A 46880-nucleotide genomic window follows, 5' to 3' on the forward strand; every position below is an offset into this window, starting at 1 on the left:
CACCACCTCGGGGATGCCCTGGCCCATCCGGTCCTGCTGCGGCCGGTCCGCCGTGCGGCGGAAGTCGGCGGCCGTGCCGTTGCGCCCGACCCCGACGAGCACGACGTGGTTGCCGCGCGCGACCAGCCGGTCCACCAGGTCGGCGCACATCGCCTCGGTGCCGCCGTAACCCGAGGGCGGCAGCTCGAACCAGGGCGGTGCGATCATCGCGACGCGCGGCGCGGTCACCGGTCCCGCCCCCCGTCCAGCCCGGGGTGCACACCCGCCGCCTCGCGCACCAGCTCCACGTCGTCGGGCAGCCCGGTCACCCGCACGTCGGCGCCGTTGACCTCCAGGCCGACCCGCGCGCCCAGCATCGGGATGCCGTCGAGGGCGAGCGGCTCCAACGACTCGGGCAGCACGGGCGAGATCCACACCTTGCGGCGCGGCGCGTACGGCTCCACCCGCAGCAGCACGCGCAGCAGGTGCACGGGGGTCGCCGACGCCCACGCCTGCGGAGAGCACGACGTCGGGTAGGGGATCGGGTCGGGGTACTCGGCGCGGTCGAAGCCGCACAGCAGCTCGGGCAGCCGGCCGCCGAACGCGTCGGCCGCGTCCATCACGGCGGTCGCGACCCGCTGCGCGTGCTCCACGAAGCCGTAGCGCATGAGCCCGTGCACGATGATGGCGTTGTCGTGCGGCCACACCGACCCGTTGTGGTAGCTCATCGGGTTGTACGCGCCCATCCCGGACGCGAGGGTCCGCACGCCCCACCCGGTGAACATCTCCGGTGACACCAACGCCTCCGCGACCCGCTCGGCCTTGTCCTCGTCCACGACGCCGCTCCACAGGCAGTGGCCGATGTTGGAGGTCAGCGCGTCCACCGGCTGCTTGTCGCCGTCCAGGGCGATCGCGTAGTAGCCGCGGTCGGGCAACCAGAACCGCTCGTTGAACCGCTGCTTGAACCCGGCCGCGCGCTCGCGCCAGCGCCGCGCGCCGTCGAGGTCCTCGAAGTCCTCGCACATGCACGCCCGCGCCAGGAAGGCGTTGTAGACGTAACCCTGGACCTCGCACAGCGCGATCGGGCCGCGCGCGATCCGCCCGTCGGCGAAGTTCACCCCGTCCCAGGAGTCCTTCCACCCCTGGTTGACCAGCCCGCGCTCGGTCGCCCGCCGGTACTCCACGAACCCGTCGCCGTCCCGGTCGCCGTAGTCCTCGATCCACGCCAACGCGCGGTCCACGTGCGGGAGCAGCCGCTCGACCTGGTCCCGGTCGATGCCCCACCGGGACAGCTCGCCCAGCAGCATCACGAACAGCGGCGTGGCGTCGGCGGTGCCGTAGTAGACGTTGCGGCCGCCCAGTACCAGCGACGCGTCCGCGCCGAACCGCATCTCGTGCAGGATGCGCCCCGGCTCCTCCTCGCTGTTGGGCTCGACCCGCGTGCCCTGGTGGTGCGCCAGGGTGCGCGCCGTCCCCAGCGCCAGCGTGGGGTCGATCGGCAGCGCCATCAGCGAGGCCAGGATCGAGTCGCGGCCGAACAGCGTCATGAACCACGGCGCGCCGGCGGCGACCGCGGTGTCCGAGGGGCGGTCGGGGTCGAAGATCCGCAGCGCGCCCAGGTCCTGCCTGCTGCGCTGGAGCGTCATGGCCAGCGACGGCCTGCCCGTGTACCTCAGCACGGGCACGGCCTCCCGCCACCGCCGGGCCCGCATCACGGGCACCGACTCGTCGATCGGGCGTCCCAGCGGGAACATCGTCTCGGTCGTGCGACCGTCCACGACGGGCCGCACGGTCACGCACGTCGACCACTCGCCCTTGGGCGGCACGACCGCGCGGAACGTGAGCGTGTCCGGCGAGTAGTCGGCGCCGTCGGCCCGCACCCGCACGCCCCGGCTCTGGCCGTCCAGCCGGCGGCTCAGGCGCAGCTCCTCCGGCTCCACGTCGCACTCGTGCCGGCCCCGCTCGCGGACCCGGCCCTCCTTGACCTCGAACAGGTCCGCGAAGTCGGCGTGGACGTGGACGGTGACGACGTGCGTGGCGGTCTCCCGGCCGAAGTTGCGCAGCGTGATGTCCTCGCGCATGCCCGCGCCGACGTACCGCTCGCGGCGCACGAGCAACGTGCTCTCGGCGTCGTGCGCGCGGGACCGGCCGCGGCCGACGAACGTCATCCGGAACGGGTCGCGGGTGAGCGTGGTGATGTGCTCGACCGGCCCGCCGTCCAGGCGAAGCTGCCAGCCGGACACGATCCGGGTGTCCTGGAAGAACACGCCCTGCGCGGCGGCGGCGTCCACGTTGCCGTCGCTGCCGCACACGCAGAACGAAGTGCCGTGCACGAGCGTCACCGTGTCGGGTGACAGCGTGACGGGCTCGCCGTCGTAAGCCCAACCACCCTCGGTCATCGTCGGCCTCCTCCGCCGGGCGTTCCGTCCCGCCGACCAGGTCCACCACGGGTGCCACCCGTCAAGGAGGGCAAACACCGCCCATCCCACCGGGGGACCTCGCCCGCCGGGCGTCGCATGCACCACCGCGCGCGGGGTAGCCCACCGCCATGCGCGCGCTCACGCTCGACCCCAGGACCGCGAACTCGTTGCGGGTCACCGAGGTGCCCGAGCCCGAACCCGGACCCGGTGACCTGCTGGTCGAAGGGCTGGCGGTGGGCGTCTGCGGCACGGACAAGGAGATCGCCCGCGCCGAGTACGGCGAGCCGCCGCCGGGGCGGCACCGGCTGGTGCTGGGCCACGAATCGCTCGGCCGGGTGATGACGGCGCCGGCCGGCAGCGGGTTCGCGGCCGGCGACCTCGTGGTGGGCGTCGTGCGGCGCCCCGACCCGGAGCCCTGCGGGGCGTGCGCGCACGGCGAGTTCGACAACTGCCGCAACGGCCGCTACACCGAGCGCGGCATCAAGCAGCTCGACGGGTACGCGGCCGAGCGGTGGTGCGTCGAGGCCGACTACGCCGTGGCGCTGGACCAGGGGCTGACCGACGTCGGCGTGCTCATGGAGCCGACGTCCGTGGTCGCGAAGGCGTGGGAGCAGGTCCGTCGCGTGGGGGAGAGGGCTTGGTACGAGCCGGAACGCGCCCTGGTGACCGGCGCGGGTCCCATCGGGCTGCTGGCGGCGATGATCGGCGTCCAACAGGGACTGGACGTGCACGTGCTCGACGTGGTCGAGGACGGCCCGAAGCCGGAGCTGACGCGGCGGTTGAGCGCGACCTACCACCACGGGGACGTGGACGAGGTGTCGTCCGGGCTGCGACCGGACGTGGTGATCGAGGCGACCGGCGTGGGCAGCCTGGTCGTCTCCGCCCTCCGCAACACCGCGTCGTTCGGGGTGGTGTGCCTGGCCGGCCTCTCGTCGGGCGGCCGCACGGTCGAGGTGGACGTCGCGGGCACGAACCGGGCGATGGTGCTGGAGAACGACGTGGTCGTCGGCTCGGTCAACGCGAACCTGCGCCACTACCGCCAGGCCGCCGACGCGCTGGCGAAGGCCGACCCGGACGGGCTGGCCGGTCTGATCAGCCGCCGCGTGCCGCTGGAGCGCTTCGCCGAGGCGTTCACCGCGCGGCCCGACGACGTCAAGGTCGTCATCACGCTGTGAGCGGCGGGCCGGTGAACCCACCGATGCGGACGTGATCACGAGCCGTCATGCTGGTCGGCATGGCTGTCGATCCGCGCGGTGCCGACCTGAAGCGACTGCTGGCCGAGGACCCGGGCGGTCCCGTGGTCATGCTCAACCTGCTCCGGTTCGCCGAGGGCGGGCGGGCGTCGTACGAGGAGTACGCGCGGCACCTGCGCGAGACGTTCCTGCCGCGTTACGGCGGGGAAATCCTCTACGCGGGCACCGGCTCCACCGTGCTGGCCGCCGAGGACGGGCAGAGCTGGGACGCGGTGGTGGTCGTCCGCTACCCGGACCGCGCCGCGTTCAGCCGCATGGTCGCGGACCCGGAGTACCAGGAGGTCACGCACCTGCGCACGCGGGCGTTGAGCGAGGCGGTGCTCCAGGCGACCATCCCGTGGGGCTGAGCGCTCAGGCGCCGCTCGCGCTGGGCAGCAGGGGCGGGCAGCCGGCGGTCGCCCACGCGGGGTCGTGCTCGAAGTGCCACTCCTCGTTGAGGTAGCGGCGGCACCAGCCCAGCGCGGGGCCGTTCCGCTCCACCCAGGCCGCCGACTCCAGCGGTTGCACGTCCACCGCGATGCCCTTGACGTGCATCGACTTCTCCGGTGGCAGCACGTACCGGGCGGCCAGCTCCGGCGTGCCGAACCGTCGCACGGCGTCCTCGAACTCCCGCCGCTGCTGGCCGGTGCTGCGCTTGCCGTCGTTCAGGCACAGCCCGACGCCCTGCGCGCCCGCCGCGGCCCGCAGCCGGTGCCAAGCCTCCAGCACGTCCGGGCGCAAGCCGTCGGGCTGCTCGTCGGCGTAACGCCCGTCCAGCGCGCAGGCCGGGCCGGTCTCCGGACCCGGGACCTCCTCCACGATCGCCAGCGGCCGTCCCGGGAGAGGCTGGTGGACCAGGGTCACCCGGTCCATCGCGCCCATCGCGCCCAGGGAGGCCACGGCCACCAGCACGACCAGCAGCACGCCGATCGCCGTGCGCCTGACACCGTTCGACATCACGTCAGCACATCCACGACGTACGCGGCGGCCTCGGCGAGCAGCGCTTGGTCGTACCGGGCGTCGGCAGTGGTCTTGCTGGACATGATCGAGACCACCAGCGGTGCGGCGTTCGGCGGCCAGACCACGGCGATGTCGTTGACCGTGCCGTAGCCGCCGGTACCGGTCTTGTCGGCCACGGTCCACCCCTGCGGCACGCCGGCCCGGACGCGCAGGGGGGCCGCCGCGGTCGCGTTGCGCTCGAGCAGGTCGCGCAGAAAGGCGCGCTTGTCCGCGTCCAGGGCGTCATCGAGCACGATCCTGCGGTAGTCCTCCCCGATGGCGCGTGGTGAGGTCGTGTCGCGTGGGTCGTCGGGCACGGCCGTGGTGAGGTTCGGCTCGAACCGGTCGGACCGGGTGACCGTGTCGCCGAGCGCCCGCGCGTACGCGGTCAGCCCGGCCGGGCCGCCGAGGTCGCGCAGCAGCAGGTTGCCCGCCGTGCCGTCGCTGTGGCGCACCGCGGCGTCGCACACCTCGCGGAGCGTCATGCCGGTGGCCACGTGCTGCCTGGTGACGGCGGAACTGGCCATCAGGTCGTCCTCCGTGTACCGCACGACGGTGTCGAGGTGGGACAACGGGTTGCGGTGCAGGACCGCGGCCGCCGCCAACCCCTTGAACGTCGAGCAGAACGCGAACCGCTCGTCCGCCCGGTGCTCGACGGTGGCCCCGGTGCCGGTGGCCAGGGCGTACACGCCCAGCCGGGCGTCGAACCGCCGCTCCAACCCGATCAGGTGATCGTGCGGCACCGGGGACGGAGCGGTGGTGGGCGGCGCGGACGTGCCGGTCGGGGCGGGGGAGGACCGCGGCGGCGCCGTCTCCCCGGCGCAGCCGGCCAGCGGGAGCAGCGCGACCGCGCCCAGGAACGCGCGGCGGCTGACGGTGTGGTGCGGCGGTGTCACGACCCCGAGCTTCACAGGCGGCCGTGATGCTGTCCAAGACGCGAACGCGGGCACTGATGCCGATCTGGCATAGTCCCCGGTCGTGGACGTGGTGGAGGCGTGCAAGGCGTTCGTGGCCGTCAGCGGGCACGGCAGCTTCACCGTCGGCGCGGCGGCGGCGCGGATACCGCAGTCGGTGGCCAGCAGGCGCGTGGCGGCGCTGGAGCGGCACTTCGGGGCCAGGCTGTTCACCCGGACCTCGCGGACCGTGGCGCTGACGCCGTTCGGCCGGGAGATGCTGCCGTCGGCGCGGCGGCTGGTCGACCTCGCCGAGGCGATGGAGCACGACGCCCGACGGGCGAAGCTGCGCCCGTTCCGGCTCGCCGTGCCGGAGGTCTGCGCGCCCCGCCGGTTGGCCCGGCTCGTGGCCGACGCCCGCCGTCACGACCTGGAGCTCGACCCGTGCCCGGCCGGACCGGCCGACCGGGTGGAGCTGGTGCGCACCCTGGACGTGCGGGCCGCGCTGGTCGCCGTGCCGCCGGACGACGGCGTCTGGCGGGTGCCGCTCGGCCTCGCCGGGCAGGCCGACCCGGGCGCCGCCTCGGCGGTCCACGTGGAGACCCTGCGCGTCGGCCGGGCCGAGCGGACCGCCCGCCGCCGTCGCATCCGCCTCCAGCCGGAGGACGACGTGCCGCACGTGCGCGACCGCCTCACCCGGCTGCGCGACGCCGTCGGCCTGCAACCCGCCCAGGTGGTGGTGGCGCCGTCGCTGGTCGCCGCCGCGGCCGACGTGCTCGGCTCGTCCGACCTGCTGCTGTGCTCGCCGGGCCAGGCCGACGACCTGGGCCTGCACTGGCGGCCGATCGGCGAGCTGGACCTGGCCCGCGGCTACGACGTCACGGCCGGCCTGCGCGAGGACGCCGAGCGCGTCCGCGACCTCCCGGCCGCCGCGATCGCGCGCTGCCTCGACGGCGGGGACGGCGGGCCGTGACGACGGAGGTCCTTCGCGCCGCGCGCGAGGCGTTGGACGACGCGGGCCTGCGCGGGTCGTTCCTGGTGCGCGACCTGGACACCGGCGAGGAGATCGGCCTCGACGCCGAGGTCGAGTACCCGGTGGCGTCGCTGGTGAAGGTGCCGCTCGCGGTCGCCACGCTGGAACGCGTCGACCGCGGCGAGCTCGACGCCGCCACGCCGGTCGTGGTGCCGCCCGGCCGGGTCGGCGCGCCGGGGCCGATCGGGCTGCCCAAGTTCCGCCACCCGGCCACGATCGCCGTGGACGACCTGCTCTACCTGAGCGTCGCGATCAGCGACAGCACCGCCGCCGACGCCCTGTTCGCCCTCACCCCGCCCGCCGCCGTCGCCGCCGAGCTGCGCCGGCTCGGCTGCGACGGCATCGCCGTGCGCCACCTCATGCGCGACCTCGTGGACACGCCCGCCGAGCGGTTCACCCCGGCCGAGGGGCACCTCGCGCACTCCCTGGCCATCGCGGCGGCGACCGAAGGTCGTGGGCACCCGGTGACCCAGCTCGACATCAGCCGGGCGAACGCCGGTTCCGCCCGCGCGTTCGTGGACCTGCTGCACGGCCTGTGGCGGCCGACGACGATCCGGCCCGCGGTCGCCGAACGGGTCCGCGAGCTGATGGGCGACAACGTGGTGCGGCACCGGCTCGCCCCCGACTTCAGCTCGGACGCGTCGCGCTGGTCCTCCAAGACCGGCACGCTGCTCAACCTGCGGCACGAGGTCGGGGTGGTCGAGCACGCCGACGGCCAGGCGTTCGCGGTCGCCGCGCTCACCGAGTCGCGGGTGCCCGCCGTGGTGCAGCCGGGCGCGGAGGCGTTGATGGCGCACGTCGCCCGCACGCTGCGCGACCACCTGCGGTCGCGGTGAGCCGGGCGGCGGGCGTCAGCGGAAGTCCTTCGTGGACGGCACGAGCGCGGCTGCGGCGGGCGCGGCGAAGCAGACCACCGCGCACACCGCGAGGACGGCGTCGGCGCCGAACGCGGCGACCGCGGGCGCGATCAACGCCAAGCCGACCGGCGCCAGGCCGTAGGACAGCAGAAAGTCCACAGAGGACACCCGGGCCAGCATCGCGGGCTCCACCTCGCGTTGCGCCGCGGTGAACCACGGCACGTTGAACAGCTCGATCCCCGCGCCCGCCACCGCGTAGGCGGCCACGACGACCACCGCGGGCACCGGCAGCAGCAAGGCCACCGGCACGAAGCCGTAGCAGGCCAGGCCCGCCAACGCGGTCCAGCCCCGCGCCCCGGAACGCCGTCGTGCGGCGAACACCGCACCACCCAGCGCGCCCACCGCGTAGGCGGTCGTGGCGGCGGCGAGCACGGCCGCCGTGCCGTAGCGGTCACTGCTCACCAGCGGCAGCACCACACCGGTCGCGGAGTACCCCGTGGCGATCACCGCGGTCAACGCGCCCAACCCCGCCACGAACCACGGGTGCCGCCGGGCCTCGCGCAGACCGGCCGCGAACTCCGCCGAGAACCGCCGCCCGGCAACGGGGACGACGGCCGCGCCCGGAGGCGGCACCAGGGCGGCGACCCACCACAGCACCGCCGTCGCGACGACCAACGCCCGGGTGTCCACGACCAGCGCCAGCAACGCCGTCAGACCCGGCGCGACCAGCGTGGTCACCCGCACCGCCACGGTCATGGCCGCGTTCGCCCGCAACCGCCGCTCCTCGGCCACGACCTCCGCCGTGAGCGCCTGGAAACCCGGACGGCACGCGCCCTGACCGGCGCCGACCACGGTCGCCGCCGCGGCCACCAGCACGACCGAGCGCCCCAACCCGAGCGCGAGCAGCGGCGTGGCGAGCCCGGCCACCGCACCCGACCACGCCACCACCCGCCGGCGCGGGTGCCGGTCGGCCAGCACGCCGGCGATCGGGACGGCGACCAGGAACCCGACCGTCCGGGCGGCCAGCACGACACCCAGCCCGCCGGCGGTCAGCGACCGCTCCAGCACCGCGAACCCGAGCACGAACGGCAACGCCCACGTGGCCAACCCGGATGCCGTCGCGCCGGTCCACAGTCGCAGGAACGCCGCGTCGCGCCGCAGCGGAGCGCCCGGCCGGACGTCAGCGCGCACGAGCGCTCAGCCGGCCTCGGTGGCGTCGGACCGGCCGGTGGCGCGCACGAGGTCCTCCCGCGCCCGCGCGACCCGCGACCGGATCGTGCCGATCGGGCAGCCCGCGACCTCCGCCGCCTCCGCGTAGGACAGACCCAGCACCTGGGTGAGGACCAGGGCCTCCCGGCGGTCGGGGTCCAACGCGTCCAGCAGCATGGTCAGCTCCACCGCGCCCTCGAACCCCGAGTCGGCCGGCCGCCGGTCCGCCGCGCGCTCCCAGTCCGCCCCGGGCGACAGCCGGGGCCGCGACCGAGCCATCCGCACCTGGTCGACGACCACGCGGCGGGCGATCGACAGCAACCAGGTGCGCGCCGACGACCGCCCGGCGAACCGGCGCAGGCTCGCGAGGGCGCGCGCGTAGGTCTCCTGGGCCAGGTCGTCGGCCACGTCGACGTCGGCGAGGTGGGCGATGAACCGCCACACGTCCCGCTGGGTGGCCCGCACGAACCGCTCCAGCGCGTCCCGGTCGCCGGACCGGGCCCGCAACGCCCAGCGCGTCACCTCGTCGTCGGGGTCGGTCACGTTGGGGAAGGTCACGATTCCGGATCGTAACCACACCGGCGGTGGGAACTCGTGCGCCGAATGGAGCGACTACTGGGACGTGGACTGCCCAACCTGCCGCGAAGCGCTGTCCGCGCGCCTCGACGGTGAAGACGAGCCCGTGCCCGCCGCCGACGTGGACGCGCACCTGGCGCAGTGCGCGGACTGCTCGACGTGGCTCGTCCGGGCGCAGGCGCTGACCAGGACGATCCGGGTCCGCCCCGCGCAACCCTCGCCGGACCTGGTGGCGGCCGTGCTGGCGGACGCGCCGCCGCGCCACGTCGCCCTGGTGCCACGCCTGGCGCTGGCCGCGGTGGCGATCACCCAGCTGTGGCTGGCGCTGGCCCAGCTCCTCGCCGGGGCGACCTCCCCGCCCGCGCACGACGAGACCCTGGCCGGGCACCTGTTCAACGAGGGCGCGGCGTGGAACCTGGCGCTGGGCATCGGTCTGCTGGTCGCCGCCGTGCACGCCCACCGGGCCGCCGGGCTGCTGCCCACGCTCGGCGGGTTCGTCGCGGTGCTCGCCGCGTTCTCCGCGCACGACCTGGTCACCGGCACGGCGACGGCGACCCGCGTGCTGTCGCACCTGCCACTGGTCGCCGGCCTCGTCCTGCTGTGCCTGGTCCACCGCGCGCACCGTGACCAACCCACGCCGGGCACACCGGCGCAGCACGACCACGACGAGCACGACGGCACGGGCGAGCCCGACGACCGCCGTCCGCCGCGGCCGGAGAAGCGCGGCCGGGGCGGGCTGCGGCCGACGGCCCACCGCCGTGCCGCCTGACCCCGCGGTCACGTCGTCACCGGCGTGATACCACCGGCGGCGGCGAGCGCGCGGTGCAGCGCGAGCTCGGCGGTCGGGCCTTCGGCGAGCACGATGCCCGTGCACGACCGCTGGTCGGCCAGGTGCTGGACGAGGTCGCCGGGGCTCGCGGTCGGGTACCACTCGGGCGAGCCGGGCAGCCCGCCCAGCCGGTCCAGCCCGGACCACCCGCGCAGGACACCGGCCCGCTGGGGGTAGGACAGCACGAACGCCACTCCGACACCGGGTTTCAGCGGCTCGGTCAGCAGCGCCGGTTCCCGGTCCAACGCCGTGGACACCATCGCGTCGTAGACGTTGGTGCCCAGGGACCGGCACAGCGCTTCACCGACGAGCGCGCCGCCGATGCGGGCGTTGACCTCGACCACCTCCGGGCCGTCGGCGGTCAGCACGAACTCGGTGTGCGCGAACCCCCGGTCGTGCCCGGCGACGGCCAGCACCCGCCCGATCCACCGGCCCAGCTCGGCGAGGTCGGCGGCGGGGAACGCGACCGGGAAGGCGGCTGCCTCCTCGCGGCGCACGGGTTCGGGGGAGAGCTGCCGGCTGAGCACGCCCAGCAGCCGGGTGCGGCCGGCCCACGTGACCGTTTCGGCGCTGTAGAGCGGCCCGGCGAAGTACGGTTCGGCGATCAGGTCGCCCTTGAGCGGCGTGCGTTCGGCTTCCCGCAGCGCGGCGTCCAGTTCGGCGCGGGTGCGGACCAGCCACACCGCGCGCGACGACGTGCCCGCGGAGTCCTTGACCACCAACGGGAACGCGTCGGCCGACCCCGGGTCGACCGGCCCGCCGCGGCTCAGCCCGTGCTCGTGCAGCAACGCCCGGACCGCGCCCTTGTTCCGCAGCACGCGCACCGCGTCCACCGACGGGCCGGGAAGGCCGAGGCGCCGAGCCAGTTCCGCGCCCGGGACGGCCCACGTGTCCGTGGAGCTGATCAGCCCGGCCACGTCCGGCATCGCGCGCAGGGCGGCCTCGCACGCCCGGACGTCGGCGGTGTCGAGGTCGACCACCCGCACGCGGTCCGGGCCGAGGGTGGACAGCTCGTGGGTGTAGATCGACCGGTCGCCGGTGAGCAGGCACAGGTCGTGGCCCGCGTCCTCGGCGGCGTCGGCGAGCCGGCCGAGGCCGAACGTGAGGGCTTCCAGCAGCACGATGGTCACGGCACGGGGTCCTTCCGGCGTTCCGGCGCGGGGACGACCGCCCGGCGCGCCCAGTCCATCGCGGCCCACGGCGGCGTCAGGTCGTCCAGCGAGGTGATCTCCACCGGCGTCAGCAGCGCCGGGTCCAGGGCTTCGCGGTGGCGGGCGAACACGCGCGCGGCGTAGCGGTGGCCGGTGTCCGCGCCGATGACGAGGTGCGTGCGGCCGGGGTCGCGGCCCGCTTCCCAGCGCGCGGCCAGGTGCGCCGCGCCGGTGGACAGGCCCGCGAACACCGCGTGGTCGCGCATCAGGCCGACGGTGGCGGCCATGGCGTGCTGGAAGTCCAGCCAGTGCACGCGGTCGTACAGCTCGTGGTGGACGTTGTCGAACGGGATGGCGCTGCCGATGCCCGCGATGATGGCGTCCGGGTCGGTGAACCGCTCGCTGCCGAACGTGACGCTGCCGAACGGCTGCACGCCGACCAGTCGCACTCCGGGGTCGTGCGCGCGCAACGACCGCGTCAGCCCGCCGCTGGACGCCCCGGTCCCGACGCTGCCGACCACCGTCAGCTCCTCCTCCGGCAACGCCCGGCGCACCAGGTCGGCCAGCTCGGCGTACCCGAGGTGGTGGACGGGGTCGTGGTACTGGCGCATCCAGTGCAGGCCGGGGTCGCGGGCCAGCAGCTCGCGCACCCGGGCGACCCGGCGGTTCTGGTCCAGCCGCAGGTCGTCCGACGGCGGCATCCGGTCGACGGTGACTCCCAGGATCTCCAACTGGGCGCGGATCGTGTCGTCCACGGTGGTCGAGGCGACGATGTGGCAGCGCAGCCCGTGCCGGTGGCAGGCCATCGCCAGCGCGAGCGCGTAGATGCCGCTGGAGCTGTCGACCAGCGTCTGTCCTTTGTGGATAACTCCGGTGTCGAGCAGGTGCCGGACCGCGCCCAGCGCCGCGTACACCTTCAGCGTCTCGAACCGGATCAGCACGATGCCGGGCGCGAGCCGGACGAGCGCGGGCGTCTTGAGGGCGTCGGTGATGTGGTCGTGCACCGGCGTCGGGGTCATCGTTGGGTCCCCTCGGGGGTCGACGGGGCGTTCAGGCGCGCCAGACCGTGCCGCGCCGCTCGTACTCCAGGACCGTCTCCACGCGTTGGGCGAGCTTCGCCCCGAGGAACCGCTCCACCAGCCACAGCGCCACGTCCAGCCCGGACGTGATGCCGCCGCCCGTGACCAGGTCGCCGTCGTCCACCACGCGCGCGTTGACGACGTTCGCGCCCTGCGCCGCCAGGTCCGCTTTCGCGCCGGCGTGCGTGGTCGCGTTGCGGCCCTTGGTGATGCCCGCGGCGGAGAGCACCATCGTGCCGGTGCAGATGCCGACCCGCAGGGACCGCGCGGCGGCCAGTCGGCGCAGGAAGTCGCGGTCGGCCACGAGCCGGTTGACGCCCGGCCCCGTCTTGTCGGTGTAACCGCCGCCGGGCACGATGAGCACGTCCGCTTCGCCCGGCGTCCACGCCTCGGCCACGTCGACCTTCGTGCCGTAGGTGCACGTGACCGTGCCGGGACGTGCGGCGGCGGCCAGTGACGTCGTCACCGCGCCGCCGCTCATCCGCCCGGCCAGGCCCAGCACCTCCACCGGTGCGACGAAGTCCTGCTCCTCGACCCCGTCGAACACCAGCACCCGCACCCGAAGCGGCGTCGCCGCGCTCGCGGTGGCGACCGGCATCGCGCCGGCCGCTCCCACGGACAGCGCCGACGCGCGCAAGAACGTGCGACGTTCCACTGCGACCTCCCCGGGATTGCCTTCACCCCAGTGGTCGGTCGGGACCCCCGTTCGGTTCCGGGCGTTCCGCCGCCGTCGCGGCGCGGACGAGGGCGGCGGTCGCCCGGGACCGGGACTGCTGCGGCCAGGCGATCACCAGCGTGGAGGGAGGTGCGTCCGGGACGTCGAGGTAGGCGAGGCCCGGTCGCGGGTAGCGGGCCGCGACGGACGCGGGCAGCAGGGTGACCAGCTCGCCCAGTTCCACCAGCTTGAGCAGTTGGGACAGGTCGCGGACCTCGTGCCGCTCGGCGAGCCCGTCGAGGTAGCGGTGCAGCTGGTCGTGCCGCGTCGGGCCGTCGACGGGCAGCCCCAGCTCGGCGAGGTCGACGCGGTCGCGGGTGGCCAGCGGGTGGCCGATCGGGACGGCGGCGACGCGGCGCTCGACCACCACGGTCTCGGCGTCCAGGCCGGTGCGGTCGAACGGCTCGTGGATCAGGGCCGCGTCGGCGTCGCCCCGGCGCAGGAGCAGGGGTTGCTCGCCCCAGCCGCACAGGCGGACCGCGACCGGCAGGGACGAGGCGGGGTCGGCCGCGTACCCGGCGAGGATGGTCTCCAGCAGCCCCGCGTCGCTGTCGGCCTTGACCGCCAGGACGAGCTTCGGCTCCGCGGCGCGGCGCGCCCGCCGCCCGGCCGCCTCCAGGGCGTCCAACGCGATCCGCGCCTGGTCGAGGAGCACGGTCCCGGCGGGGGTCAGCGCGACGGCGTGCGTGGTCCGCTCGAACAGCGTGACGCCCAGTTCCGCTTCGAGCTTGCGGATCGCGCGGGACAGGGGAGGGGACGAGATGCCCAGCCGCTCGGCGGCGCGGGCGAAGTTGAGCTCCTCGGCGACGGCGACGAAGTAGCGCAGCGGTCGCGACTCCACGCGCCCCACCTCCGTTCGGTATGTCCCTCAGGGTAACAACCCGGTGGTCGCCGATCCTTCCGGTTCGGCGGGGTCGCGGACAGGGTTGACCCGTGATCATCGTGAGCGGTGCCAACGGGAAGCTCGGTCGGGCGGTCGTGGAACGGCTGCTCGACCGGATCGGGCCGGAGCGGATCGGGGTGTGCGTCCGCGACCCCGGGTGCGCGGAGGGGCTGCGGGAGCGGGGTGTGCGGGTCAGGCAGGGCGACTTCGCTGACGCGGCCGGCCTGGTGCACGCGTTCGAGGGCGCGTCACGGGTGCTGGTCGTGTCGGTGGACTCGCACGGCGCGGGTGCGGTGCGCCTGCACGGGACGGCCATCGCCGCGGCCGTGGAGGTCGGCGTCGAGCGCGTCGTCTACACCAGCCACATGGGCGCGAACCCGTTGTCGCACTTCGCGCCGATGGTGGACCACGCCGCTACCGAGGTGGTGTTGCGGGAGTCGGGCGTCGCCTTCACGTCGTTGCGCAACGGCTTCTACGCGTCGTCGGCGCTGATGTTCCTGGAGGGGGTGCTGGAGACGGGGGAGTTGGCCGCGCCGGAGGACGGACCGGTGTCCTGGACGTCCCACGACGACCTGGCCGAGGCGGCGGTCGTCGCGTTGACCGAGGAGGTCCTCGACGGGCCGACGCCCGCCCTCACCGGCGCGGAGGCGGTCGACCTGGCGGGGATCGCGGCGATGGCCTCTCAGGTGACGGGCCGGGCGATCCGCCGCGTCGTCGTGTCGGACGAGGAGTACCGGGACCGGCTCGTCGCCCGCGGCCTGCCCGGACCCGTCGCCGACCTGCTGGTCGGGATGTTCGCGGCGAGCCGCCGGGGCGAGTTCTCGCGGGTCGACCCCACCCTGGCCGGCCTGGTCGGACGACCGACCGTGCCGCTGCGCGACATCGTGGCGTCCCGGCTGACCACGTCCGCCTGAGGTCTGCGCTCGCAGCCGGCACGCCCTTTCAGGGTCGGACCGGAATCGGGTCGGCCAGGCCGAGGCGGGTGAGGGGACATCCGGGCGGACGCGATCAGCCGCGCAGCCGACCGCCCGCGAGCCCACGGCCGCCTTTCGCCGCGGCGGCGCGTGTCGGGCGTCGGGGGCGGTGTGCGAAGTGGACGGTCGGGTCAGACGAGGCCGCCGTTGGCGAAGAGCACCTGGCCGTTGACCCAGCGGGCCGGGCCGGCGAGGAACGCGACGGCCTCGGCGATGTCCTCCGGCTGACCGAGGCGTTCCAGCGGGGCGGCCTTGGCGAACGCGGCGATCGCGGTGTCGTCCTTGCCTTGGAGGAACAACGGGGTGGCGGTCGGACCGGGCGCGACCGCGTTGACGGTGATGTCCTTGCCGCGCAGCTCTCGGGCCAGGATCAGCGTGATGGCCTCGACTGCGGCCTTGCCGGCGACGTAAGCGCCGTAGGCGGGTAGCTGGGTGCGGGTGACCGACGTGGAGAAGTTGACGATCGCACCACCGCGGCGGAGGCGGCGCGCGGCCTGCTGGGAGACGACGAACGTGCCGCGGACGTTGGTGCGGTGCATGCGATCCAGGTCGTCGAGGTCCAGCTCGGCGATGGGCGAGAGGATCATGATCCCGGCGGTGTTCACGACGACGTCGATGCCGCCGAACGCCCCTTCCACCGCGTCGAAGGCGGCGCTCATGTCCCGCTCCTCGGCGACATCACCGCCCACGGCCAGCGCCTGCCCACCGCGTGCGGTGATGGCGGTGACGACCGCGTCGGCCTTGTCCTTGTTGCCGGCGTAGTGCACACCGACCGCGAACCCGTCGTCGACCAGGCGCTCGGCCACGGCCCGCCCGATCCCCCCGCTGCCGCCGGTGACAAGGGCGACGCGGGTGGTGGTGGTGTCGGTCATGAGAATTCCTTTCGGATGCGTGAATACGCGAGGCCCCGCAGCTGGGTCGGTACGGCGCACGGAGTGCCGGGGCGCGTCGGTGCCGGTATGGCGAGCGCGAACACGGGAGGGCCGTGGCTGAAGCCAGAGCGCGCCGCAGTCGAGGTGGCGGGTGCAGCGGTGTGGCTGCGCGATGCAGGGAGCGGCGGTCAGACGCGCCCTTGGCTCTGTGGGCCCGCGGTATGCGCTATGCGCCGGAATTCCGGTGCGGGCGGGGAGGCGTTGGTGGGGTTGGTCAGGGTTGGGGGGAGGTGGCCAGGTGGGTCAGCCATTCGGTCAGGAGGGCGAATTCGGCCGGGCTGAACGACTCCGGGCGGTGGGAGCGGAGCAGGGCGCTCAAGGTGGTGGCGGCCTGGGCCACGGTTGGCGCGGGGGAGGTGGGGGTGGTGTCGGGATCGGGGGTGAGGATGCCGGGCAGGACGATGTCCCGGATGCGGACCGAGAGGGTCGGGTCGCGGTCGGGTTCGGGGCGGTTGAGCAGGGACAGGGCGACGCCGGTGTTGGCGGCCATCACGATGTCGGCGGCGTGGTCCGGTTCGACCGCCAGGCGGCCGGATCGGGCGACTCGTTCCAGCACGCCCCGCAGCAGCTCGCGCGCCTCGCGGACGGCCTGCGGTGGCGAGGACAGCCTCGGTGTGTACATCAGGCGGTAGACGTTCGGGTGGTCCAGGGCGAAACGCGTGTGCCCGTCCCAGCCGCGCCGCAGGTCGGCCACCGGGTCGTCGGTCGGCGTCGCGGCGCGCTTGGCCGCCAGGTACTGCGCGAACCCGTGGTCGACGACGGCGGCCAGCAGGCTGTCCTTGTCGCCGAAGAGGCGGTAGATCACCGGCTGCTGCACGCCGGCCCGCTCCCCGACGGCCCGCGTGGAGATGTCGCCGGTCGGCGAGGTCTCCAGCAGCTCGATGGCCGCCGCCAGGATCGCTGATCTGTGGTCCATGTTAGCAACGATAACACAACGGCAGATCGGTGCCAGCAGATTGTTGTTATCAGCGATACGAGTCGGTCAGGAGCGGTGCGGTGGCCGGTGGTCGAGCCAGGTCCGCAGCGCCCACCAGTGGCGCAGGGTGGCCAGCACGCTCGACGGGTCGACCGCCGCGCTGTCGTCCCACGGCGTGCCGGTGATCTCGGCCAGCCGGTCGAGCCGGTACCGGACCGTGTTGGGGTGCACGTGCAGCGCGGCGGCGGCGTGACCCAGGCGTTGACCGTGGTCGAGGTAGACCAGGGCGGTGCCGACCAGTTCGCGGTGGAAGTCGTCGGCGTGGTCCAAGCCCACCAGCGTGCCGCGCAGCAGGTCGGCGAGCACCGGTTGCGCGGCCAGGGCCACCTCGCCCGCCAGGTCGGTGAGGTCGTGCACGCCGCGCAGCCCCGCCCGCCCGGCGATCCGCAGGCCCGCCACGCACAACGGGTGCACGTCGCGCATGGTCGCCGGCCCGGTCGCGGGCGCCACCACCAGCAGCACGTCCGGCGCGAGGTCGGCGGCCGTCGGTCGGCGGGCGGACAGCCCGGTCAGCCGCCCCTCGACCAACCCGTACACGCCGCCGCACGCCAGCAGGCGTTGCTCCAACGCCCGCGCCTCGCCCGGCTGCGTCACGTCGGACACCAGGCAGTGGTAGCGCCCGTCGGACGACAGCCCCGCGCGCCGCAGCTCGGCCCGTTCCGGCGGCCCGCCGTCACCGTGCAGGAGCAACCGCCGCAGCAGGTGGGTGTTGGCGTCGCGGTTGGTGCGCGACAGCTCCAGCTCCGCCGTGTGGTAGCCGTTGATCACGTGCCGCTCCAGCGCCCCGGTGTAGCGGTCGAGGTCGACCATCCCCTCCAGCAGCACCTCGTCGGGCACGCCAGCGTCACGGCTGCGCGCGATGGCGATCTTCATCGCCCTGGTGCGGCCCGCCTGGACACCGCGCAGCAGGCCGTCGATCGAGATGCCCTGCGCCGCGCGGTCCGCGCCCAGCGCCTCGGCGGCCTCGAAGTCCTGCGCCTCCGGCTCGTCGGACCGCTCGAAGAAGTCGAGCCCGGTCGCCAGCAGGACCTCGACGTGGCGGCGGTTCTCCGCCTCCGGCAGCCGGGCCACCTCCGGCGACTGGTCGCGCGCGGCCCGGACCAGCTCCTCCACGACGCCGCGATCGGTCGCCATCCCCCGGAGCACCTGCCCGAGCAGGCGACCGCGGTCGCGCGCTGCCGGCACCGGCCCACCTCCCGCCGCGACGTTGTGGCAGTGGCATAACGAGCGGGCGGCTCGTTGGGCACCGGCCCCTACCGCGGGCGCGCCGCGAGCCGGTATCCATTACCTACTGAACGGTAACACCTCCGGCCGGACCCGCGGGGCCACGGGTTCGGCGACTCCCGTGGACTACTCGAACCCTGCACGGATGTGACAACCCCGCATCCGGTTTGGAGCTCTCGTGGACAAGAAATCCGGGGCGACAGCACGCGACCGCGTCCCCCGCCGCGCGCGTTTGCTCGGTGCGCTGGCCACCTGCGTGCTGGCCACCACCGCCGTGCCCGCCACCGCCGCGCCCGCCACCCCGCCGGAGAGCGCGGCGCTGCGCCAGGTGATGTTCGTCGGGAACAACTGGGACGGCACGGCCGACGTGATCGCCCCGAGCGGCGACTTCGCGAAGATCGGCCGGGTGAACATCATCCCCGACCGCCAGGAGCGGTTGTGGGAGATCTACCTCAACCCGATCAGGCTCGCGTTCTTCCTCGGCATCCGGTCCGGCCCCGGCGAGGGCCACGACCAGTTCGTGGACGACATGTACACCACGCCCGACGGCCGCGCGGTGGTCGCCTCACGGCCCAGCTTCGCCGACGTGGTGTCGATCGACCTGGCCACGGGCCGGGTGAACTGGCGGTTCCCGGTGTCGGGCTTCCGCTCCGACCACATGGCCGTCTCGCCCGACGGGCGGCGGGTCGCGGTGTCCGCCTCGACGTCCAACACCGTGCACGTGCTCGACATCGAGACCGGCCGCCAGGTCGGCTCGTTCGCGACCGGCGACAAGCCGCACGAGAACGTGTTCACCGACGACGGTCGCCACCTGTGGAACATGTCCATCGGCGAGGTCAACACCGCGCTGGACGACCCGGCGCTCGACTTCACCAAGGGCGACCGGCGGATCACGGTCGTGGACGCGACGACGTTCCGGCAGGTGAAGGTGATCGACATGCGCCCGCGGCTGGACGCGTTCGGCCGCTCCGACCTGTCCGACTCGGTGCGGCCCGTGGCCTTCACGCCCGACGAGTCGAAGCTGTACTTCCAGGTGTCGTTCTTCAACGGCTTCCTGGAGTACGACGTGGCCGCCGACCGCGTCACGCGGCTGAAGGAGCTGCCGAAGAACCCGAACACCAGCGAGGACCGCACCACCTGGGTCAACGACTCCCGCCACCACGGCATGTCGATGAGCCCGGCAGGCGACAAGCTGTGCATCGCCGGGACCATGGACGACTACGCCGTGGTCGTGGACCGGGCGACCCTGCGAGAAGGCGCCCTCGTGCCCGCGTCCAAGCCCTACTGGGCCACGGTGAGCGGTGACGGCCGCAGCTGCGTGATCTCCGAGAGCGGGGCCGACCAGGTGACCGCGATCGACTTCGCCACCGGGCGCAAGCTGGTCTCGGTGCCGGTCGGCGACCACCCGCAACGGGTGCGCGTCGGGCACGTCCCGGCCGGCTGGACGGGCCCGCAGGCCCGCTGAACCACGCCGGGGAGCGGTGGTCGGCACCACGTCGACCACCGCTTTCGCACGTTCAGGCCGCCGCTGTAGGTTATAACCTATAAGCGAGGAGGTCTCAGGTGGCTGAGCCGGTCGAGCCGTTCCGGACGAAGAGCGAGTTCGCGTACACGACGTTGCGCGAGAAGATCCTGTCGGGCGAGTTCGCGCCCGGCCAGGTGCTGAACCAGGCCGCGCTGGCGCACACCATCGGCATCAGCACGACACCGCTGCGCGAAGGGCTGCGCCGGCTCAAGTCCGAGGGCCTGGTCGAACTCGACGCCCACCGCGACGCCCGGGTCACCGAGCTGACCGCCGACGAAGCCCGCGACCTGCTGGAACTGCGCGCCTCGCTGGACCCGCTGGCGGTCGCGCTGGCCGCCCGGCGGCGCACCGAGGCCGACCTCCGCGAGATCCGCGCGGCCCTGCGCGGGCTGCGACCCCTGCGCCGCGACCCCGGCGTCGAGGACCTGGTCTCGCACCGCCGGTTCCACGCCGCGCTCTACCGCGCGTCGCACAACGACCTGCTCGTCGCCACCCTGGACGGCCTGTGGGACAAGGCCGACCGGTACCGCCGGTTCGCCCTGGCCACCGGTCGCCCGGACGAGGAGCGGGAGCGGACCGCCGCCGAGCACCGGGAGCTCGTGGACCACGTCGTGGCCGGCGACGCCGACGCGGCGGCCGAGGTCATGCGCCGGCACGTCTCGGCGAGCCTCGGCGCGAGGGCCGCGTCGCACCTGGGTGCCGATCCGCATGCGGGGTAAGGCGGTGGCGGTGCTGCTGGTGCACACCGTCCTGGTCCAACTGGTCACGTTCGTGCTGCGGCCCACCTCCACCTACCGCGCGCTGGAGCTCGGCGTGCCGACGGGGTGGCTCGGCGTGCTGTCGGCCGGGTTCGCGATGGCGCCGCTGGTGCTGGCGATCCCGTCCGGGCAGGCCGTCGACCGGGTCGGCGAACGCCGCGTGATGCTGGCCGGCGCGCTGCTGATGTGCGCGGGCGCGGCGACGTTCGCGTTCGCGGCCGGCGGGGTGGCGGGGCTGCTGGCGGGCAGCGTGCTGCTCGGCACCGGGCACCTGTGCTCCGTGGTCGCGCAGCAGGCCCTGGTCGCCAACACGACCGAGACCTCGCGGTACGACACGGCTTTCGGCTACTACACGTTCGCGGCGTCGTTGGGGCAGGCGGTCGGGCCGGGGTTGATCCTGCTGTTCGGCGGTGACCGGACGATCCCGCGCACGGACACCGTGTTCCTGGTGGCGCTCGTGATCACGGTCGTGCTGATCGGCGTCACGGTGGCGGTGCGCGCGCCGGCCGACCGCCGTGCGGCCGAAGTGGACGGTGCCGCGGAGGGCGTGCGCGACCTGCTGCGCCGTCCCGGCCTGGTGCGGACGCTGGCGGTGAGCTGCGTGGTCATCGCGGCGGTCGACATCACGCTGGTCTACCTGCCCGCGCTGGGCGCCGAGCGCGGCATCCCGTCCGGTGTCGTCGGTGGGCTGCTCGCGGTGCGCGCGGCGGCGTCGATGACGTCACGGCTGTTCCTCGGCCGGCTGGCCGCGTGGCTGGGCCGGCGTCGACTGCTGCTGGGCAGCGTGGCGACGGCCGCGGTGGGGCTCGCGGCGGCGGCCGTCCCGATGCCGGTGTGGCTGCTCGGCGTGGTCGTGCTGGTGGTGGGCCTCGGCCTGGGTGTCGGGCAGCCGCTGACGATGTCGTGGCTGGCCGAGGCGACGCCGCCGGGACTGCGCGGGCGGGCGATGTCGTTGCGCCTCACCGGGAACCGCCTCGGCCAGGTCCTCGTGCCCAGTGCGGCGGGGTTGCTCGCGGCGGGCACGGGCGCCGCCGGTGTGCTGGTGCTGACCGCCGCGGGGTTGACCGCCGCCGGTGTCGCGGCCGGGCGTCGTCCGCCGGGCTGACCGTCACGGGTCGGCGAGACCCGCCTCGTAGCCCGCGATCACCAGCTGAGCCCGGTCGCGGGCCGCCAGCTTCGCCATGAGGTGCCCGATGTGCGTCTTCACCGTGTGGCGGCTCAGGTGCAGGGCCTGTTCGATCTCGGCGTTGGACAGCCCGCGGGTGATCAGCGCGAGCACCTCCCGTTCCCGCGGGGTGACCCGGTCGAGCGAAAGCCGGGGGCGGCGCGGAGTGGGCGCGCGGACGAACTCCGCGATGAGCCTGCGGGTCACGGTCGGCGCGAGCAGCGCCTCACCGGCCGCGACCGTCCTGATGGCGTCAAGCAAGCGGTCCGGCGGCACGTCCTTGAGCAGGAACCCGCTCGCACCGGCGCGCAACGCCTCGTGCACGACGCCGTCGAGGTCGAACGTGGTGAGGATGAGCACCTTCGGGGCGTCCGGCAGCGCGGTGATGCGGCGGGTGGCGGCGACGCCGTCCAGGTCGGGCATCCGGACGTCCACCACCGCCACGTCCGGCCGGTGCCGCTCGGCCAGCTCGCACGCCCGTCGCCCGGTGCGCGCCTCGGCGACGACCTCCACCCCGGGATCGGCGTCCACCAGCAGCCGGACGGTCTCCAGGAACATCGGCTCGTCGTCCGCGAGCAGCACGCGGATCGGCTCAGCCGTCATGGCGGCCCCCGGTGTCGAACGGGAGCGTGGCGCGGACCGCGAACCCGCCCCCGGGCTCCGGGCCCGCGTGCAGCGCGCCGCCGTGCAGCGCGACCCGCTCGCGCATGCCGAGCAACCCCTGCCCCTCGCCGCCGGGCGTCGTCGCGGTCGTGCCCGCGTCCACGACGGAGACGACGAGCCGGCCGGGTTCGACGGCCGCGGTCACGTGGCAGCGCGGTGGGTGGCTGTGCCGCCGCACGTTCGTCAGCGCCTCCTGCACGATGCGGTGGGCCGAGACCCGCACGGCGGCCGGCGTCCTCGCCAGGTCGGCCTGCTCGACGGTGACCGCGACACCGGCCGAGCGCGCGTCCTCCACCAGCCGGTCGATGCCGCCGGCCGGTGCGGCGGAGGGTTCCCGCACCCCGCCGAGCACCGTCCGGACGTCCGCCAGGGCCGACCGGCTCACCTGCTCGATGCCCCGCAGGGCCGCCTCCCGCTCCTCCGGGCGCGTGGCCGCCACGTGGTTGGCGACCGCCGCCCTCATCGCGATCAGGCTGAGGTTGTGCCCGACCACGTCGTGGATGTCGCGGGCGATGCGCAGCCGCTCCTCGGCCACCGCCCGCGCGGTGCGCGACTCGGCCAGCTCGGCGTCGTGCCGCCGGCGGGTGCGCACGGTCGCGGCGACCGCCCACGTCCCGACGACGACCACGGCGCTGAACAGCAGCGTCGACGCGGGTGCCGTGGCGAACGACTCCCCGTCGCCGGACACCGGGACGACCGGCAGGCCCGGCACGGTCGCCACCGCGGTCCCGGCCGCCACCACGCACGCCACCGACGCCACCGCGGCGTCCGGCCGGGGTGAGACCACCACGACCGGGTAGAGCGCCAGCGCGACGGCCGCCAGCACCGACTCGTTGCCCGTGCCGACCACGATGGCCGCCGCGCCCACCGGCAGCACGGCCCACAGCGCGGCGGCCGGTCGGAGCCGGCGGACGGCGAGCGGAGCGCCCAGCGCCAGGCCCGAGACGACGGCGAGCACGTCGACCCCCGGTGCGCGCAGGACCGTCCACATCGCCACCACGACCGCGATGGCGGCGTCCACCACCAGCCGCCCTCTCGGACCGAGCCTCGCCTGAGCCATGCCGGCACGGTATCCGGCCGCCGCCCGGCGGAACTCGGACCACGGTCCGATGGCACGGCGCCGGATCGTTCCGAGACTGCGGGTGTGCTCACCTCGATCCTGGCCGCCTTGATCCTCTCCGTCACGTCCCTCGGCCCGACCACCGCCGCGCCACCCGCCGTCGACGCCGCCGCCGTCGACGCGCTCGTGCGGCAGTACCGGGAGCAGACCTCGCTGCCGGGCGTGGCGGTGGCCGTCACGCACGGCACCGAGGTCGTGCACGCCGCCGGCTACGGCCACACCCCCGACGGTGACGCCGTGACCGCGCACACCGTGATGGCCGCGGCGTCGGTGAGCAAGTCGTTCACGGCGTTGGCGGTGGTGCGGCTGGCGGAGGACGGGCGGATCCGGCTGGACGACCCGGTGCGGGCGCACCTGCCCGAGTTCACCATGGCCGACCCGCGCGCCGCCGACATCACCGTGCGGCAGCTGCTCGACCAGACCTCGGGCATGTCGGACACCACCCACCGGTCGTTCAGCGGCCCGCCCGTCCACACCCTGGCGGAGGCCGTGGCGGCGATGCGCGACTCGCGGCCGGCCGCCGATCCCGGCACGCGCTGGGAGTACCACAACCCGAACTTCCAGGTCGCCGCGCGGCTGGTCGAGGTCGTCGCCGGCGTGCCGTTCGCCGAGCACCTGCGCCGGCACGTTTTCGCGCCGCTCGGCATGCGCGACAGCGGCACCGCCGACACCGAGCGCGACCTGCCGCCGAGCGCCCGAGGCCACGTCAAGGTGCTCGGCCTGCCCGTGGCGCTGCCCGAACCGCCCGCGTTCGGCAACGGCTCCGGCGGCGTGCTCACCTCCGCCCACGACCTGGCGGCGTGGCTGATCGCGCAGAACGACGAAGGCCGTGGACCGGACGGGACGGCGGTCGCCACGCCGCGGAGCATCGCCGAGACGCACACCCCGTCCGCCGTGTCGGGGTCGTACGGCCTCGGCTGGTTCGTCGGCGTCACGCCGGCCGGCGCGCGGGTGGTCGACCACGGTGGCGACCTGTTCACCTCGACGGCCTACCAGGCGCTGCTGCCGGACTCGGGCCACGGCATCGCGGTCATGGCCAACACGGGCATGCGGCACGGTGACGCCCAGGCGCTCGGTGAACGCCTCATCGCCCTGGTCGAGGGCAGGCTGGTGCCGCCGGCCGGCGATCCGTCCGCCGTGATCGACGCGGTGCTGCTCGTCCTGGCCCTGGCCGTCGCGGCGTTGGCGGTCCGGGGAGTGCTGCGGTCCCGGCGGTGGGCCGACCGGCGGCGGTCGCCCGCGCGCCTGGTCCCGCTGGTGCTGCCGCTGCTGCTCCTGGCCACCGTCCACCGGGTCGTCGGCTTCCTCTACCGGGGCCGTGACGTGGCGTGGCTCCAGGTGCCGTACCTGTACCCGACCTTCACGGTGCTGCTGGCGGTGGCGGCGGTGGGCGGCGTCGCGGTCCTGGTGGCGAGGCTGGTCGCGACCTCCGCGCGCCGGGCGGACGCCGGGTGACGGGCGTGGACCCGGGCGCGCCCGCGGCGGGGGAGCGCCCGGGTCCACGCCCGGCACCCGTCCCGGTCACCCACCTCCGTCGTCCGGACCGGTGCCCGGTTCGTCCTCCGGAGCGGACCCCGGTTCGTCCTCCGGGTCGTCGGGGGCCCGTCCCACCCAGGCGATCGTGTCCGGCTCGGGCCACCACCCGGTCGGCACCGGCAGCGCCGGCCCCGAATGCTCAGCGCCCGGTTCGCATCCCACTCATCACCTCCCGACGTCGAGCACGTGCGCCCGACGCTAGGGACGCGCCGCGCTCCGCGCAGCGGTCGGCTCCGGCCAACGGCCGCAGCAGGCCACCGCCGATCGGCTGACCTATTGCGGACGGTGGCCGGACCCGCCACTGCCGCCGGCGGCCCGCGACCGCCAGGATTCGGTCATCGCCGGTCGGGGGACCAGCGACAACCAGGAGGAGAACATGTCCAAGCGCATCGTGGCCGCCGTGCTCGCCGCGGTCTTCACCGCGGCGACGTTCGGCGTCGCGGCCTTCGGCGTCGCCGCCGCGAGCACCGCCGTGACGGCCACCGGCGACCCGACCGACCCGCCGACCCCGTGTCCGATCCCCGACATGGAGTGCGACGACGACGACTACGGCTGGACGCACCCCGGCACGTGACCGGTCAGTTCAACCACCCCAACCGGGTGGCCGCGTACACCGCGGCCACCCGGTTGTCGGCTTGCAGGGCCTCCAGCAGCCCGGAGACGTAGCGGCGCACGGTCCGCTCGCTGATCTTCATGTGCCGGGCGATTGCCCCGTCGGTCATGCCCGTGGCCAGCAGGTCCAGCACCTTGGCCTGGGTCGGCGTGAGCCCGTTGCGCGAGCCGGTCTCCTGCGCGCCGACCGGCACCGCCTGGCTCCACACCAGCTCGAACAGCATCCGCAGCGCGGCGATGATCGTCGGCGTGCGGATCAGCAGCGCGCCCTCCATGCCGGTCGGGTCCAGCGGCACCAGCGCGGAGTGCCGGTCGGCGATCACCATCTTCATCGGCAGCTCCGGCACCGCCCGCATCTGCCAGCCGGCCTTGAGGTTGCCCTCGACCATGTCGCGCGAGCTCTCGAACTCCAGCACCGCGCGCTCGTACACGTTGCGCAGCAGCACGCCGCGCTCGGCCACGACGGCGGGCAGCGTCATCACCGTCTGGGCGCTCGGGGCCTTGCGGAAGTGCCTGGTGGAGAACGTCACGAACTCCTCCCGCGCGGACAGGCACAGCTCGAACGAGATCTGGCCGATGCGCTGCGGGTCGGTGACCACCTCGATGTCGGGCGTGTCACCGGAGGAGTTCGCCATCCGGTAGGCGGCCTGGAGCGCGTCGAGCTGGTGCCGTGCCGCCACGATCGCCCGCTGCTGGTCGAGCACCTGCTGCTGCGCGACCAGGATCGCGTGGTCGACCGCGCGCACCGGCTCGACCGGCGCGATGGTCGGGTCGCCGCGGTAGTCGCGGCGGACGAATCCCTTCTCGAACAGCTCGGCCATGTCAGAGCTCCCGGCCCGCGGATCGTCCACCGCTATCGGCCCGCCGCGCACCAATGAGTCGTACAGCGCCCCCGCGCCCATGGACAGCAGCCCTTCGAGCATGTCCCACCCCCGGGTTCTCCCCAAAACCGGAGCCCCAGCGTACGGGCGTGTCCAGTGGCGGCCAATGGCCGATCTGCCACCTACGTGCCGCACCGTCGCGACCCCCACGCTCGGGGTCGGACCAGCCACGGCGGAAAGGCACGAGGATGAGACTCGACCAGCGAGCGGCCCGGTTGCTGCTCTCGACGGCGCTCGCCGCGGCGGTGCTCGGCGGCGGCGTCGCCACCGCCGCGCCGTCCGCCGGCGCCACCGGCGGCGAGGGGCAGCGCGCCGCGGTCGCCGGTTACCGGGCCGGGCCCGGCACGCCGACCACCGCGGTCACGTCGACCGACGCGTCCGGCGCGACCGTCGCCGCCGAGGTCGCCACACCGGCCGTGACCAGGTCGGAGATCATCGCCCGGGCCCGCACGTGGGTGACCGCCGCGGTGCCCTACAGCCAGAGCGACTACTACGGCGGCTACCGCACCGACTGCTCCGGCTTCGTGTCGATGGCGTGGCAGCTCGGCGAGTCGCTGACCACCCGCAGCCTGGACCAGGTGGCGCACCGCATCGACAAGGACGACCTCAAAGCGGGCGACATCCTGCTCAGCTACGACAACCACGTGGCGATCTTCGAGAAGTGGGCCGACGCCGCGCGCAGCGAGTACTACGTCTACGAGCAGACACCGCCGCGGGCGGTCTACCGGAAGATCCCGTACCCCTACTACAGCGGCACCTACCTGCCCTACCGCTACGACAACGTGATCGAGGACGACGGCCAGACGACCGCGTTGCCCGGCCTGTCGACCATCTCCCGGGCCAACGGCGACCTCGACGTCTTCGCCGCCACCTCGGACGGCCACCTCAAGCACCGCAACATGAACGACGGCGTGTGGGGCTGCTGGGCGACGTTGCCGTACAACGCGAAGATCAAGGGCGACCCGGCGGCGATCTACTCGAGCGGTCGGATCGACGTGTTCGCGCAGGGCGTCGACAACCGGTTGAAGAAGATCACCTGGACGTCGACCTACGGGTGGTACCAGTGGGCGGACATGGGCGAGTACGTCGTCACGTCCTCGCCCGCGGTGACGAGTCGGCACGCGACGGGGATCGACGTGTTCGCCAAGAACGGCGAGAACAAGATCGTCTACCGGCACTACGACACCGTGCAGGGCTGGACCACGACCTGGTCGAACATCGGCCTGAACGCCTCGACCACCACCGCGTCCGGCGCGCCGGCGGCCGTGGCCAACGCCGACGGCACCCGCATGAACGTCTTCGCCCGCGCCACCGACGGCAGCCTGCTGTCGTTGATGTGGACCCGGGACGCCGGCTGGTACAGCTGGGCCGACCGCGGCGGCAACTTCACCGGCCGCCCCGCCGCCTCCACCCGCGGCGGCGACAGCGTCGACATCTTCCTGCGCGACCACGACAACAGCTTCGTCCACCGCTACAGCCCCAACGGCGCGGACTGGACGACCTACCCCGCCAGCGACTTCGGCGGCTACATCCTCACCAGCCCGACCGCCGTGTCCATGAGCGGCCAGCGGATCGACGTGTTCACCCGCAACAGCGGTGCCGACCTCATCCGCAAGACCTGGACCAGCACGAACAGCTGGTACGAGTGGGCCGGTCACGGCCCGGTGGGCGCGCCCGCCTGCTGATCGACGGGCGGCCGGTCCTGCACCGGCCGCCCCTCCCCGCGCCCACCCCCCCCGTGCCCGCAAACCTGGAGCGACCTCCGTGAGATCCGCACTGAACCGCACCCTGTCCGCCCTCCTCGCCGCCACGGCCCTGAGCGCCGGGCTGACCGTGCTCGGCGCGTCCGCCCCCGAAGCGGTCGCCGACGACATCCGGGCCTGCGACCCCGGCGGCACGACCTCGCAGGACGTCACGATCGGGCAGCAGCTCAACGCGCAGCTCGACTCGGACATGAAGGGCAACATGGACGCCTACGAGACGTCCTGCGCGCGGGTCGTCGTGCAGGCGGTCAAGGCGCGCGGCCTGGCGTCCCGGGCCGCCGTGATCGCCATCGCGACCGTGATCGTCGAATCGCACCTGCGCAACGTCAACTACGGCGACCGCGACAGCCTCGGCCTCTACCAGCAGCGGGACGGCTGGGGCTCGGCCGCGCAGCGCCTGCACCCGCCGACCGCGACGAACAGCTTCCTGGACGTGATGCAGCAGTTCTACCCGAACGGCTCGTGGGCGGCCGAACCGATCGGCGAGGTCGCGGCGGACGTGCAGCGGCCGGCCCCGGAGTACCGGTACCGGTACGGCGTGCAGGCCGCCGACGCGCAGCTGATCGTCAACGCGCTGTGGAACGCGGCGCCGGGCACCTCGACCACGTTGCCCGGCCTGTCGACCATCTCGCGGGTCAACGGCGGGCTGGACGTGTTCGCCACGACGTCGGACGGTCACCTCAAGCACCGCAACATGTCCGCGGGCGTGTGGGGCTGCTGGGCGACGTTGCCGTACAACGCGAAGATCAAGGGCGACCCGGCCGCGATCTACACCTCCGACCGGATCGACGTGTTCGCGCAGGGCATCGACAACCGGTTGAAGAAGATCACCTGGACGTCCGCGTACGGGTGGTACCAGTGGGCGGACATGGGGGAGTACGTGGTCACCTCCTCGCCCGCGGTGACGAGTCGGCACGCGACGGGGATCGACGTGTTCGCCAAGAACGGCGAGAACAAGATCGTCTACCGGCACTACGACACCGTGCAGGGCTGGACCACGAACTGGTCGAACATCGGGCTGAACGCGGCCACGGTCACGGCGACGAGCGCGCCGGCGGCGGTCGCCAACGCGGACGGCTCGCGGATGAACGTCTTCGCCCGCGCCGCCGACGGCAGCCTGCTGTCGTTGATGTGGACGCGTGACGCCGGCTGGTACAGCTGGGCCGACCGGGGTGGCAACTTCACCGGCCGCCCGGCGGCGTCGACCCGGGGCGGCGACAGCGTCGACATCTTCCTGCGCGACCACGACGACAGCTTCATCCACCGCTACAGCCCCAACGGCGCGGACTGGACGACGTACCCGGCCAGCGACTTCGGCGGCCACGTCTTCACCAGCCCCGCGGCGGTGGCGATGAGCGGGCAGCGGATCGACGTGTTCACCCGCAACAGCAACGCCGACCTCATCCGCAAGACCTGGACCGGCACGAACGGCTGGTACGACTGGGCCGGTCACGGCGCGGTCGGCGCGCCCGCCTGCTGACCGGCGCGTGCCCGACCGGGTCCCGCCCGCCCACCGCGGCGGGCGGGACCACGCGCGGTGGCAGCCGGGGCCCCGGCGAGCGAAGATCTTCGCGTGACGGAGAGCCTGTGGGACGCGACCGCGGCCGACCTGCGCGCCAGGACGGCGAGCGCGAGCCCCACGCCCGGGGGCGGGTCCGTGGCGGCGGTGACGGCGGCGTTCGGCTGCGCGCTGGTGCTCATGGCCCTGGAGATCACCGCCCGGCGCGACCCGTCGGTCGGCGACGCCGTCGCGGCGGGCAGGGCCTTGCTCGACCGCCTCGGCGGAGCCGCGGACCGCGACGTCGAGCTGTTCGAGGACTACCTGCGGGCACGGCGGCTGCCGCGGTCCACCGACGAGGAACGCGTTCGACGCCAGGCGGCGGTGAGGGCGGCGTCGGTGGCGGCCACGGAAGGCCCCCTGAGCGCGGCGAGCGACGCGGTGGAGGCCCTGGAGTGGGCGTCCTCCGTGCTGCCCGCGGTCGCCGGCACGGTGGTCAGCGACGTCCGGGCGGGCGCCGACCTGCTGCTCGGCTCGGTGCTGGCCACGCTGCGCGGCGCGGCGGCCAACGTGGCGCAGCTCGGCGACGACGCGGCGGCGCTCACCGCGCGACTGGACGCCGTGCGCCGCGCCGCCGTGGCCGCGCACGCCCGCATCGACAGCACCCCGATCGCGAGCACCCCGATCGCGAGCACCCAGATCGCGACCAACCCGGAGGAACCCCGATGACCGCCCGCACGATCGACCCGGCCGACCTCGCCGAGTCCATCCGCGCCGAGATCCGCGCCGACCTGGCGACGATCCCGGAACGCCTCACCGTGGTCGGCTTCCTGGTCGACGGCGACCGGCCCGCGCGGACGTACGCGGAGTACACCCGGCGGGCGTGCGCCGAGGTCGGCATCGACTTCGACCTGCGCACGCCCCGCGCCGACGACGTCGAGACGGCCGTCCGCGACACCGGCGCGGACGACCGCGTGCACGGCGTGTTCGTCTACTACCCGGTCCGCGACCCCGAGCGGGACCGCTGGCTGCGCGAGCTGGTCGACCCGCGCAAGGACGTCGAGGGCCTGCACTCGTTCTGGAGCCGGTGCCTCTACGAGAACCGGCGGTTCATCGACGACGAGGGCGTGCGCCGCGCGGTGCTGCCGTGCACGCCGCTGGCCGTGATGAAGCTGCTGGGCGCGGCGGGCGCGTTCCGCGGTGCCGGCGACACGCCGCTGGCGTCGGTGAAGGCGTGCGTCTTCAACCGCAGCGAGATCGTCGGCCGGCCGCTGGCCGCCATGCTCGCCAACGACGGCGCCGAGGTCACGTCGTTCGACGTCTCGGGTTCCCTGGTGTACCGGCACGCGCCCGGCATCCAGGGCCACCACGTGGACGCGGTGGACGTCGACCGCGCGACCGCGCTGGCCGAGGCGGACGTCGTGGTCACCGGCGTGCCGTCCCGCGACTTCCCGCTGGTGCGGGCGGCGGAGATCAAGCCGGGCGCGGTGTGCCTGAACTTCTCCACGATGAAGAACTTCGCCGACGACGTGCTGGACCGCGCCTCGGTCTTCGTGCCGCGGGTGGGCTCGATGACCGTGACCATGGCGATGCGCAACGCGGTCCGCCTCTACCGCAACGCCCACTCGTCGTGATCGGTGGGCGCGGGCGTCCAGATCACGGGTCGGTTGGTGCTGTCGGTGCCGGTGGTGTGGCCGACGACGACCCCGTGGTTGTTGATCGCGACCGGTGAGCTGGAGTGGCCCGTCGGCGGGTCGAGGTAGGTCAGCCGGCCGGCGCGCCACAGGAACGCGCGGGGTGAGCCCAGGTCGTTGGCCGCGGTCCACCCGACGACGTCGCCGCGCTCGTTGATCGCCACCGCCTCGGACGGCGCGGGCGCGCCCAGGTCGACCGGCTTGCCGCCCGCGGGCCACAGCACCGCGCGGCGCGAGCCGTCCTCAGCCGCGGTCCACCCGACCGCGTCGCCGCGTTCGTTCAGCGCCTGCTCGCCGTGCGCGACCCGGCCGTTCTCGGACAGCACGGTCGCCTCGACGCCCTCCCAGCGCACCGCGACCGTGGCGCGGTTGCCCACGACCACGCCGGACCCGTTGATCGCCTCCGGGACGTACGGGCCGTAGCCCGACGAGCCGCCCAGCCGCGTGCACGTGCCGTCGACGCACCGCACGGCGGCGAAGTCCTGGGTGGCCGAGTTCGCGTACATGCCGGCCACCGCGCCCGCGTCGTTGATCGCGTACACCCACAGGTCGGGCCCGGACAGCGACAGCTCGGTGTGCCGGCCCGCTTGCCAGACGGCCGCGCGGTTGTGCTGCGTGCGCATCAGGGACGTCGAGTAGTTCACCGGTACCGCGCCGTTGTCGTTGATCGCCGGCGCGTGCGCCCACGCGGCGTAGGCCGCCATGACGGTGGTCCGCACGCCGCCGGACCAGATCCACGGCTTGTGCTGGTACGGCGCGGTGGCCGCGCGGGTCTCCAAGCCGAGCACCTGGCCGCGCTGGTTGATCCCCACCGCCAGACCCGGACCGAGGTCGGTCGCGCCGCCGCTCGGCGACCACAGGACGGCGCGGGCCGGCAACCCGCTGCCCTGGGCGCTGCCGACCACCTGGCCGAGGTCGTTGACGCCGGTGACGTAGTGGTCGGGCTGACCGGCCAGGCGGCCCAGCTCCACGACGACCATCGAGGGCTCGGCGACCGCGGCCGGCGCGGCGACCAACGGCAGGGCGGTCGCGAGCGCCAGGGCGGCCAGCGACGCGCGTAACTCGGGCATGATCGCTCCGTTGCGAGGATGTCCTGCTGGATCGATCAAACGGTAGCCCCACGTCGCCCGCGGCGGTGTCGGCCGGACAGCGCAACCCCTCGCGAAACCCTTGCGCGGCAGTGATGCGGACGACCCGGCCCGACCCCTCGGGGCGGGCGAGCCGTTCCCACCGCTCGATGACGCTGTTCGGGTCGAAGTCGTGCGGCGAGGGCGCGGACACCGGATTTCGTGCCCGAGCGCTCACCACTCGACTTTCCAGGGTGAATTCCCGGCACCGGCGGCGCCCGGCCGGTGAAACGGTCGTGTTTTCGTCGAATGACCACGGCCGACGAAAACAGTTCCGGCGAGCGCTCGTTTCGCGGTTCGGCGCGCGGGTAAACCGGTGCCATGAGCGAACGAGAAGACGTGGTCGAGCTGCTTGTCCGCCAGCACGGCGAACTCCGCGCGCTGTTCACCGAGGTCGAGACCGCCAAGGGCAGCGAGCGGGTGGACGCGTTCCACCGGTTGGTGCGGTTGCTCGCGGTGCACGAGACCGCGGAGGAGGAGATCGTGCACCCGGCCGCGCGGCGCGGCGAGGGCGGTGACGCGATCGTGGACGCGCGGGTCGCCGAGGAGCGCCGGGCCAAGGAACTCCTGGTGACGATGGACAAGATCGGTGTGGAGGCGGAGGGGTTCGACACGCTGCTGGCGCAGTTGCGCGACGACGTGCTGGCCCACGCCGAGCACGAGGAGCGCGACGAGTTCCCCCGGCTGCGCGAGCACTACGACGCCGACCGGCTCCGGGCGATGGCGAAGGCCGTGCGCGCCGCGGAGGCCGTCGCGCCCACCCGTCCGCACCCCGGCATCGAGTCGCCCGGCGCGGCCATGCTGCTCGGCCCGCCGATCGCGCTGTTCGACCGGGCCCGCGACCTGGTCCGGGACGTGCTGCGGCGGTGACGGTCAGCCGAACGCGGCGCTGACCCACGCGGTCAGCTCGGCGCGGGCGGCGGCCACCGACCCGGCCGCCGCGCCGTTGGCCACCAGGGCGAAGTGCACGCCCGAGTCCCTTGTGGACAGCAGCAGCCGGTGCACACCGGACACGCCCGGCTCCGGCGCGACGGCCACCGGCTCGGCGCCGGTGTAGGCCGGAAGTCCCGTCGTGGCGCCGAGATCGCTCACCACCGTGGTCGACGCGGGCGGGAACGACGACGGCAGGTGGAGTTCCGTCGGCGCGGCCACCCCGTTGCCGCGCCACACGAGCACCCCGAACTGGCCCGTGCCGACCAGCGCGCGCACCGCGGGCATCGTGTCGGGGACCCGGTTCCACGACAGCACCGCGCCGCCGTCGCGGGCCCGGTCCTCGTAGGTGAACGCCGCCGTGCGGCCCGCCACGGCACGCGGGAACAGCCGGTCGACCACCCGGCTCTCCACCGTCAGCACGGGGTTGCCGCCGTCGTCGACGCGCACGGCGGAGAAGTGCTCGTCGTTCATCGCGTCACCCTCGGTGCGGACCTTGTCCGGGTTGTCGTTCATCAGCTCGTGGTGCCGCCCGTAGTTGACGTCCCAGTGCCACTGGCTGCCCGACAGCACCGGCCCGGACGCCGCCGCGCCAGCCCACCACCGCGCGCCGGGCAGCCGCGAGTCCAGCGCCTGGTACATCGCCTTGAGCACGCTCGGGTTCTTGTCCGAGGTGAAGCCCGCGACCGGGTGCCCGAACTCCGACACGATCGCGGCCGTGCCGAGCGCGTCCGCGCGGTCCCGGATGCGGGCGAAGTCCGCCGCGTACTCGCCGTCCCCGGCCTTGCCGGGCTTGAGCAGCCCCGACTGCGCCTTGCCGTCGTAGAAGTGCGAGTTGAACACGTAGCGCTCGCCGAGCGCGGGCACCGCCGGGAACCCGCCCGGCTCGGCGAAGAACTCCACGTTCTGGTTCCAGAACACCAGCGGCTCCACGAACGCGGGTCTGTCGGCCCAGCCCGCCTCGTCCATCTGCCGGCGGAACTGCCGGTAGAACGGCACGAGCAGGTCGCGCTCCCAGGCGACGCCGTCCTGGCCGGCGTCGTACCTGCCCGCGTACGGCTCGTTGAGCGGGTTCACGCCGAGCACGAGCCGGAACGCCTCCGCCGACAGCGACGACTTCAGGTGCCGCATGGCCTCGCCGGCCTGCCACAGGAACTCGTCGCGGACGCGGATCGGCCCGGCGGAGGTGGTGAGCTCGCGGTTGTGCCAGAAGTCGTGCACCGCGGCGGTGACGGCGGTGTTGTTCTTCATGTTCTGGCCCCAGTGCACGCAGAGCCCGCACGACTCCTTCGGGTAGCCGCCCGCGCGCACGACCCACTCCGGCGCGCCGTCGCCGGTGTACCAGCTGTCCCGGTTGAACAGGTACCGCGAGTACAGGTCCTGGTGGAAGTCGACGTAGACCCGGATGCCCTGGTCGGTGAAGGCGGTGACCTGCTCGCCCACCCGGTCCAGGTAGCCGTGGTCGATGCGCCGGGGCTCCGGCTCGACCCACGCCCACGTGACGAGGAAGCGCACCGCGTTCGCCCCGGTCAGCCGCCGCATCGCCGCCGCGGACGACCGCGCGTCGGCCGTGCTCGCGAAGGGCAGGCCCCGGTGCTCGGCGAGCTTGGCCGTGCCGGAGACGTTGAACCCGCGCAGCACCACCTCGCGGCCGTGCTGGTCGCGGAACGCGCCGTCGGCGACGGTGATCGGGGAGCCGTCGAACCACAGCGCGCTCGGCACGGCGAGCGCCGACGCGGTCGACAGGGTCAGCACCAGCACCAGCAGGAGCGCGATCCGCTTCACCGCGACCGCCCTTCACTCGACTGAAGATGAAGGCGTTTCACGTTGAGCGTAGCGGATCGGCCGGGTCGCACAAGGCCGTCGAGCCGGGGTTACGCTCGGCCGGTGATCCCGCACGACGACCCGCAGGCCCGTGAGCAGGAGACACCGGTCCGGCCGCAGTCGCTGATGCTCAGCTTCCTCGGCATCCACGTGCTCAACCGGGGCGTCGCGGTGTTCTCCGGCAGCGTCATCGACGTGTTCGCCAGGGTCGGCGTGTCCGAGGAGGCGGTGCGCTCGACGTTGACCCGCATGGTCAAGCGGGACCTGCTGGCGCGGCACCGCAGCGGCAGGCGGATGTACTTCGGCCTCACCGCGCGGTCGGCGGCCGTGCTGGAGGACGGCGAGCACCGGGTCTGGCGCAGCGGCGCGCTCAACGACGACTGGGACGGCACCTGGACGATGGTGGGGTTCTCCCTACCGGAGTCGTGGCGCAGCCAGCGCCACGACCTGCGCTCACGCCTGGTGTGGGGCGGGTTCGGCCCGCTCCAGAACGGCCTGTGGGTCGCGCCCGGCGTGGTGGACGTGCCGGCCCTGGTCGAGGACCTGGACCTGAGCGACTACCTGAAGGTGTTCACCGCGCACACGGCCAAGCCGACCGAGGCCGAGCAGATCGCCCACACCGCGTTCGACGTGCCCGCCGTCGCCGAGCGCTACCGGTCGTTCCTGCGCCGCTGGGACCACGACCACCCGCGGTCCGACGCGCCGGACGACCTGGCCAGGCAACTGCTGCTGCACACCGAGTGGCTGCACCTCGTCCGCCAGGACCCGCGCCTGCCCGCCGAGCACCTGCCCGACGACTGGCCCGCCATCCGCGCCCAGCACGTCTTCCACACCCTCGCCGCGGCCTACGACGCCCCGGCCCGCTCGCTCGCCGACGCCGTCCTGGACACGATCCCGGTCGACGGGCCCGCGCTCGGCTAGACCGAGACCAGGAACGCCCGCGTCACGTCCGGCGGGTACGGCGCCCCCTCGAACGCCTCGCCCGCACCGCGTCACCCAGCTCGACCAGGCGCGCGAGGCCGTCGCGGTGCCGTGCCACGAACCCGGCGACGACCAGGCAGGCGGTGGCGCCCACGACCAGCCCGACGGTGAGGTCGAGCTCGCCGTACCGCCGGGCGTGCACTCGGTCGGCGACGTCGATCCAGCGTCCATCGGTCATCCCGAAAGCCCTGGACGGGTGCTCGTTGACGATTCGGAAACACCTGCTCTACCTTCGTGACAAGGATTTCGAACCCTTTCGAGAGCGTGCCGCCAACCGCCGCCTCCGTTTGTCGGCAGCCGTCGCCCCAACGCGTTCGCACGCGCGTTCACCAGCGTGAACGCATTCACCACCATGAACGTCGGGGTCGGCGGAAATCGGGCGCAGAACGTCCGGTCCAGCAGCAGGAGGCTCTTGTGAGCAAGCACGGCAGATTAGCGTCGCTCGCCGCGGTGGCGAGCGCTTTCGTGGTCGCGGTGGCGGTGTTGCTGGTGCCCCCGGCATCGGCCGCGACGCTGTTCGGCGACGACTTCGAGGACGGCGACTCGACCGGGTGGAGCTCCAGCGGCGGCAGCTGGTCGGTGGTCGCCGACGGGTCGCGGGCGTGGCGCCAGTCGGGCACCAGCTCGGACGCCAGGGCGCTGGCGGGCACGGCCTGGGGCGGCCAGTCGGTGCAGGCCCGGGTCAAGCCGACCGGGTTCAACGGCTCGAACCGGCACGTCGCCGTGACGGCGCGTGCGCAGAACACGGGCAACTACTACTACCTGGCCCTGACCAACGCGGGCACCGCCGTGCTCGGCAAGCGGGTCGGGGGCGGGCACACCGCGCTGGCCACCGCGGCCGCCGCCGTCACCGTCGGCACCTGGCACACCGTGCGGCTGGAGGCGTTCGGCAGCACGCTGCGCGGCTTCGTGGACGGCACGCAGGTCGTGACGGCGACCGACGCGACGTTCGGCAGCGGCCGGGTCGGCGTGGCCACCTACTACGCCTCGGCGTCGTTCGACGACGTGCTGGTCACCGACGTGGCCGGACCCGGCGGGCCGACGAGCACCACCACCACCACCACCACGACCACCACCACGCAGCAACCCGGCTCGTGCGCCACGTCCGGGCGTCCCGAGGGGTTCGCCTCCGTCACCGCCTGGGGCCAGAGCGGCACGACCGGCGGTGCGGGCGGCCCGACCATCGAGGTCGACACGGCCGCGGAGTTCCTGGCCGCCATCGCCCAGGCCGGGCCGCTGACCATCTGCGTGCGCGGCATGATCGCGCTGCCCGGCCCGATGCACGACGTCACGTCCGACAAGACGATCGTCGGCATCGGCTCGGCCTCGGGCTTCACCGGCGGCGGGCTGAACATCGGCCTGCCGGTCTCCGACGTCACCTCGCCACCCGCCGACGCGGTGCACAACGTCATCGTGCGCAACCTGGTGTTCCGCGGCTGGGCCGACGACGCGATCAACGTGCAGATGTTCTCCCACCACGTGTGGATCGACCACAACGACCTGTCCGACGGCTACGACGGCGCGATCGACATCAAGCGCGGCTCCAGCTACGTCACCGTCTCGTGGAACCACACCCACAACCACACCAAGAACATGCTGCTGGGCCACGACGACGGCAACGGCGCGCAGGACGTCGGCCGGCTGAAGGTGACCTACCACCACAACTGGTTCGACCGCACGCCGCAGCGCAACCCGCGGGTCCGGTTCGGCGAGCCGGTGCACGTGTTCAACAACTACTACCTCTACAACACCGACGTCGGCGTGGCGTGCCAGGCGGACTCGGGCTGCGTCGTGGAGGGCAACTACTTCGAGGACGTCGAGGAGCCGGTCAGCAACAGCTACGCCGGCGCGGGCGGGCGGTGCGTGGCGCGGAACAACGTGCTCGCCGGTGAGTCGGGCCCGCCCGACTGCAGCGGCAGCGTGCAGGAGCCGCGCGACTACTACGCCTACACGCTGGACGACCCGAACACGGTGAAGGCGACCGTGATGGCGGGCGCGGGCGTCGGCAAGATCGGCTGACCGGCACGGCGTGGTCGGCTCACGTCGGCCACGCCGTCCCTTTTGGCAGAACGCTTACTCCGCGCTGTCCTTCTCCTGGGCTGTCGCTTCCACGTGTCACACGAAAGTGGAGATCGACATCCGCACCACCCGCAGGAGATGACGATGAGCAACGTCGGACGTGTTCGTACCGGAGCTGTCGCCGCAGCGGCCCTGGCCGTCGTGCTGACCGGGTGCGGCACCGCCGCGGGGGACGGGCAACCGGCCGCCGCGCAACCGACCGCCGCGCAGGTGCAGGCGTTGTTCGCCGACTGGAACCGGGCACTGGCCACGGGCGACCCGGAGCACGTCGCCGACCTGTACGCGCCCGAAGCCGTGCTCCTGCCGACGTTGTCGGACAACGTCCGCTCCGACCGCGCCGAGATCGTCGACGACTTCGAGCACTTCCTGGCGAAGAAACCGTCCGGTGAGGTCCTGGAGTCGCACGTGGCCGTCCTCGGCCCGGACACCGCGATCGACGCCGGCGTCTACCGCTTCACGCTCGCCGCCGACGGCACGGCGGTCGAGGCCCGCTACACGTTCGCCTACGAGCGGGTCGACGGCAGGTGGCTGATCGTCAACCACCACTCGTCGGCCATGCCCGAGGCGCACTGAGTCAGGCGGCGCGCAGGACGATCCGGACGCACAGCCCGCCGTGCTCGTCCTCGTGCAGGCTCGCCGTGCCACCGTCGTCGGCCACCAGCTGCTTGACGATCGCGAGCCCGAGCCCCGAGCCGGAACGGCCCGTCAACGCCGGACCGCGCCAGAACCGGTCGAACGCCCGCTGCCGGTCGGCCGCGGCCAGCCCGGGACCCCGGTCCGCCACCTCGATCACCGCCTTGCCGGCCTCCCGCCCGCTCCGCACGGTGATCGTGCCGTGGTCCGGTGACACACCGAGGGCGTTGGACAGCACGTTGTCCAGCACCTGCTCCAGGTGCCCGGGCCCGGCCAGCGCGCGCAGGCGCTCCTCGGCGTCGTGCCGCAACCGGATCCTCGCCGAGGCGCCGGGCGCGGTGTTCACCCGCGAGCAGATCGTGGAGGCGGTGTGGGACTCCAACTGGTTCGGCCCGAGGTCCCGCGAGTCGAACGCTCAGGTCCCGTGAGTCGTCCACTCAGGACCCCCGAATTCAACGTTCAGGACCCCGCCCGGTCGGCCGAGGCGGACGCGAACGTAGAACTCAGGGGTCCTGAACGTTCGACTCACGGGCGCTGAGCGTTCGACACGCGCGTGCTGGAGGTTCGACTCGCGGGGTCAGGAAAGGGAGGCGACGGCGGCCAGGATCTGGTCGGCGACCTCGGTCGGGCGGGAGAGGGCGATGGCGTGGGAGGCGTCGACCTCGACGGTGGTGGAGCCCAGGCGGCCGGCGGCGGCGCGCTGCGAGTCCGGGTGGATGGCGTTGTCGGCGGTCGCCACCACGAACCACGACGGCAGGGACTTCCACGCGGGCTCGACGGACAGCGGCTCGGCCAGGGCGCGGGCCGCGATCGGGCGCTGGCTGACCGCGGCGGTGGCGGTGACGTCCTCCGGCAGGTCCGCGGCGAACACGCTCGCGAACGCGTCACGGCGGATCGTGAGCTCGGTGTCGGTGTCGTCGCCGTCCGGGAACTGCTGCGGCACCAGGGACGTGTTCAGCTCCACCGGCGGGAAGCTCTCCACCGAGCTCAGTGCGCTCTGCCCCTTGTCGACGCCGAAGGACGCCACGTACACGAGCGCCTTGGCGTTCGGCGCCTTGGCCGCCGCGTGCGTGATCACCGGCCCGCCGTACGAGTGCCCGACGAGCACGACAGGGCCGTCGACCTGGCCGGCCACGCTCGCCACGTAGTCGCCGTCGTGGGCGAGCCCGCGCAACGGATTGCTCACCGCGAGCGCCTCCACGCCCCGCGCCCGCAGCAGCTCGATCACCTCGGCCCAGCTCGAACCGTCGGCGAACGCGCCGTGCACCAGGACGACGGTGGGGGTCTTGTGGTCGGTCATGGGGGTTCTCCTCGGTTCGTCGTGTCGTTCGATGTCACAAAGCTAGTGCCCAATTAAGTTGTGCACAAGTTAAGTCGAACGTGACGATCTTCACGGTGGCTCGTTGCAACCACTGCGCCCCCGCGCCCCGACGAACCGGAGGACCCGATGCGCCTCGTGATCGCCCTCGTAGTGGCGGCTTTCGCCGTGACCCCTCCCGCCGCCGCGAGCGCCGATCACCCCGCGCCGGTGAACGTGTGCCTCGCGAGCGTGCCGGAGACCGACCCGCTGGAGCCGGGACCGGTGGACATCTGCGTCAGCGTGTTCAAGCCCGCCGACGCGTCACGGGACAACCGGGTGCCCGTGCTGCTGCACAGCCACGGCTGGGGCGGCAGCCGCACGTCCGCGCCCGGCTCGTTCCGGCGGTACCTGGACGCGGGCTTCGGCGTGGTCAGCATCGACCAGCGCGGGTTCGGCGAGAGCGGCGGCAAGGCGCACGTGGAGGACCCGGCTTTCGAGGGCGAGGACGTCATCCGGGTGATCGACCACGTCGCCACGCTGGACTGGGTCCGGCAGAACGGCCCGAACGACCCCGTCCTCGGCGCGGTCGGCGGCTCCTACGGCGGCGGCTACCAGTTCGCCGGGGCGTTCACCGAGGTCATGAAGACCGGCCGGACCCGGTTCGACGCGCTCGCGCCGCAGATCACGTGGCACTCGCTCAACGACAGCCTCGCCCCGCGCGAGGTCGTCCGCACCACCTGGGTCACCGCCCTCTACGCCGCCGCCCTCGACGCGCACACCTCCACGCTGCACGCCGGTTACGCCGAGGGCCTGCTCACCGGTGACTGGCCCACGACGATGGAGGAGTTCTTCCGCGACAACGGTCCCGGCCACCACGTCGCCGCCGGACGCCGGCTGGACATCCCCGTGCTGCTGCACCAGGGCATCAGCGACAACCTGTTCCCGCTGGACCAGGCCATCGACAACTTCGACCGCGCCCTGACCCTGCGCGCCCGCGCGAACAGCCTGCTCATCGGCTACAACGGCGGCCACGCCCTGCCCAGCACGCTGCCCCTCGGGTACGCCGTCGCGGGTGACGCGTGCTCGACCGCCTTCGGCGGTTACGACGAGCTCGAACTGCGGTTCCTGGCCGAGAACCTGCAAGGCGCGCCCCGCACCGTCACCGGCCACGGCCGCTACCACCTCATGACCGCCGACGGCCGCTGCGTCACCACCGACTCCGTCGCGCCCACCACCACCGCCGCACTGCCCGACATCCTGACCACCGCCGGCGTCGGACTGCCCCAAGCGGTCAAGATCGCCGACGGCCCCCTCACCATCGCCGGCTCGCCCCGGCTCAACGCCCTCGTCAGCACCCTCGGCCTGGACAGCCGCGCGTTCTTCGCCCTCAGCGTCGGCACCTCGCCCCTGGACGCCAAGGTCATCCAGAACAACGTCCTGCCGCACCGCGAGAAGAGCCTCAACCTGGGCACCCGCCGCTCCGTCGAGCTGCCCGCCGTCGCCGCCACCGTCCCCGCCGGCCAGTCGCTCTACCTCACGGTCACCCCGCTCTCGGACATGTTCCTCCTGCACGGCAGCCGCACGCCCGGCGCGATGCTGCTGCGCGACGTCACCGTGGACCTGCCCGTCCGCGGCTAGGTCCGAGGCAGGGGATTCCCGGTGATCCCGGGTCGTGCCGCCGGCCAACAGTCGGCGGCACGGCCCGGCATCGGTGCTGGTCGTCGCGCGTTGTGCAGGGCTGTTAGCGCTAACAGGCTATAGCTGAACCGTCAACCCGCCCGGCCAAAACGGTTCTTGAGCTACCTCCAACAGGGCTGTTAGCGTTAACACACTTCCCCCTTCCCTGAGGAGTGGTCGTGCTGTTCGCTCAACGTCGAGGAACCGCATGGCGGGCGTTGTCGCTCGTCGCCGTCGTCGTCACCGGGCTGGTGGTGAGCCCGTTCGGCCAGGACCGGGCCTCGGCCGCGCCCGGTCCCTCGTTCACCAACCCGGCCGTCGGCACGCCCAACAGCGCCGACCCCACCCTGGTGCAGTACAACGGGAACTACTACTACGTCGCCACCACGTGGTCGTCCGACGTGGTGATGCGCCGGTCGGCCACGATCGCCGGCCTCAAGACCGCCCCCGAGCAGCTCGTGCTGCGCACCGGCGGCACGCAGATGTGGGCGCCCCACCTGGAGATGGTGGGCAACCGCTGGTACCTGTACTACTCGGTGGAGATGTCCGGCGCGCCCCGCCGCACGCACGTCGCCGAGAGCGCCGGGACCGACCCGATGGGCCCCTACACCTACCGGGGTGTGCTCAACCTGATGCCGAACAACGGGTGGGCGATCGACGCGAGCCTGCTCAAGCTCGACAACGCGCTCTACATGACTTTCTCCGCGTTCCACGCCGACGGGCTCCAGTCGCTCTACATCGCGCCGATGGCGAGCCCGGTGCAGACCAGCGCGGTCGGCTCCCGGATCTCCGCGCCCACCCTGGCCTGGGAACGCCAGGACGGCGCGGTCAACGAGGGGTCGTTCGCCTTGCAGCGCAACGGCCGCACGTTCCTCACCTACTCCGCGAGCCACTGCAACGGGCCGAACTACAAGCTGGGCATGCTGGAGTACCGCGGCGGCGACCCGCTGGCGCAGAGCTCCTGGTCGAAGTTCGCCAACCCGATCTTCCAGCGCAACGACGCCAACGGCGTGTACGGCCCGGGGCACCACTCGTTCTTCACCTCGCCCGACGGCACGGAGACGTGGATCGCCTACCACGCGAACTCCTCCGCGACCCAGGGCTGCGGCACCACCCGCACGACCCGCGTGCAGAAGATCTCGTGGAACGCCGACGGCACGCCGAACCTGGGCGTCCCGGTGTCGACCTCGACCGTGCTGCCGGGCCCGTCCGGCGAGACGGGCGGCCCGGCCCGCGTCAAGCTGCGCAACCGGCACAGCGCCCTCTGCCTGGACGACTACAACTTCGTCACCACGCCCGGTGCGGAGGTTCGCCAGTGGACGTGCAACGACCTGGCGGTGCAGGACTGGTACCTGCAACCGGTCGGCGACGGCTACTACCGGATCAGCAACGGCCACAGCGGCCTGTGCCTGGACAACAAGGACTGGGCCACCGCGGCCGGTTCGGTGGTCCAGCAGTGGACGTGCAACGGGCTGGCCGTGCAGCAGTGGCGGCTCACCTCGGTGGGCGGCGGCTACTCCACGCTGGTCAACCGGCACAGCGGGCTGTGCCTCGACAACTACAACTTCGGCACCGCGCCGGGAGCCGAGGTGAGGCAGTGGACGTGCAGCGGCAACAACGCCCAGCAGTGGAGCACCGCCTGAGCCGGTTTTGACGTCGGGGTCGCGGGCGATCACGATGACGGGGTGACAGGACGTTCTCCCGGCGTGCCCGCTCGGAAGCGCGGGCGGGAGGCCGCCCCCAGCATCCGGGACGTGGCGGCGGCGGCGGGCGTCTCGCACCAGACCGTGTCCCGGGTGCTCAACGAGTCGCCCAACGTCAACCCCGACACCCGGCGGCAGGTGCTCGACGTGATCGAGCGGCTGGGGTACCGGCCCAACCGGGCCGCGCGGGCGCTCGGCCTGGGCCGGGCGGCCGCGGTCACGGTCGTCATCGCCGACACCACCCTGTACGGGTACGCCGCCACGTTGCGGGGCATCGAGGAGGCCGCGCGCCTGAAGGGGCTCGCGGTCGGGGTGCGGGTGGTCGAGTCGGACCGCCCGGCCGACGTCCGGCACGCGGTCGAGTACGTGAGCGACCCCAACGCCGGCGGCGTCGTCGTCATCGCCTTCGACGCCGCCGGCGCGGGGGTGCTGCGGGCGCTGCCCGCGGACGTGCCCGCCGTGGCCGCGACCGAGGCCGGAGGTCTGGCCGGCGCCGGGCGGGCGGTGGTCTACCTGGACGAGCGGCAGGCCGCCGCCGACGCGACCGCCCACCTGCTGTCCCTGGGCCACCGCACGGTGCACCACGTCGCCATCCCGTCGGAGACGGGCACGAGCGCACGTCAGGCGGGGTGGCGCGACGCGCTGCGGGCGGCGGGCGCGCCGGTGCCGCAGGTCGTGCCCGTCGAGTGGGACGTGCGGACGGCCTACCTGGCGGGGCGGCGGCTGGCGGCCGACCCGGACGTCACCGCGATCCTGTGCGGCAACGACGACACCGCCATGGCGGTCCGCCGGGCGCTGCACGAAGCCGGTCGGGACGTGCCGGGCGACGTCAGCATCGTCGGGTTCGACGACGTCCCCGGCGCGGCGTACTGGACGCCCGCGCTCACCACGGTCCGGATGGACTTCGTGGGCCTGGGTCGGGCGTGCCTCGCGGCGCTCGTGGCCGAGGTGACGGGCGTGCCGCAGCCCTTCGTCGGCCTCGAAGCGCCGTCCCTGGTGGTCCGGGAGTCGACCGCGCCGCCGCGCGGACGCTGAGCGGGAAATGTCGATAACAACAAGGTAACGCGGACTTCTCACCCGATCGTGTTACCGGTCACACTCGTTGCCATGTGACCGGTCACATGGCCGTGATCAGCACCAACGCACACCGCAGCCGCCGCCCTCACAGCCAGCACGACTCGCGACTCGGAGGTACTGACGGTGATCGGATCGACAAGGGCGAGGCTCGCCTGGTGCGCGGCGGTGGTCGCGGTCGCGGCCGGCGTCACGTCCCCGGCGGCGGGCGCGGCGCCCGCGCAGCTCGTGGTGGACCTGGCCGCGAACACCGGCGCGCTGCGCTACGGCGCGACCGGGTTCCTCTACGGGCTCGGTGACGAGGGCATCCCGAACGAGACAATGCTGGCCGCGCTGCGCCCGCAGGTCACCGCCCAGAAGGCGCCCGACGGCCTGCAACACCCCAACGGCGACGCCCTGAGGATCGCGCCGATGTTCAAGCGCGCCGGCGGCCGTGACGTCCAGATCTACATGCAGGACGTCTACAAGAACTGGCCGTACGACAACCTGGGGCTCACCGACTACCTGTCCAAGGTGGACGTGATGGTGCGCAAGGTGGTGGCCGACCCGAACCGCTCGTCGTTCGTGTACGTCCCGTTCAACGAGCCGGACTGGATCTGGTACCCCAACGACCTGCGCGGCCGGTTCCTCGCCGACTGGAAGACGGTCGTGCAGCGCATCCGCTCGATCGACCCCGGCGCGCGGATCGCCGGTCCGGGCTTCTCGAACTACCGGTCGGCCGACCTGCGCGCGTTCCTCACCTCCGCCCGGGACAACGGCGTGCTCCCGGACGTGATGGCGTGGCACGAGCTGGGCGACGACTTCTTCACCTCGTGGCAGCAGCACTTCGACGACTACCGGGCCATCGAGCGGAGCCTGGGCGTCGCGGCCCGGCCCATCACCATCAACGAGTACGGGCGCAGCTCGGGCGACCTCGGCGTGCCCGGCAACCTGGTGCAGTTCGTGGCGAAGTTCGAGGCGAGCAAGGTCGACGGCTGCCTGGCCTACTGGACCACCGCGGGCGGGCTCAACGACCTCGTCACCCGCAACAACCAGGCGACCGGCGGCTGGTGGCTCTACAAGTGGTACGGCGAGCTGACCGGGCACACGGTGGCCGTGACGCCGCCGTCCCCGGGCGGTTCCCTGCAAGGCGTCGCGGCCCTGGACGCGGCGAAGAAGCAGGCACGGGTGGTGTTCGGCGGCAACAACCCGTCCTCCGGCACGTACGACACCGATGTCGTGGTGCGGGGCCTGGGTTCGGCGTCCTACCTGGGCAGCCGGGTGCACGCGTCCGTGTGGGGCGTGGACGACTCGGGCCTCACCCCGTCGGCCGGCCCGTACCTGGTGCGGGAAGGCGACCACACCGTCACCAACGGGCAGCTCACCATCCCGGTGACCGGGCTCAAGGGCTCGTCGGCCTACCACGTGGTGATCACGCCGGACAAAGACCTGGCGCCGGTGTCCCCGTCCCGCTACGAAGCCGAGTACGCGCGCCTCGACGGCACCGCCCGGGTCACCTACGGGTCCAACACCGGCTACTCCGGCACCTACTTCACCGAGGGGTACGGCGCGAGCACCACGGCGAGCACGAAGTTCGCGGTCACCGCGCCGAACGACGGCTACTACGCCCTCGGCCTGCGCTACGCCGCGGGCCCGTACGCCGGCGCGCCCGCCACCCGCTCGATCCGGTTGCGGCTCAACGGCGCCGACCTGACCGACGTGGCCTTGCCGGGCACGGCCGACTGGAACACGTGGAGCACCGCCACGACCAAGGTGTTCCTGACCGCCGGCGTCAACCGGGTGGACGTGGACGCCCACGCCGCCGACGACCGTGACGCGATCAACGTCGACTACCTCGACGTGACGCCGACGACCGGCACGGTGACGACCTACGAGGCCGAGACCGGGACGACTTTGGGCGGCACGGCCGCGGTGGTCTCCGACGGCGCGGCCTCGGGCGGCCGGTACGTCGGCTGGATCGGCGCCGGGACCGCGAACACCCTGCGGTTCGACAACGTCACCGCGCCCACCGCCGGCCGGTACCGCATGGTCGTCGGCTACGCCAACGCCGAACGCGACGGCGACCACGCCTACAACAACAACATCGTCGACCGGTACGCCGACATCAGCGTCAACGGCGGCCCGGCCAAGCGCTCGTACTTCCGCAACACGCTGGCGTGGTCGACCTACCGGACCACCGTGGTCGACGTCGACCTGCGGGCCGGCGCCAACGCGATCACCTTCACCAACGCGGCCGGGTACGCGCCGAACGTCGACTTCGTCCGGATCGCCGCGTCGATCGGCTAGTGTCCTGCGCCAGGAATCCGGTCAAGATATGAGGCGAGGCGGTCGAGGATCTCGTCCGCGTCCTTGGTCCAGACGAAGGGCCTGGGGTCC

The 46880-nt window shown here is 73.4% G+C and carries 43 protein-coding genes and 1 pseudogene (1 of these 44 cut by a window edge); 23 read left to right on the forward strand and 21 right to left on the reverse strand.

What is annotated here, in order from left to right:
* Positions 1 to 228, reverse strand: partial view of a glycosyltransferase family 4 protein gene (locus ACIQMJ_RS36630; protein WP_499765603.1) — the 5' end (the start) only. Its footprint begins 876 nt before the window's first position; only the first 228 of its 1104 coding nucleotides appear in the window; its start codon is at positions 226 to 228; its stop codon lies beyond the left edge, outside the window.
* Complete coding sequence (locus tag ACIQMJ_RS36635; protein WP_499765604.1) at positions 225 to 2378, reverse strand: amylo-alpha-1,6-glucosidase; 2154 nt, start codon at positions 2376 to 2378, stop codon at positions 225 to 227. Before ACIQMJ_RS36635 ends, ACIQMJ_RS36630 begins: the two co-directional genes overlap by 4 nt.
* A gap of 149 nt (positions 2379 to 2527) precedes the next feature.
* Between ACIQMJ_RS36635 and ACIQMJ_RS36640 the strand changes: the two genes are divergently transcribed.
* Positions 2528 to 3574, forward strand: coding sequence for a glucose 1-dehydrogenase (locus ACIQMJ_RS36640; RefSeq protein WP_499765605.1), 1047 nt, complete (start codon positions 2528 to 2530; stop codon positions 3572 to 3574).
* Positions 3575 to 3633: 59 nt separating this feature from the next.
* The gene (locus ACIQMJ_RS36645) at positions 3634 to 3999 is read left to right on the forward strand and encodes a DUF1330 domain-containing protein (RefSeq protein WP_499765606.1); all 366 of its coding nucleotides are present in this window, start codon (positions 3634 to 3636) and stop codon (positions 3997 to 3999) included.
* A 4-nt stretch (positions 4000 to 4003) separates the two neighbouring features.
* Here ACIQMJ_RS36645 and ACIQMJ_RS36650 read toward each other — a convergent pair whose 3' ends face one another.
* On the reverse strand, positions 4004 to 4588 hold the full coding sequence (locus ACIQMJ_RS36650; protein ID WP_499765607.1) for a D-alanyl-D-alanine carboxypeptidase family protein: 585 nt from the start codon (positions 4586 to 4588) through the stop codon (positions 4004 to 4006).
* Positions 4588 to 5526, reverse strand: a complete 939-nt coding sequence (gene bla / locus ACIQMJ_RS36655; RefSeq protein WP_499765608.1) for a class A beta-lactamase — start codon at positions 5524 to 5526, stop codon at positions 4588 to 4590. The genes ACIQMJ_RS36650 and bla overlap by 1 nt, the downstream gene beginning before the upstream one ends.
* 82 nt (positions 5527 to 5608) lie before the next feature.
* On the opposite strand from bla, the gene ACIQMJ_RS36660 reads away from it, so the two are divergent.
* Positions 5609 to 6496: a LysR family transcriptional regulator gene (locus ACIQMJ_RS36660; protein WP_499765609.1), complete on the forward strand. Its 888-nt coding sequence runs from the start codon at positions 5609 to 5611 to the stop codon at positions 6494 to 6496.
* On the forward strand, positions 6493 to 7392 hold the full coding sequence (locus tag ACIQMJ_RS36665; RefSeq protein ID WP_499765610.1) for a serine hydrolase: 900 nt from the start codon (positions 6493 to 6495) through the stop codon (positions 7390 to 7392). Before ACIQMJ_RS36660 ends, ACIQMJ_RS36665 begins: the two co-directional genes overlap by 4 nt.
* Before the next feature lie 15 nt (positions 7393 to 7407).
* Here the strand turns inward: ACIQMJ_RS36665 and ACIQMJ_RS36670 are convergent, their stop codons facing one another.
* Positions 7408 to 8604 carry an MFS transporter gene (locus ACIQMJ_RS36670; protein ID WP_499765611.1) on the reverse strand — a complete coding sequence of 399 codons (1197 nt, stop codon included), beginning with the start codon at positions 8602 to 8604 and terminating at the stop codon, positions 7408 to 7410.
* A gap of 6 nt (positions 8605 to 8610) precedes the next feature.
* The gene (locus tag ACIQMJ_RS36675) at positions 8611 to 9180 is read right to left on the reverse strand and encodes a sigma-70 family RNA polymerase sigma factor (RefSeq protein WP_499765612.1); all 570 of its coding nucleotides are present in this window, start codon (positions 9178 to 9180) and stop codon (positions 8611 to 8613) included.
* Positions 9181 to 9244: 64 nt separating this feature from the next.
* Between ACIQMJ_RS36675 and ACIQMJ_RS36680 the strand changes: the two genes are divergently transcribed.
* Entirely contained in the window at positions 9245 to 9967 is a 723-nt protein-coding gene (locus tag ACIQMJ_RS36680) for a zf-HC2 domain-containing protein (RefSeq protein WP_499765613.1), read from the forward strand.
* 8 nt (positions 9968 to 9975) lie between these two features.
* On the opposite strand, the gene ACIQMJ_RS36685 is transcribed toward ACIQMJ_RS36680, so the two are convergent.
* Genes ACIQMJ_RS36685 through ACIQMJ_RS36700 form a run of 4 tightly spaced genes read right to left on the reverse strand, consistent with a single transcriptional unit; the run spans position 9976 to position 13813 of the window.
* The gene (locus ACIQMJ_RS36685; RefSeq protein ID WP_499765614.1) at positions 9976 to 11157 is read right to left on the reverse strand and encodes an ATP-grasp domain-containing protein; all 1182 of its coding nucleotides are present in this window, start codon (positions 11155 to 11157) and stop codon (positions 9976 to 9978) included.
* Positions 11154 to 12197: a pyridoxal-phosphate dependent enzyme gene (locus tag ACIQMJ_RS36690; protein WP_499765615.1), complete on the reverse strand. Its 1044-nt coding sequence runs from the start codon at positions 12195 to 12197 to the stop codon at positions 11154 to 11156. Before ACIQMJ_RS36690 ends, ACIQMJ_RS36685 begins: the two co-directional genes overlap by 4 nt.
* Before the next feature lie 31 nt (positions 12198 to 12228).
* Positions 12229 to 12912: a DJ-1/PfpI family protein gene (locus ACIQMJ_RS36695; RefSeq protein ID WP_499765616.1), complete on the reverse strand. Its 684-nt coding sequence runs from the start codon at positions 12910 to 12912 to the stop codon at positions 12229 to 12231.
* Between the two features lie 22 nt (positions 12913 to 12934).
* The gene (locus ACIQMJ_RS36700; RefSeq protein WP_499765617.1) at positions 12935 to 13813 is read right to left on the reverse strand and encodes a LysR family transcriptional regulator; all 879 of its coding nucleotides are present in this window, start codon (positions 13811 to 13813) and stop codon (positions 12935 to 12937) included.
* 92 nt (positions 13814 to 13905) lie between these two features.
* On the opposite strand from ACIQMJ_RS36700, the gene ACIQMJ_RS36705 reads away from it, so the two are divergent.
* On the forward strand, positions 13906 to 14769 hold the full coding sequence (locus tag ACIQMJ_RS36705) for an SDR family oxidoreductase (RefSeq protein WP_499765618.1): 864 nt from the start codon (positions 13906 to 13908) through the stop codon (positions 14767 to 14769).
* A 191-nt stretch (positions 14770 to 14960) separates the two neighbouring features.
* Here the strand turns inward: ACIQMJ_RS36705 and ACIQMJ_RS36710 are convergent, their stop codons facing one another.
* From ACIQMJ_RS36710 to ACIQMJ_RS36720, 3 genes are all read right to left on the reverse strand, one after another.
* Positions 14961 to 15701 (reverse strand): SDR family oxidoreductase, encoded by a 741-nt coding sequence (locus tag ACIQMJ_RS36710; protein ID WP_499765619.1) that lies wholly within the window; start codon positions 15699 to 15701, stop codon positions 14961 to 14963.
* 274 nt (positions 15702 to 15975) lie between these two features.
* Positions 15976 to 16677 (reverse strand): TetR/AcrR family transcriptional regulator, encoded by a 702-nt coding sequence (locus ACIQMJ_RS36715; RefSeq protein ID WP_499765620.1) that lies wholly within the window; start codon positions 16675 to 16677, stop codon positions 15976 to 15978.
* 66 nt (positions 16678 to 16743) lie between these two features.
* Positions 16744 to 17922 (reverse strand): RsbRD N-terminal domain-containing protein, encoded by a 1179-nt coding sequence (locus ACIQMJ_RS36720; RefSeq protein WP_499765621.1) that lies wholly within the window; start codon positions 17920 to 17922, stop codon positions 16744 to 16746.
* A 271-nt stretch (positions 17923 to 18193) separates the two neighbouring features.
* Between ACIQMJ_RS36720 and ACIQMJ_RS36725 the strand changes: the two genes are divergently transcribed.
* The 3 genes from ACIQMJ_RS36725 (at position 18194) to ACIQMJ_RS36735 (ending at position 21349) form a co-directional block, all read left to right on the forward strand.
* Positions 18194 to 19426: a YncE family protein gene (locus ACIQMJ_RS36725; protein WP_499765646.1), complete on the forward strand. Its 1233-nt coding sequence runs from the start codon at positions 18194 to 18196 to the stop codon at positions 19424 to 19426.
* Positions 19427 to 19524: 98 nt separating this feature from the next.
* Positions 19525 to 20205, forward strand: a complete 681-nt coding sequence (locus ACIQMJ_RS36730; protein ID WP_499765622.1) for a GntR family transcriptional regulator — start codon at positions 19525 to 19527, stop codon at positions 20203 to 20205.
* Positions 20195 to 21349, forward strand: coding sequence for an MFS transporter (locus tag ACIQMJ_RS36735; protein ID WP_499765623.1), 1155 nt, complete (start codon positions 20195 to 20197; stop codon positions 21347 to 21349). Before ACIQMJ_RS36730 ends, ACIQMJ_RS36735 begins: the two co-directional genes overlap by 11 nt.
* A gap of 3 nt (positions 21350 to 21352) precedes the next feature.
* On the opposite strand, the gene ACIQMJ_RS36740 is transcribed toward ACIQMJ_RS36735, so the two are convergent.
* Together ACIQMJ_RS36740 and ACIQMJ_RS36745 are read right to left on the reverse strand one after the other, a co-directional pair.
* Positions 21353 to 22012 (reverse strand): response regulator, encoded by a 660-nt coding sequence (locus ACIQMJ_RS36740; protein WP_499765624.1) that lies wholly within the window; start codon positions 22010 to 22012, stop codon positions 21353 to 21355.
* Complete coding sequence (locus tag ACIQMJ_RS36745; protein ID WP_499765625.1) at positions 22002 to 23132, reverse strand: sensor histidine kinase; 1131 nt, start codon at positions 23130 to 23132, stop codon at positions 22002 to 22004. The genes ACIQMJ_RS36740 and ACIQMJ_RS36745 overlap by 11 nt, the downstream gene beginning before the upstream one ends.
* Positions 23133 to 23216: 84 nt before the next feature.
* On the opposite strand from ACIQMJ_RS36745, the gene ACIQMJ_RS36750 reads away from it, so the two are divergent.
* Positions 23217 to 24647, forward strand: coding sequence for a serine hydrolase domain-containing protein (locus ACIQMJ_RS36750; protein WP_499765626.1), 1431 nt, complete (start codon positions 23217 to 23219; stop codon positions 24645 to 24647).
* Positions 24648 to 25104: 457 nt separating this feature from the next.
* Positions 25105 to 25302, forward strand: a complete 198-nt coding sequence (locus ACIQMJ_RS36755; RefSeq protein WP_499765627.1) for a hypothetical protein — start codon at positions 25105 to 25107, stop codon at positions 25300 to 25302.
* 4 nt (positions 25303 to 25306) lie between these two features.
* Here the strand turns inward: ACIQMJ_RS36755 and ACIQMJ_RS36760 are convergent, their stop codons facing one another.
* The gene (locus tag ACIQMJ_RS36760; protein ID WP_499765628.1) at positions 25307 to 26263 is read right to left on the reverse strand and encodes a LuxR C-terminal-related transcriptional regulator; all 957 of its coding nucleotides are present in this window, start codon (positions 26261 to 26263) and stop codon (positions 25307 to 25309) included.
* A 146-nt stretch (positions 26264 to 26409) separates the two neighbouring features.
* Here ACIQMJ_RS36760 and ACIQMJ_RS36765 point away from each other — a divergent pair, with 146 nt between their 5' ends.
* The 4 genes from ACIQMJ_RS36765 to ACIQMJ_RS36780 all read left to right on the forward strand — a co-directional run bounded on the left by ACIQMJ_RS36765 (position 26410) and on the right by ACIQMJ_RS36780 (position 31116).
* Positions 26410 to 27906 carry a DUF8189 domain-containing protein gene (locus tag ACIQMJ_RS36765; protein ID WP_499765629.1) on the forward strand — a complete coding sequence of 499 codons (1497 nt, stop codon included), beginning with the start codon at positions 26410 to 26412 and terminating at the stop codon, positions 27904 to 27906.
* A gap of 79 nt (positions 27907 to 27985) precedes the next feature.
* The gene (locus ACIQMJ_RS36770; protein WP_499765630.1) at positions 27986 to 29464 is read left to right on the forward strand and encodes a DUF8189 domain-containing protein; all 1479 of its coding nucleotides are present in this window, start codon (positions 27986 to 27988) and stop codon (positions 29462 to 29464) included.
* 93 nt (positions 29465 to 29557) lie between these two features.
* Positions 29558 to 30211, forward strand: a complete 654-nt coding sequence (locus ACIQMJ_RS36775) for a cyclodeaminase/cyclohydrolase family protein (RefSeq protein ID WP_499765631.1) — start codon at positions 29558 to 29560, stop codon at positions 30209 to 30211.
* Positions 30208 to 31116, forward strand: a complete 909-nt coding sequence (locus ACIQMJ_RS36780; RefSeq protein WP_499765632.1) for a bifunctional methylenetetrahydrofolate dehydrogenase/methenyltetrahydrofolate cyclohydrolase — start codon at positions 30208 to 30210, stop codon at positions 31114 to 31116. The genes ACIQMJ_RS36775 and ACIQMJ_RS36780 overlap by 4 nt, the downstream gene beginning before the upstream one ends.
* Here the strand turns inward: ACIQMJ_RS36780 and ACIQMJ_RS36785 are convergent.
* Positions 31092 to 32246 carry a hypothetical protein gene (locus ACIQMJ_RS36785; RefSeq protein WP_499765633.1) on the reverse strand — a complete coding sequence of 385 codons (1155 nt, stop codon included), beginning with the start codon at positions 32244 to 32246 and terminating at the stop codon, positions 31092 to 31094. The two genes, ACIQMJ_RS36780 and ACIQMJ_RS36785, sit on opposite strands and share 25 nt — an antisense overlap.
* Positions 32247 to 32624: 378 nt before the next feature.
* On the opposite strand from ACIQMJ_RS36785, the gene ACIQMJ_RS36790 reads away from it, so the two are divergent.
* Complete coding sequence (locus ACIQMJ_RS36790; RefSeq protein ID WP_499765634.1) at positions 32625 to 33173, forward strand: hemerythrin domain-containing protein; 549 nt, start codon at positions 32625 to 32627, stop codon at positions 33171 to 33173.
* Between the two features lie 3 nt (positions 33174 to 33176).
* On the opposite strand, the gene ACIQMJ_RS36795 is transcribed toward ACIQMJ_RS36790, so the two are convergent.
* Positions 33177 to 35018: a cellulase family glycosylhydrolase gene (locus ACIQMJ_RS36795; protein WP_499765635.1), complete on the reverse strand. Its 1842-nt coding sequence runs from the start codon at positions 35016 to 35018 to the stop codon at positions 33177 to 33179.
* A 102-nt stretch (positions 35019 to 35120) separates the two neighbouring features.
* On the opposite strand from ACIQMJ_RS36795, the gene ACIQMJ_RS36800 reads away from it, so the two are divergent.
* On the forward strand, positions 35121 to 35978 hold the full coding sequence (locus tag ACIQMJ_RS36800) for a PaaX family transcriptional regulator (protein ID WP_499765636.1): 858 nt from the start codon (positions 35121 to 35123) through the stop codon (positions 35976 to 35978).
* A 127-nt stretch (positions 35979 to 36105) separates the two neighbouring features.
* On the opposite strand, the pseudogene ACIQMJ_RS36805 reads toward ACIQMJ_RS36800, so the two are convergent.
* Positions 36106 to 36216, reverse strand: a pseudogene (locus ACIQMJ_RS36805) (MBL fold metallo-hydrolase); the annotation flags it as partial.
* Between the two features lie 236 nt (positions 36217 to 36452).
* Between ACIQMJ_RS36805 and ACIQMJ_RS36810 the strand changes: the two are divergent.
* A complete protein-coding gene (locus ACIQMJ_RS36810; RefSeq protein ID WP_499765637.1) occupies positions 36453 to 38057 on the forward strand; it encodes a pectate lyase family protein in 1605 nt (534 codons plus the stop codon).
* Between the two features lie 144 nt (positions 38058 to 38201).
* The gene (locus ACIQMJ_RS36815) at positions 38202 to 38690 is read left to right on the forward strand and encodes an SgcJ/EcaC family oxidoreductase (RefSeq protein ID WP_499765638.1); all 489 of its coding nucleotides are present in this window, start codon (positions 38202 to 38204) and stop codon (positions 38688 to 38690) included.
* Position 38691: 1 nt separating this feature from the next.
* Here the strand turns inward: ACIQMJ_RS36815 and ACIQMJ_RS36820 are convergent, their stop codons facing one another.
* Complete coding sequence (locus ACIQMJ_RS36820) at positions 38692 to 39096, reverse strand: sensor histidine kinase (RefSeq protein ID WP_499765639.1); 405 nt, start codon at positions 39094 to 39096, stop codon at positions 38692 to 38694.
* 231 nt (positions 39097 to 39327) lie between these two features.
* The gene (locus tag ACIQMJ_RS36825) at positions 39328 to 40050 is read right to left on the reverse strand and encodes an alpha/beta hydrolase (RefSeq protein WP_499765640.1); all 723 of its coding nucleotides are present in this window, start codon (positions 40048 to 40050) and stop codon (positions 39328 to 39330) included.
* Positions 40051 to 40197: 147 nt separating this feature from the next.
* Here ACIQMJ_RS36825 and ACIQMJ_RS36830 point away from each other — a divergent pair, with 147 nt between their 5' ends.
* From ACIQMJ_RS36830 to ACIQMJ_RS36845, 4 genes are all read left to right on the forward strand, one after another.
* A complete protein-coding gene (locus ACIQMJ_RS36830) occupies positions 40198 to 41688 on the forward strand; it encodes an alpha/beta fold hydrolase (protein ID WP_499765641.1) in 1491 nt (496 codons plus the stop codon).
* Positions 41689 to 41906: 218 nt separating this feature from the next.
* Positions 41907 to 43370 carry a family 43 glycosylhydrolase gene (locus ACIQMJ_RS36835; RefSeq protein WP_499765642.1) on the forward strand — a complete coding sequence of 488 codons (1464 nt, stop codon included), beginning with the start codon at positions 41907 to 41909 and terminating at the stop codon, positions 43368 to 43370.
* A 42-nt stretch (positions 43371 to 43412) separates the two neighbouring features.
* Positions 43413 to 44465: a LacI family DNA-binding transcriptional regulator gene (locus tag ACIQMJ_RS36840; protein WP_499765643.1), complete on the forward strand. Its 1053-nt coding sequence runs from the start codon at positions 43413 to 43415 to the stop codon at positions 44463 to 44465.
* 165 nt (positions 44466 to 44630) lie between these two features.
* Positions 44631 to 46790, forward strand: a complete 2160-nt coding sequence (locus tag ACIQMJ_RS36845; protein WP_499765644.1) for a carbohydrate-binding protein — start codon at positions 44631 to 44633, stop codon at positions 46788 to 46790.
* The last annotated feature ends 90 nt before the right edge of the window (positions 46791 to 46880 follow it).

This window comes from Actinosynnema sp. NPDC091369 (assembly GCF_044757065.1).
GTDB lineage: Bacteria > Actinomycetota > Actinomycetes > Mycobacteriales > Pseudonocardiaceae > Actinosynnema.

Excerpts from the sequence above, each read along its gene's own strand:
- ACIQMJ_RS36710 (WP_499765619.1), bottom strand. The coding sequence starts at position 15,701 with ATGACCGACACCACCACCACCCGCGTCGCCCTTGTCACCGGCGGCAGC.
- ACIQMJ_RS36790 (WP_499765634.1), top strand. The coding sequence starts at position 32,625 with ATGAGCGAACGAGAAGACGTGGTCGAGCTGCTTGTCCGCCAGCACGGC.
- ACIQMJ_RS36715 (WP_499765620.1), bottom strand. The coding sequence starts at position 16,677 with ATGGACCACAGATCAGCGATCCTGGCGGCGGCCATCGAGCTGCTGGAG.
- ACIQMJ_RS36815 (WP_499765638.1), top strand. The coding sequence starts at position 38,202 with ATGAGCAACGTCGGACGTGTTCGTACCGGAGCTGTCGCCGCAGCGGCC.
- ACIQMJ_RS36830 (WP_499765641.1), top strand. The coding sequence starts at position 40,198 with ATGCGCCTCGTGATCGCCCTCGTAGTGGCGGCTTTCGCCGTGACCCCT.
- ACIQMJ_RS36690 (WP_499765615.1), bottom strand. The coding sequence starts at position 12,197 with ATGACCCCGACGCCGGTGCACGACCACATCACCGACGCCCTCAAGACG.
- ACIQMJ_RS36640 (WP_499765605.1), top strand. The coding sequence starts at position 2,528 with ATGCGCGCGCTCACGCTCGACCCCAGGACCGCGAACTCGTTGCGGGTC.
- ACIQMJ_RS36765 (WP_499765629.1), top strand. The coding sequence starts at position 26,410 with ATGAGACTCGACCAGCGAGCGGCCCGGTTGCTGCTCTCGACGGCGCTC.
- ACIQMJ_RS36780 (WP_499765632.1), top strand. The coding sequence starts at position 30,208 with ATGACCGCCCGCACGATCGACCCGGCCGACCTCGCCGAGTCCATCCGC.
- ACIQMJ_RS36645 (WP_499765606.1), top strand. The coding sequence starts at position 3,634 with ATGGCTGTCGATCCGCGCGGTGCCGACCTGAAGCGACTGCTGGCCGAG.
- ACIQMJ_RS36745 (WP_499765625.1), bottom strand. The coding sequence starts at position 23,132 with ATGGCTCAGGCGAGGCTCGGTCCGAGAGGGCGGCTGGTGGTGGACGCC.
- ACIQMJ_RS36740 (WP_499765624.1), bottom strand. The coding sequence starts at position 22,012 with ATGACGGCTGAGCCGATCCGCGTGCTGCTCGCGGACGACGAGCCGATG.
- ACIQMJ_RS36825 (WP_499765640.1), bottom strand. The coding sequence starts at position 40,050 with ATGACCGACCACAAGACCCCCACCGTCGTCCTGGTGCACGGCGCGTTC.
- ACIQMJ_RS36785 (WP_499765633.1), bottom strand. The coding sequence starts at position 32,246 with ATGCCCGAGTTACGCGCGTCGCTGGCCGCCCTGGCGCTCGCGACCGCC.
- ACIQMJ_RS36650 (WP_499765607.1), bottom strand. The coding sequence starts at position 4,588 with ATGTCGAACGGTGTCAGGCGCACGGCGATCGGCGTGCTGCTGGTCGTG.
- ACIQMJ_RS36755 (WP_499765627.1), top strand. The coding sequence starts at position 25,105 with ATGTCCAAGCGCATCGTGGCCGCCGTGCTCGCCGCGGTCTTCACCGCG.
- ACIQMJ_RS36760 (WP_499765628.1), bottom strand. The coding sequence starts at position 26,263 with ATGCTCGAAGGGCTGCTGTCCATGGGCGCGGGGGCGCTGTACGACTCA.
- ACIQMJ_RS36635 (WP_499765604.1), bottom strand. The coding sequence starts at position 2,378 with ATGACCGAGGGTGGTTGGGCTTACGACGGCGAGCCCGTCACGCTGTCA.
- ACIQMJ_RS36735 (WP_499765623.1), top strand. The coding sequence starts at position 20,195 with ATGCGGGGTAAGGCGGTGGCGGTGCTGCTGGTGCACACCGTCCTGGTC.